The sequence below is a fragment of the Dactylosporangium salmoneum genome (assembly GCF_039532525.1).
Lineage (GTDB): Bacteria > Actinomycetota > Actinomycetes > Mycobacteriales > Micromonosporaceae > Dactylosporangium > Dactylosporangium salmoneum.
In genome coordinates this window covers 8,556-66,226 of sequence record NZ_BAAARV010000017.1, presented here as the reverse complement: position 1 = coordinate 66,226, position 57,671 = coordinate 8,556, and the positions used below count along the sequence as shown (strand labels likewise).

The following is a 57,671-nucleotide window of genomic DNA, read 5'->3' as shown; positions in this document are numbered from 1 at the left end:
GACACGCGACCGACACCGGCCCGACGAGCGCCCCGGCGGTACCGTGACGGCTCATGAACGACGACAAGGTGGGCCCGGGCCGCAAGGTGGGCCGGCTGATCGGCCGCGTGCTGCTGCGCCTGCAGCAACCCGAGCGGATGCCCAGCCTGCTGCCGCGACCGGATGACGGCTCGTCGGTGACGGACTGCGCGCTGTACGTGCGCGGCAGCCGCCAGCCGGGGCGCCCCTCGTTCGCCGACGCCTACAACGCCGCCCGCCGCCGGCGGGGCGGGTTCGTCTGGCTGGGCCTGTTCGAGCCGAGCTGGGCCGAGTTCGCCGCGGTCGCCGAGGTCGCCGGCGTGGACCCGGCGACCATGGACAAGACCCTCGAGACCGACCGGCGCCCCGCCATCGAGCGGCGCGGCGAGGTGACGGCGCTCACCGTGCGCACGGCGCGGTACGTCGAGCACGCCGAGCTCACCGCGACCTCCGAGGTCGTCGACACCGGCGCGGTGACCCTGCTCATCGGCCGGCACTTCGTCGTGTCGGTGCGCCACGGCGGGGCCGGAGCCCTCGCGGACGTGCGGGAGGGGCTGCAGCGGCGCCCGGGCCTGCTGGGACTCGGTCCGTGGTCGGTCGGCTACGCGGTGATCGAGCGGATGGTCGAGGTCTACCACGAGGTGTCCACCCGGGTCGAGCAGGACGTGGAGAAGCTCGAGGAGACCGCGTTCCTGCGCCAGGGCGGCTGCGACGTGCAGCAGATCTACCAGCTCAAGCGCGAGCTGGTCGAGTTCAAGCGGGCGGTGCTGCCGCTGCAGGCGCCGCTGCGGGCGATGCTCGACACAGGCGCCGACCTTCCGCCGGGTCTGCGACAGTACTTCCAGGACGTGCACGGCAGACTCCAGCAGGTGGTGGAGCGCGTCGCGTCGTACGACGAACTGCTGGACTCGATCCTGCAGGCCCGTCTGGCGCAGGTCGGGCTCGACCAGAACAATGACATGCGCAAGATCGCCGCATGGGCCGCCATCGCCGCCGTGCCCACCGCGATCGCCGGGATCTACGGCATGAACTTCGACCACATGCCCGAGCTGCACTGGCAGTTCGGCTACGGGCTGGTGGTCGCGGTCATGGCGAGCGCGATGGTGATCCTGCACCGCCTGTTCCGCAAGTCCGGCTGGCTGTAGGAGAAACGATGACCACCACGCCCCAGTACCTGGTGCCGGCGCGGGTCGACAGCCCGGCGCCGAAGGAGCGCCCCGGCGGGCCCCTCGGCCGCTGGCTGCTGCAGCACCGGGTCGCGCCGGTCGGCCCCGAGAGCGACGGCGCGCACGCCAAGCCGCAGGCCTGGTGGAAGGTCATGTCGCTGACCGGCGTCGACTACTTCTCCACGCTGTCCTACCTGCCGGCCATCGCCGCGCTCGCCGCCGGGGCGCTCTCCCCGCTGGCCACCCTGCTGATCGTGGCGCTCACGCTGCTGGGGATGCTGCCGATGTACCGCAGGGTGGCCAAGGAGAGCCCGCACGGCCAGGGCTCGGTGGCGATGCTGGAGCACCTCCTGCCCTTCTGGCGCGGCAAGCTCTTCGTGCTCGTCCTGCTCGGCTTCGTCGCCACCTCGTGGATCATCACCATCACGCTCTCGGCCGCCGACGCCTCCGTCCACATGGTCGAGAACCCGGTCTTCCCGCACTTCCTGCACGGCCACGAGATGCTGATCACCGTCATCCTGCTGCTCATCCTCGGCGGGGTGTTCCTGCTCGGCTTCAGCGAGGCGGTCGCCGTCGCGATCCCCCTCGTCGGCGTGTTCCTGCTGCTCAACGCCGTCATCGTGGGCGTCGGGCTGGTCGACGTGTTCACCACCGACGGGGCGCTGTCGCAGTGGCGGCACGCGCTCACCGCCGGGCACGGCGGCGGGTTCGGCCTGCTGCTGCCCGCCCTCGCCGCCTTCCCCTCGCTGGTGCTGGGCCTGTCCGGCTTCGAGACCGGGGTCAGCATGATGCCGCTGGTCGCCGCCGGCGGCAAGAGCGCACAGGAGCGCGAGGCCTCCCGGCTGCGCAACACGAAGAAGCTGCTCACCACCGCCGCGGCGATCATGTCGGTGTACCTCGTCGCCACCAGCTTCATCACCACCGTGCTCATCCCCGAGAAGGAGTTCAAGGCGGGCGGCCAGGCGGCCGGGCGGGCGCTGGCGTACCTCGCGCACGAGAAGATCGGCGGGGCCTTCGGCACCGTCTACGACATCAGCAGCGTGCTCATCCTGTGGTTCGCCGGGGCGTCGGCCATGGCCGGACTGATCAACATCATCCCGCGGTACCTCCCGTCGTACGGCATGGCGCCGGAGTGGGGCCGCGCGGTGCGCCCGATCGTGCTCGTCTACACCGCGATCAGCATCGGCATCACGATCGCCTTCGGGGCCGACGTCAACGCCCAGGCCGGCGCCTACGCCACCGGCATCCTGGCGATGATGGTCTCCGGCGCGGTCGCGGTGACGATCTCGGCCTTCCGCGCCGGCCAGCGCGTCGCCGGCGCCGCGTTCACGGTGCTCACGCTCATCCTGCTGTACGCCCTGGGCGCGAACGTCGTCGAGAAGCCCGACGGCATCATCATCTCCGCCGTCTTCATCGCCGGCATCATCGTCGTGTCGCTGATCTCCCGGGTCAGCCGGACCACGGAGCTGCGGGCCGACGCGATCGAGTTCGACGATGAGGCCCGCCGGTTCGTCACCGAGTCGATCGAGCACGACGGCGAGCTCAACATCGTGGCCAACCGGCGGCAGGCCGGGGACAGGGCGGAGTACGAGGGCAAGGAGGCCGAGCAGCGGGGCATCAACCCGGTCCCGGGCCGCGCCGACATCATCTTCCTCGAGGTCTCCGTGGTCGACCCGTCGGCGTTCAGCGGCACGCTGTGCGTGCGCGGGGTCGACGTGGACGGCTACCGGGTACTGCGCACCGAGAGCCCGGCGGCGCCGAACGCCATCGCGGCGATCCTGCTGGCGCTGCGCGACGCGACGGGGGTGCGGCCGCACGCCTACTTCGAGTGGGCCGAGGGCAACCCGCTGGGGCACCTGTTCCGGTACCTCATCCTCGGCCGCGGCGACACGGCGCCCGTGGTTCGCGAGATCATCCGGGCCAGCGAGCCGGACCCGGCACAACGCCCAGGCATCCACGTCGGTGGCTGAATGCCCCGAAAGGGGGCGCGCGAACCCGGGCCGGCGTACTACGGTGGGACCCGACTCGGGGGAGGCATCGGTATGCGGGTGTCCAGACAGGTCCGGCTGGTGCACTGGACCATCACCGCGGCGACCGCGCTGCTCGCGCTGGACGTCTCGCTGTCGGCCGCAGCGCTGATCCACCTCGGGCAGCAGCACTTCCGGCTGGTGTCCGAGGCGCAGATCGCACAGGTGCACACCGACATGGTCAACAGCCTGGTCGTGGCCGCGGCGTCCGTGCTCGCGCTCGCCGTCATCATCCTGTTCGTGCGCCGCCCGACCAACAAGGTCCGGGTCGCCGTGTGGGTCGCCGCCCCGCTCATCACGCTGGCGAACCTGTGCTTCCTGGTCGGCGGGCCGGAGTGGGCGGTGGCCCCGACCGGCGACGAGCCCGAGCTGCTGCGGGCCGAGTACACGCAGGCCGTGCCCGCCTGGTACACCGGCCCGCACGGGGTGGCCGGGCTGCTCGCGGCCGCGCTGCTGGTCCTCGCCTGGGTGTTCATGTTCCGCACCGACGTGCGCGAGTACTACATCGACGGCGGCTACGACGCCAACCGCGGCTACACGTCGTGGGTCGAGCGCACCGGCGGCCCGTGACGGCTCCTGATACCGCGTCGTAAGGTGTCGCGGTGAGCGAAGACTCGCCCCACTCCCAGGGACCGCGCCCGCCAGCCTGGAACCGCCGCCCCGCGCTCCCGCCGACCGCCGCCCCCTCGCCGCGCCCCGCTCCCCCGCCCGCCGCCACGGCCACGCGCATCCCCGGCAACGTGCCGTTCCTGGTGCGGCCCAGCGCGCTGCGGCGGGCACTCGTCTTCGTGCCGCTGGTGGTGGCCCTGCTCTTCGTGATCGGCTGCCCGGCCACGCTGTCGCTGACCGCGGACGGGCCGGACCACACCAGCGGCGACATCGTGCTGCTCGTGGCCGGCATGTCGTGCCTGGTCGTCACGTTCGGCACCGCCCTGGCGCTGCACCTGATCGCCCACACCGCGGGCGGGCCGATCCTCGGGATCGCGCCGGCCGGGGTGTGGGTCCGGCGGGTGGGACTGCGCCGAAGCGTCACCTGGCTGCCGTGGGAGCAGGTCGCCGAGATCCACCGTGGGCGCCGGCTGCTGGAGAAGGTCGTCACCGTGCGGCCGCGGACCGGCGGGGGACACACCGCGACGCTCACCTTCGCCGACCGCTCGGAGGACGAGATCCTGGCGGCGCTGCGCGAGTACAGCGGCGGACGGGTCGAGCTGCGGTTCTAGGCCGGCGGCGCCTTGTCGCCGCCGGGCACCGCGTGGCGGTCGGTCCGTCCGGGCTCGGGCGCAGTAGTATGTCATGTCGCTGTACACGTGTTCGATGCCGCAGGCGGTCGGCGTTCTGCCGCTTGATCCGCCGGCGCCGCATCGGGCGGCAGTGTGCGATCGGTCACGGCAATGCGCCTTATCCGGGCGGTTCCGGCGGACATCGGCGGCCATCGGCCCGCGGTTCGAGGTCCGCCGATTCGGAAATCGGGCGCGTCGGACACCACACGCGGCGAGGGTGCAACAAAAATGTCAGACCCTGGGGCTACGCTCGCGGGCAGCACAGGGACCAGGACCATTGGAGAGAGTCGAGTTGACCGCACAACCCGAGACCTTGTACGGGGCAGACAACCTCACGCTCCTCGAAGGGCTGGACGCCGTCCGCAAGCGCCCGGGCATGTACATCGGCTCGACCGACAGCCGGGGCGTCGCCCACCTCTTCAACGAGATCGTGGACAACTGCACCGACGAAGGCATCGCCGGGCACGCCACCCGGGTCGAGGTGACACTGCACGCCGACGGGTCGGTGCAGGTCGATGACGACGGCCGCGGCATCCCGGTCGACGTGCACGCCAAGACGGGGATGTCCGGCGTCGAGCTGGTGCTGACCCGGCTGCACGCGGGCGGGAAGTTCGGCGGGTCGGGGTACAAGACCTCCGGCGGCCTGCACGGCGTCGGTGCCTCCGCGGTCAACGCGCTGTCCACCCGCTACGAGGTGACCGTCCGCCGCGACGGCAAGGTCCACCACATGTCGTTCCAGCACGGCGTGCCGGGCGACTTCGACGGGGCGGGGGCCACGGCGAAGTTCACCCGCCGCGGCGGGCTGACCGTGCAGGGCCGTATGAAGCGCGGCTCGACGACGGGCACCTCCACCCGCTACTGGCACGACCCGCGGTATTTCGAGTCCGGCGCCGCGCTCGACCCGGAGGCGGTGCGGGCCAAGCTGCGCAACACCGCGTTCCTCGTGCCGGGCGTGACCTACGTGCTCAAGGACGCCACCCAGGGCTCGATCACCACCGAGACCTACCACTACCCCCACGGGCTGTCCGACATGGTGGAGTTCCTCGCCCCGAGCGGGGACAAGCCGGTCTGCGGGACGCTGCTCATCAACGGCGAGGGCCAGTACAAGGAGAACGCCGCCGACGAGAACGGCGTGATGAAGGCCAACGTGGAGCGGCGGGCCGAGGTCGAGATCGCGCTGCGCTGGGGCACCGGCTACGACCGCGTGGTCGAGTCCTTCACCAACACCATCCGCAACATGCACGGCGGCACCCACCGGCGCGGCTTCGAGCGGGGCGCGGTGCGGGCGCTGACCGAGGCGATCCGCAACACCCGCGGCCTGCTGCGGCCCAAGGAGGACCTGCCGACCCTCGACGACGTGCTCGAGGGCATGACCGCCGTCATCCACGTGCGCATCCCCGAGCCGCAGTTCACCTCCCAGACCAAGGACGAGCTGTCCACCGCCCCGGTGACCCGGGTCGTGCAGCAGGTCGTCGAGCAGCACATCAAGGCCTGGATCGAGGCGCGCAAGACCAAGGTCGAGGCGCGCACCGTGCTGCAGAAGATCGTCGACGCGGCCCGGGTGCGGCTCACCCAGAAGCAGCAGAAGGACGCGGCCCGGCGCAAGACGGCCCTCGAGGGCGCGTCGATGCCGGCCAAGCTCGTCGACTGCCGCTCCACCGGGGTGCGCCGCAGCGAGCTGTTCATCGTCGAGGGTGACAGCGCGCTGGGCACCGCGCGGATGGCGCGCTCGTCGGAGTACCAGGCGCTGCTGCCGATCCGCGGCAAGATCCTCAACGTGCAGAAGGCCAACATCCAGCAGGTGCTGGACAACCAGGAGTGCTCGGCGATCGTGCAGGTGCTCGGGGCCGGCTCCGGGCGCACCTTCGACCTCGAGGCCATGCGCTACGGCCGCATCCTGATCATGGCCGACGCCGACGTCGACGGCTCGCACATCCGCACGCTGCTGATCACGCTGTTCGCCAAGTACATGCGGCCCGTGATCGCCGACGGGCGGCTGTATGCGGCCGTCCCGCCGCTGCACAAGATCGTCACGAAGGGCCGCAACCCGGAGACGATCTACACGTACACGCAGCAGGAGATGACCAGCACCGTGGCCCGGCTGGAGAAGGCCGGCAAGCAGGTCGTGACGCCGATCCCCCGGTTCAAGGGTCTGGGCGAGATGGACGCCGACGAGCTGTGGGAGACCACGATGAACCCGGCGACCCGGGCGGTGCGGCGCATCACGCTGGACGACGTCGAGGCCGCCGAGGAGGTGCTCGAGCTGCTCATGGGCGAGCGGGTCGAGCCCCGCCGGAACTGGCTGATCGAATCCGCCGAGCGGGTCGACCAAGAGACCATCGACGCCTGAGACCGGAAGGCCGTTTCTTCACCATGGCACGCAGGACCACCAAGGCGGTCAAGGCCGACCTGTCCGCTTTCGATCAGGCGGGCGCGCGGGTGCTGGACAACCCGCTCACCACCGAGGTCGAGGATTCGTATCTGGAGTACGCGTACTCCGTCATCCACTCCCGCGCGCTGCCCGACGCGCGGGACGGGCTCAAGCCGGTGCACCGCCGGATCCTGTTCTCGATGAGCGAGCAGGGCCACCGGCCCGACCGCGGACACGTGAAGTCCTCCCGGGTCGTCGGTGACGTGATGGGTAAGTACCACCCGCACGGCGACGCCGCGATCTACGACGCCATGGTCCGCATGGCCCAGGACTTCTCGCTCAACGTGCCGCTCATCGACGGGCACGGCAACTTCGGCTCCCCGGACGACGGGCCGGCGGCGTCGCGGTACACCGAGGCCCGGATGTCGCGCGAGGCGATGCTGCTCGTCGGCGAGCTCGACGAGGGCACCGTCGACTTCCGGCCCAACTACGACGGCTCCCTCGAGGAGCCCTCGGTGCTGCCCGCCGCCTTCCCCAACCTGCTGGTCAACGGCTCGTCCGGGATCGCGGTCGGCATGGCGACCAACATGATCCCGCACAACCTCGGCGAGGTCGTCGCCGCGGCCCGCTGGCTGATCAACCACCCGGCGGCCACGCTGGACAAGCTCATGGAGTTCGTCCCCGGCCCCGACCTGCCCACCGGCGGGCTGCTGCTGGGCCTGGACGAGGTGCGCCGGGCCTACGAGACCGGGCGCGGCGTGGTGCGCATGCGCGGCCGGGTCGAGATCGGGCTGCTGGAGGGCAGCCGCGGGCGGCAGGCGATCACGGTGACCGAGCTGCCGTACGGCATCGGCGCCGAGAAGGTCATCGAGAAGATCACCGACGAGGTCAACAAGACCAAGCGGCTGCAGGGCATCGCCGACGTCAAGGACCTCACCGACCGGGAGAACGGCACCCGGCTGGTCATCGAGTGCAAGGTCGGCGTCAACCCGCAGGCCCTGCTGGCCGACCTCTACCGGCTCACCCCGCTCGAGCAGTCCTTCGGCGTCAACAACCTCGTGCTGGTCAACGGCCAGCCGCAGACCCTCGGGCTCAAGGCGCTGCTGGAGGTGTTCCTGGCCCACCGGTACGAGGTGGTCACCCGGCGCACCGAGTTCCGCCGCAAGAAGCGCCAGGACCGCCTGCACCTCGTCGACGGCCTGCTCATCGCCCTGCTCGACATCGACCGCGTGATCGCCCTGATCCGCGACAGCGACAACGCGGCGGCCGCCAAGGCCGGCCTGATGAGCGAGTTCGGGCTGACCGACATCCAGGCCACCTACATCCTCGACACCCCGCTGCGCCGGCTCACCCGCTACGACCGCATCGAGCTGGAGGCCGAGCAGCAGCGGCTCAACGAGGAGATCGCCGCCCTGAGCCAGATCCTCGACGACGAGAAGGTGCTCAAGAAGGTCGTCTCCGACGAGCTGGCCGCGGTGGTCAAGGAGCACGGCCAGCCCCGCCGCACCACCCTCATCGACGGCGACCTCAAGGAGGTCCTCGCCGCCTCTGTGCCGGCCGGGCCGCTCGAGGTCAGCGACGACCCGTGCCAGGTGCTGCTGTCGGCGACCGGCCTGGTCGCCCGCACCGCCGCCGAGTCTGAGGAGGCCCCGGAGGGCAGCCGCAAGGCCGGCCGGGACAAGCACGACACGGTCCGCGCCGTCGTGCACACCACCGCCCGCGGCCAGGTCCTGCTGGTCACCAGCCGCGGCCGCGCCTTCAAGGTCGACGTGCTGCCGCTGCCGGTCCTGCCCGACCAGCCCGGCACCGTCTCCCTGCGCGGCGGCATGTCCACCGCGGAGCTCGTCCCGCTGGAGTCCGGCGAGAAGGTGGTCGGCCTGGCCCCGCTCACCGACCGCGGCGCCGAGTCCGGCTCCCCGGGCCTGGCCCTGGGCACCCGCGCCGGCATGGTGAAGATCTGCGCCCCCGAGTGGCCGGTCCGCGCCGACGAGTTCGAGGTCATCGGCCTGCGCGACGGCGACGAGGTCATCGGCGCCACCTGGCTCAACGACGGCGCCGAGACCCTGGCCTTCGTCAGCTCCGACGCCTCGCTGCTGCGCTTCCCGGCCAACCTGGTCCGCCCGCAGGGCCTGAAGGGCGGCGGCATGGCCGGCATCAGCCTCGCCCCGGACACCACCGTCCTGTTCTTCGGCGCCGTCACCACGAAGGACCCGGAGCACGGCGAGCCGATGGTCGTCACCGCCACCATGGGCAACGCCAAGATGACCCCCCTGCGCCTGTACCCGGCGAAGGGCCGCGCCACGGGCGGCGTGCGCGCCCAGCGCTTCCTCAAGGGCGAGTCCCACCTGGTCCTGGCCTGGATCGGCCCCCGCCCGGTCGCCGCCTCCACCAAGGGCGAGCCGCGCGACCTCCCGGCCGCCGACCAGCGCCGCGACGGCTCGGGCGCCCAGCTGCGCGCCCCGGACCTGGTCGGCCACCTGGTCGAGCGCGGCTGACCAGCCGATCGGCGCGCGCCCGTCTTCACGGCGCGCGCCGATCCCGGCGGCCCGCATCACTGCTTCCATTGCGCGGGCACACCGCACCGCGTCAAGCCGGGCGCCGCGCGGCAGAGCGGCGCCGGCGGGCTCACGGCCGGGCGGCTCGGCGGGCGGCGAGCTTCGCCAGGAACTGGCTGCGGAAGCGGCGGGAGGCTCCGGGGAGATTGACCAGGGGGCGCAGCTCGTCGGGGTCGAGCTCGGGGCGGTCGGCCAGGGCCAGGGCGGCGGCGTAGGGCCGCTCGACCGAGCCGGCGAGCAGGGCCGCGACCCGCTCGAGGACGCGCAGCAGCACCGTGCGGTCGGCCCGCACGTGCTCGGCGGCGGTGCGCAGCATCCGGTTGGTGTCCCACGCGTCGAACTCGCTGTTCACGACCCGCAGGAGTGTCTCGGGGGCGGTCCACGGCCGGCTGAGCACCGTCAGGCGGATGAACGCGACCGGGCTCGCCGCCAGCTCGTGCAGGTCGGCCGGGTCCAGCCTCGGGTCCTCCGCCGCTTGCCGGTAGTGCAGCGGCGAGCGGTTCACCGGCGGCAGCTCGCCGCGAGCCCGGAGCCGGTCGTGGTCTGAACGTCACAGCATCGGACGGGCATCCGACACTGTGCGCATCGCAACTCGCACGGAGGGCAGTTCGCGACAGCCGTCCCGGGTTCCGGCTTCGTACTCTGCACGAACTGCGCATCCCAATGGGGCGCGTTTGATGCGGAGGACATAGATGAAACACATAAAGGTTCTGCTGGCACTCTCCCTCGCGGCGGTTGGGCTGGCCGGGTGCCAAACCGAGGTGACCACCGGCGAGCCCGCGCAGGCCAGGGCCGTCAAGCCGGCCGAGGGGTCGGCGACGGCGACGGCGAAGGCCACGGCGAAGGCGTCGGCGAAGGCGTCGGCGAACGCGCTGCCCCCGGCCGAGGCCCTCAAGGCGGCCGTGAAGGCGCTGGACACCACGGCGTACAACTTCGGCATCAAAGCGGGCCCCGTCACCGGCGGCGGCCGGATCGACCCCGCCACGAAGTCGGCCAACATGCAGCTCGCCGGCAAGGTGGAGACGCTCGACATTTCGATGGCGTACATCGTCATCGCGCCCGACCTGTGGTTCCGGGGCGACTTCGGGGACGAGCTGAACAAGCACTGGGGCCTGCAGCCCGGGGCGTGGCTGCTGATCGACAAGACCAAGCTGACGTCCACGGCCTCGCTGCCGATCGACGACGCCGGCGCGCCGGAGCTGGGCGTCACCGAGCTGTTCAAGGACGGCCTCGCCGCGGTCGAGCGGACCGACGCCACCCACTTCACCGGCACGGTCGACATGACCCTCGCCAACAGCATTCTGGCCCCGTCGGAGAGCACCCTGAAGGACGCCGGCACCAAGGCCAAGGAGGTCCCCTTCATCGCCACCACCGACTCCCAGGGCCGCCTGATCTCCTTCAAGATCGACGGCGCCGGGATCGATGCCAACCTGTCGATGGAGCTGACCTTCACCGGCTTCGGCTCGATCCAGCCGGTGACGAAGCCCTCCAACGCCACCAAGGCCCCCGACTCGGTCTACGACCTGCTCAACTGAGCGCCGCTCCCCGCGCTCGCGGTCACCGGCCGCGGGCGCGGGACAGCCGGCTACCGTGCCTACCAGTGCAGCGGCGCGTGCCCCTGCTGGAGGACGGTGGTGAAGCCGCCGGCCGCGACCAGGACCCGGATCCGGCCGGCGGTGGTCGTGTAGTGCTCGAGCTCCTCGCCGGTCGGGTCGTTGACGCTCACCGTCGCCGGGGCCTCCCCGGGCACGACGACGTCGGTGGCCCGGGTGCTGGTGGCCATGCTGCGCAGCAGCGTCAGGTGGGCGCCGGTGAGCGGGTCGGCCAGGGCCATCGAGTGCATCTCGGCGCCCTCGATGCGCACGGCCGGCTCGGCGATGCGGGCCACCCCGGCCGCCTGCGCGTCGCCGTCGAGGGCCAGCATGGCGAGCAGGCCGTGGATGGTCGACTCGGCGCCGGCGTCGCGGTGCACCACGCCCGGGCCGGCGGCGGCGCCGTCGAGGATGTCGATGCCGTCGTACGTGACGCCCGTCGCCGGGTCGTACATCGGGGCGCTCGCCGGGTTGTTGCCGAAGAACCAGGAGCCGGCCACCCCGGCCAGGGTGCGCAGCGCCGACCGGCCGGTCGCGCGGGCCGTGGCCAGCAGCGACTCGATGCGGGAGTGGGCGCCGTAGGCCAGCTGCACGCCGTCGAGGGTCATCGCCTCCCGCGCGCCGGGCATCGCCACCCGCAGGTTGTCCGGGCCGCCGCCGATGAGCAGGTGCGGCGTGAACGACGCGGCGTCGGCCAGGGCGGCGTCGCGGGCGGACAGGTCGCCGCACACCTCGTACACGCGGGCCAGCGCGCCGGGGGCGAGCCCGGCCCAGCCGTGCCACTCGGTGCGCGACAGCCCGTAGGGCAGCACCGCCCCGAAGGGCCACGTCCACGGGGTGCCGGTGCGCATCGCCGCGACCGCCTCGGCGAGCTGCTCCAGCACCTTGCGGGCGTCCTCGTCGTCGCTGATGCGGGTGTACTCGCACAGCCCGAGCAGCGCCTCACCGGTCAGATCGGCGCCGTCGGCGATCAGCCAGGCCGGCGTCGCCGTGTCGTCGACGAGGCGCCACTGGCCGTACCGGCACAGCACCTGCCGCCGCAGCGCCCCCGCGGCCAGGCGCAGCCGCACCCGCAGGAACGCCGCGAAGGCCGGGTCGTCGCCGTGGAAGGCGGCGTAGCCCTCGCCGAGCGCCCACACGGTGCGGGCCAGCCAGGCCGACTCGGCGCTGTCCGACGGGTCGGGCGCCTCGATCGGCTCGGCGCTGGGGTTGAGCCGCCCGTCGGGCTGCTGCCACAGCACCACGTTGCCGCTGCGCGGGTCGGTGTCGTCCTGCGGCGCGGTCTGCAGGTAGCACAGCCCGCGCAGCAGCTGGCGGGCGGCGGACCGGCTGGTCGCGGCGCCGGTGCTGCGCCAGTGCCGGGCGTAGACGATCGCCGCGCGGGCGATGTCGTCGGCGTTGAACGCCCCCTGGGTCCAGTCGCCGTCGGCGGTGCGCTCGCCTCCCCCGCACGGCAGGTAGCTGCCGTCGGGCAGCCGCTCGGCGTACGTCCACACCACCTCGACCTCCGGCTCCTCGGCGAGCCGGTACGTGGTGTGCCCCGCGACGGCCGGCGGGGCGATGCGGACCCGAAGCGAGTCCAGGTGGGCGAGGTTCGTCAGCACGAAATCGCCCATTCCCCGGCCGGAACAGGGCAAACGGCCACCCCAGGGCTATCTGTGATCTAGTGCGATTTGTGATCTACGACGTGCGGTCGAGCGACACCGCGGCGGCGGCCGTGTCGACCTGCAGGGCGTAGCGGTCGGCGGCCGCGGCCCAGCCGTCGCCCGCGATGGTGGTGCCGCCGGGGACGTTCTGCTTGGTCTGCGCGTCGAGGCGGACCTCGCCGATGGTGCCCTGGGCGCCGAGGGTGAGCTGGGCGGGTGGGCCGGCCGGGGCGTGCACGGTGAGCCGGCCGACGCCGCCGACGTGGATCGGCAGGGTGCCCTCCGGCTTGGGCACGGTGACCTCGAGCTCCTGCACGCCGGCGAGGACCTCGACGCCCGCGAGGCGGCCGCCGGCGAAGTCGACGACCTGGCGCAGCCCGCCGCCGGCCAGCTTCAGCTGCCAGCGGACGGTGGCGTTGAGGTAGACGTGGACGGTGGCCTGGCCGGCGACCTCGGTGCCGGTCAGCCGCAGCCGCACGGTGTCGCCCGCCTCCTCCGCGACCGGGGCGACCTTGCTGCCGGGGAGGGTGGAGGCGCGGTACAGCACCCCGTCCATCGCCTCGCTGTGGATGATGACCGACTCGACGCCGTTGACCACCTCGAGCTCGGCCGCCTGCCGGCCCCCGAGGGCGCCCTGCACGCTGTGCACCGGCTCGGCGTCGGCCGGCTTCGGCGGGTCGCCGCCGCCCTGCTGCGACACCATGACGATGCCGGCCAGCACGAGGGCGATGGCGAGCAGACCGGTGGCGAAGCGCCACAGCTTCATGACGGCCCTTTCGGGAGCGGTGGCGCCCGCAGCGATCACGGGCGCCACCGGGACGGATCAGGGACTGGTGCAGGTGAGGGTCGGCGGGGTGGCGGGGGCCGTGCCGGTGCCGTTGAAGCCGAACGAGGTGCTGGCGTTGGCGCCGAGGACCTTGTTCCAGTCGACGTTGCGGACCGTCACGTTGGGGGGCTGGGTGACGAGCGTGCCGTTCCACGGCGCGCCCTCGAAGCCCTGGCCGCCGGTGTACGACCACTTCACCGTCCACCCGTTGAGCTGCGCCGCGCCGTTGTTCTTCACGGTGACCTCCGCCTGGAAGTGACCCGCCCAGTCGATCGGGTTGGTCTTCCAGGTGGCGGTGCAGCCGCCGGGAACGGGGTTCGACGAGTTCGGCGGGGGCGGCGAGGCGGACGCGGACGGCGAGGCCGAGCGCGAGACCGACGGGGACGCGGACGGGGAGCGCGACGGCGAGGCGGACGTGGACGGGCTGGGCTGGTTGCCGCCCACCCCGGTCACCTCGCCGTGGCCGCCGTCGAAGACGACGTCGGAGCAGCTGAAGAAGTTCTCCTGGCTGTCCGAGCGCACCCACTGGATGAAGAGGATGTGCCGGCCGGTCTTGCCCGCCGGCAGCGTGGTGTCCCAGTAGTAGTAGTTGAACGCCCCGGGGCCGCCGGACTGCGGCGGGTCGGTGACGCTCCAGAACGACACCAGGTCGGACCAGGCCAGGGGCTTGGTCGGGTCAAAGCCGTCCTTGGTGATGTACATGTGGAAGGTGCCGGGGTGGGCGGCCCAGTTGCTGTAGTGCAGCTGGATCGTCGAGCCGGCGGTGAGGTGGGTGGTCGGCCAGTCGGTGCGGGCGGCGTTGTACGCGGCGTACTTCGTGGTGCCGGCGCCGCAGATCTGCCCGTCCGGGATGTAGCCGGTGGTGCGCCCGCCGGCGTCGGAGCGCAGCACGCCGAACCAGTCGTAGAGCGGCTGGGTGCCACCCTGGGCGACGGCGTCGGCGCAGGCCGGGTTGGTCGGGCTGATCGTGCCGTTGGCCTGCAGGCCGTCGACGTAGCACAGGTAGGTGCGGCTGCCGGGCACGAGCGCGACGCCGTGGGCCGCGGCGGGCGCGGGCGCCACGAGCGCGGCGGCGGCGAACGCGGCCGCGGCTATCACGGCCGGCGCGATCGCCCGTCTGAGTCTTGCCACTTCGGTTCCTCCTCGGGTTCGGGGCACGGCTGAGTCGCTCGGGCTCCCACGAGGTAGGCGCATCTTCGGCGCGCGCGGCGCCGCTTGGCAAGGATGACCATGAATGCCTGCGGTAAAGGCATGAAACTTACCCGGAGGGGACGCGGCAGGCGCCCGGCCCGGCGCCCGGCGCGAGGACGAAGCGGCCGGGGAAGTCGCCCGGGTCGAGATTCCTGGCGGAGGCGCGCTCGAGGGTCCCGCCCGGCTCGAAGGCAGGCTCACGCAGTGGCTCGGCCGACAGAGGGCGGGCACGCGGCGGGGAAGGCGGACCGCTCCGCGTCAGGAGGGCGCGGCGGGCGAGGTGCAGCGCCCGCCGCTCCGAATCGAACTCCTGTCCCTGTGGCCGGGCCGGCGCGGCCCGGCCACGGGACGTCTTCTCAGTCGACCTCGACCGCGGCCGCGGCGAACTGGGCCGAGTACAGGCGGGCGTAGGCGCCGTCGGCCGCCAGCAGGGAGTCGTGGGTGCCCTGCTCGACGATGCTGCCGTGCTCCATGACGAGGATCAGGTCCGCGTCGCGGATGGTCGACAGGCGGTGGGCGATGACGAAGCTCGTCCGGCCCGCGCGCAGCGTGCTCATCGCGCGCTGGATGAGCACCTCGGTCCGGGTGTCGACGGAGCTGGTGGCCTCGTCGAGGATGAGGATCGTCGGCTCGGCCAGGAACGCCCGGGCGATCGTGATGAGCTGCTTCTCGCCCGCGCTGACGCCGGCGCCCTCCTCGTCGAGGACCGTGTCGTAGCCCTCCGGCAGGGTGCGCACGAACCGGTCGGCGTGGGCCGCCTCGGCCGCCGCGGTGATCTTCTCCGGGGTGGGGTGGTCGGCGCCGTAGGCGAGGTTCTCCGCGATGCTGCCCTGGAACAGCCAGGTGTCCTGCAGCACCATGCCGATCTGCTCGCGCAGGTCGTCGCGGGACATCGTGGCGATGTCCACGTCGTCGAGCAGAATCCGCCCGCCGGTCAGGTCGTAGAACCGCATGATGAGGTTGACCAGCGTGGTCTTGCCTGCGCCGGTCGGGCCGACGATGGCGACCGTCTGGCCCGGCTCCACGCTCAGCGAGAGGTCCTCGATGAGCGGCTCGTCGGGCTTGTACTGGAACGAGACGTGCTCGAACGTCACCTTGCCGCGGACCTGCTCGGGGCGGGCCGGGACGGCCGGCTCCGGGCTCTGCTCGGCCGCGTCGAGCAGCTGGAACACCCGCTCGGCGGAGGCGACGCCGGACTGGACCAGGTTGGCCATGCTGGCGACCTGGGTCAGCGGCTGGGAGAACTGGCGGCTGTACTGCACGAATGCCTGCACGTCACCCAGCGTCATCGTCCCCGAGGCCACCCGCAGGCCGCCGACGACGGCGACGAGCACGTAGTTGATGTTGCCGATGAACATCATCGCCGGCTGGATGAGGCCGGAGATGAACTGGGCCCGGAACGCGGAGGTGTACAGCGCCTCGTTGTGCTCCTCGAAGGTCTTGGCCGCCTCCTGCTGCCGGCCGAAGATCTTCACCACCGAGTGGCCGGTGAACATCTCCTCGATGTGGCCGTTGAGCCGGCCGGTGGTGGCCCACTGCTTGACGAACTGCGGCTGGGCGCGCTTGCCGATGCGGGCCGTGATGAAGACCGACAGCGGCACGGTGACCAGCGCGATGACGGCCAGCAGCGGCGAGATCCAGAACATCATGCCGAGCACCGCGATGATCGTCAGCAGCGACGTGAGCAGCATGCTCAGCGACTGCTGCAGGGTCATCGCGATGTTGTCGGTGTCGTTGGTGGCGCGGCTGAGCACCTCGCCGCGGGGCTGCTGGTCGAAGTAGCTCAGCGGCAGCCGGGCCAGCTTGAGCTGGACCTGCTCGCGCAGCCGGTAGACGGTGCGCTGCACGACGATGGTGGTCAGCCGGGCCTGCAGGAGGCCGAAGATCCAGGCGAAGATGTACACCACCGCGACCATCAGCAGGACCTGCTCGAGCCGGCCGAAGTCGATGCCCTTGCCGGGGACGAGGTGGTCCATGCCGCCGAGCAGGTCGGCGAAGCGGTCCTGGCCCTGCGCGCGCAGGCCCGCGATGGCCTGCTCCTTGGACAGGCCGGGCGGGATCTTCTTGCTGACGATGCCCTCGAAGATGACGTCGGTGGCGTGGCCGAGCAGGCGCGGGCCGAGCACGGACAGCACGACGCTGGCGATGCCGAAGACGAGCACCGCGCCGACGATGAGCCGGTCGGGGGCGAGCATCTTGAGCAGGCGCTTGGCCGAGCCCTTGAAGTCCTCGATCTTGGCCGGCGGTCCCCCGGCCATCATCATCCGGCCGGGCCCGAACCCGGGACCCCCCGGGCGACCGCCGCCGCCGGGCCGGTTGGGAGCGGTCACGCTGTCCTACCTTGAGTAGTAAGAACACGGACAAAATGGCTGCCGGCGGTCACGCTGCGGCCTCCTGCTCTGTCAGCTGGGAAAGGACGATCTCGCGGTACGTCTCGTTGTCGTCCATGAGTTGCTGGTGGGTGCCGGTGCCGACCACGCGCCCCTCGTCGAGCACGACGATGCGGTCGGCGTCGCGGATGGTGCTGACCCGCTGGGCCACGATCACGACCGTCGCGCCGGCGGTCTCGGCCCGCAGCGCCTCGCGCAGGGCCGCGTCGGTGGCGTAGTCCAGCGCCGAGAACGAGTCGTCGAAGAGGAAGACCTCGGGCCGGGCGACCAGCGTGCGGGCGATGGCCAGGCGCTGGCGCTGCCCGCCGGAGACGTTGGTGCCGCCCTGGGCGATCGACGCCTCGAGCCCCTCGGGCATGGCCCGCACGAAGTCCGCCGCCTGGGCCACCTCCAGGGCCTGCCACAGCTCCTCGTCGGTGGCTTCGGGCCGGCCGTAGCGCAGGTTGCTGGCCACGGTGCCGGAGAACAGGTACGGCTTCTGCGGCACCATGCTCACCGTCCGCGACAGCAGCGCCGGGTCGATCCGGCGCACGTCCACGCCGTCGACGAGCACCGCGCCGCCGGTCGCGTCGAACAGCCTCGGCACGAGGTTGAGCAGCGTGGTCTTGCCGGCCCCGGTGCTGCCGATGATGGCCGTCGTCTGGCCCGGATGGGCGATCAGGTCGACATCCTCCAGTACCGCGGCCTCCGCACCCGGATAGTGGAAGGACACGCCGCGCAGCTCGAGCTCGCCGTGCACGTCGAGGCTGGTCACCGGCTCCGCCGGCGGCTTCACGCTGGACTTGGTGCCCAGCACCTCCTGGATGCGCTCGGCGCACACCTCGGCCCGCGGGATCATGACGAACATGAAGGTCGCCATGAGCACCGACATGAGGATCTGCATGAGGTAGCTCAGGAACGCCGTCAGCGCCCCGACCTGCATGTCGCCGGCGTCGATGCGCTTGGCGCCGAACCACAGCACCGCGATGCTGGAGACGTTCACCAGCAGCATGACGGTCGGGAACATCAGGGACATGAGCCGGCCGACGGCGAGGGAGACCTCGCGCAGGTCGGCGTTGGTGCTGGCGAACCGGGCCCGCTCGTGCTCGTCGCGCACGAACGCGCGGATGACCCGGATGCCGGTGATCTGCTCGCGGATGACCCGGTTGACCAGGTCGATGCGCACCTGCATGAGCCGGAACAGCGGCCGCATGCGGACCACGATGAGCGAGATGAGCCCGATGAGCAGGGGCGTGACGACGAGCAGCAGCCCGGAGAGCGGCACGTCCTGCTTCAGGGCCAGGATGATGCCGCCGACGCACATGATCGGCGCCGAGACCATGAGCGTGAAGGTCATCAGCACCAGCATCTGGACCTGCTGGATGTCGTTGGTGGTGCGGGTGATCAGCGACGGGGCGCCGAACTCGCCGACCTCGCGGGCGCTGAGCCGCTGCACCTGGTCGAAGATGCCGGCCCGCACGTCGCGGCCGAGCGCCATCGCGGTGCGGGCGCCGAAGTAGACGGCGGCCGCCGAGCAGACGATCTGGACGAGCGTCACGCCGAGCATGAAGCCGCCGACGCGCAGGATGTAGTTCGTGTCGCCGGCGATGACACCGCTGTCGATGATGTCGGCGTTGAGCGTGGGCAGGTACAGGGTGGCGAGCGTCTGCACCAGCTGCAGCACCACCACCAGGGTGATCGGCCCGCGATAGGGCCGCAGGTACGTTCGCAGCAGACGGATCAGCATCGGTCAGGCTTCTCCAGGTTGGGATTGTCCGGCGGAGTGGTGCAGCAGGCCGTCGAGGAGCACGGCGACGATCTCGTCGGGCGTGAACGGCTCCTCGGTCAGCAGGTCGCCGCGCACGGCGCTGACGACCAGGGCGAACAGCAGCCGGGCAGTGGTGTCCGGGCTGCGGCGCAGCAGCGCACGATCGGGCTCGATGAGCTCGGCGACGGCCTGGGTGAGCCGGCGCCGCCCCCCGATGAGCGCGGCCATCGGTGATTCGTCATTCGCGCACGGCATGGTGCGGGCTAGCATCATCAGCGGTACCGAACCCTCGACCCGGCGCACGACGATGGCCGCGGCGTCGCGCAGCCGCTCCCGCAGCGGCGCCTGCGGGTCGATCGCCGACAGCGCCCGCAGCACCGGCCCGGGCTCGAAGGCGCTGTTCAACGCGGCGGCCAGCAGCGAGGCCTTGTCGGGGAAGACGCCGAAGATGGTGCCCTCGGCGACGCCCGCGGCCTCGGCGATCTGCCGGGTCGTCACCGCCGCGCCGTGCGTGCGCAGCAGCGGCAGCGTGGCGGCGATGAGCGCCGCGCGCCGGTCGTCGGGGGCCAGCGCAGGCACGCGCCGCCGCCGGGTCTGCTGATTGGCGTTCACGGCGACACTCTAATGAGCGAGCACTCACTCGGACAACCGGATTTCGCCGTCGGCGCACAACGCGAGGCGGTTGAACGCTCCGCAACCGCAACGCAACACCGGGTGATGCCACCCGGCACCAGGGTATGCCGAGGATGGACTCACCGAACGAAGGGACGGCCACCATGAGCGGCGTCGACGAGGAAGCCCGGCTGGCGGCCCTGCACAGCTACGGGGTACTCGACGGGCCGCGGCCGCCCGAGCTCGACGACCTGACCCGGCTCGCCGCCTCGATCTTCGACACGCCGATGTCGGCGGTCTCCCTGGTCGACCGGGAGCGGCAGTGGTTCGCCGGCAAGACCGGGCTGGCCGACGACGAGTCGCCCCGCGACCTGTCCTTCTGCGCCGAGACCATCCCGACCCGCGCGCAGCTGGTGGTGCCCGACGCCCGCGCCGACGCGCACTTCAGCTCCTACGCCAACGTGACCGGCGAGCCGCACATCCGCTTCTACGCCGGCTCCCCGCTCATCGACGGCGACGGCCACGTGCTGGGCGCGATGTGCGTCATCGACGACCGCCCCGGCGACCTCGGCGACCGCCAGCGCGAGGCGTTGCAGACCCTGTCCCGGCAGGCCACCGGGCACCTGTCGCTGGTGCGCAGCCGGCTGCAGATGGCCGAGCTGGGCCAGGAGCTGGCCCGGGCCACCCAGCGGGAGGAGGACCTCATCGCGACCATCTCCCACGAGCTGCGCACGCCGGTGACGGCGATCCAGGGGTACCTCGAGCTGCTCGCCGACGACGAGCGCCTGGCCGAGCACAGCCGCCTGGTCGAGCCGATCTACCGCAACGGCCAGCGCCTGGTCGGCATGGTCGAGCACCTGCTCAGCGGCACCCGCCCGGCCGGCGCCCCGCTGCTGCTGCACCGCAGCGCGGTCGAGCTGCACCTGGTGCTCACCGCCGCGGTGCAGGGGTGCCGGGCGGTGGCCGAGCCGCGGGGCGTGGAGGTCGTGGTGGAGCCGCCGACCCAGGCCTCGGTGGTCTCGGTCGACGCGGCCCGGCTGACCCAGGCGGTGCAGCAGCTGGTGCGCAATGCGGTGCTGTTCACCCCGCCCGGCGGCACGGTGACCGTCCGGGTCCTCTACGCGCCGGTGCCGACGATCGAGGTGGCCGACACCGGGGTGGGCATCGCGGCGGACGAGCTGCCGTACGTCTTCCAGCGCTTCTTCCGCGGCCGCCACGCCCGCCGGGAGGCGGTCCCCGGCGTCGGGCTGGGGCTGCACATCGCCCAGGAGGCGGTGGCGGCGCACGGCGGGCGGGTCACCCTGAGCTCGACCGGTGCCGGTACGACGGCCAGGATCACGCTGCCCTAGACCGCCGCGACCGGCGTGGCGGCACGCCCAGCAGCGGCATCCGCCACAGCGAGACGTCCGGGGACTGCCCGGCGAGGATCAGCAGCCGGCGCATGCTCAGCCGCACGATGTGGTGCGAGACGAAGAACAGCCACACCGCGAGGGGCAGCTCGATCAGGGCGGCGGTGGCCAGGCTGACCCAGCGGTCGTCGCCGGCCGCGGTGAGCATGTCGAACCAGGCGTCGCAGGCCAGCAGGGTGCCGCTCACCTGCGCGGCCAGGATCATGATCTGCCGCCGCCGCAGTGCCGCCCACGCGGTCAGCGCCAGGGCCGTGCCGAGCACGACGTCGAAGCCGACCCAGGTGGCCCGCCAGTGCCCGGCGAGGTACTTCGGCGGCAGCGTCACGGTCAGCGCGATCACCCACGGGATCATGAGCACGCTGACCACGCCGATGACGATGACGAACCGGCGGCGGGCCCCCTCCGCGAGGTCCCGGGAACGCCGGGTGACCGGAGGCGCGAGCGCAGCCAGACGCCGGGCCAGCTCGGCCCGCTCCTCGGTCGTCATGGAGCGCAGCTCGGCGTCCCCGATCACCGTTCGACCATACGTCGCCGCGGGCCCGCCCGGCCCGCGGCGACGGAGGTTGCCTCAGCGGCCGCGCAGCGCCCGGTAGCGCTCGACCAGCGACACGGTCGACGAGTCCAGCGCCGAGAGGTCGGGGCTGTCCGAGGTGAGCGCCGGCTCGATCCGCTTGGCCAGCACCTTGCCCAGCTCCACGCCCCACTGGTCGAACGAGTCGATGTCCCAGATGGCGCCCTGGACGAAGACCTTGTGCTCGTACAGCGCGATGAGCTGGCCGAGCACCGACGGGGTCAGCTCATCGGCGAGGATCGTCGTGGTGGGCCGGTTGCCGTGGAAGGTGCGGTGCGGCACCTCGGCCTCGGCCACCCCCTCGGCGGCGACCTGCTCCGCCGGCTTGCCGAACGCGAGTGCCTGGCCCTGGGCGAACAGGTTGGCCATGAGCAGGTCGTGCTGGTCGCCGAGGGCGCCGAGCTCGGCCACGGGCTTGCAGAAGCCCAGCAGGTCGGCCGGGATGAGCGCGGTGCCCTGGTGGATGAGCTGGTAGTAGGCGTGCTGGCCGTTGGTGCCGGGGGTGCCCCACACGATCGGGCCGGTGGCCCACTCGACCGGCCTGCCCTCGCGGTCGACGGACTTGCCGTTGGACTCCATGTCCAGCTGCTGCAGGTACGCGGTGAACCGGGACAGGTAGTGGCTGTACGGCAGCACCGCGTGGGTCTGGGCGTCGTGGAAGTCGCGGTACCAGATCCCGAGCAGGCCCAGGATCAGCGGCGCGTTGACCTCCGGCGGGGCGGTGCGGAAGTGCTCGTCCATCCGGTGGAACCCGTCGAGCATGGACCGGAAGCCGTCCGGGCCGAGCGCGATCATGAGCGACAGGCCGATCGCCGAGTCGTAGGAGTAGCGCCCGCCGACCCAGTCCCAGAACTCGAACATGTTGGTCGTGTCGATGCCGAACTTGGCGACCTCGCCGGCGTTGGTCGACACGGCCACGAAGTGCTTGGCGACGGCCTCCTCGGCGCCGAGCGCCTCGATCAGCCAGGTGCGGGCGGCGGTGGCATTGGTGATCGTCTCGATCGTGGTGAACGTCTTGGACGAGACGATGAACAGCGTGCTCTCCGGGTCGGCGTCGCGGACGGCCTCGTGCAGGTCGGCCCCGTCGACGTTGGAGACGAACTTGAAGGACAGGGACCGGTCGGTGAACGCCCGCAGCGCCTCGTAGGCCATCGCGGGGCCGAGGTCCGACCCGCCGATGCCGATGTTGACCACGGTGGTGATGCGCTTGCCGGTGTACCCGGTCCACTCCCCCGACCGGATCCGGTCGGCGAACGCGGCCATCCGGTCGAGCACGGCGTGCACCTTCGGCACCACGTTCTCGCCGTCGACGAAGATCTCGGCGTCGCGCGGCGCCCGCAGCGCGGTGTGCAGCACGGCCCGGTGCTCGGTAAAGTTGATCTTGTCGCCGCGGAACATGGCGTCCCGCAGCTCGAACACCCCGCGCGCCGCCGCGAGCTCCTGCAGCAGCCGCAGCGTCTCGTCGGTGACCAGGTGCTTGCCGTAGTCGAGGTAGACGTCGCCGGTGGCCACCGAGTAGCGGCTGCCCCGCTCGGGGTCTTCGGCGAACAGGTCGCGCAGGTGCACCTCTCCGAGCTCCGAGCGGTGCTTGGCGAGCGCCGCCCACTCGGGCAGATGGTTGAGCCGAGGCATCAGGAAACTCCTAGCGAGTCAGCGAGAGACCACTCCACTCGCTGATTCTGCCCCTTTCACGCCCGGCTCGTCGTCGGTGTCCCGATCACGTCCGCGCCGCCACGCCCATTGCCCCAGGAACAGCAGCGTGATGGCGGTGGCGACGGCCAGCACGAGGGTGGTCGGGACGTCGAACAGCTTCAGCGCGCTGGCCACCAGCACCACGACGAGGGCCGCCCGGACCAGCCCGGCCGGCGCCCGCGAGGACAGCCGAGCGCCGATGAGCACGCCGGGCACCGACCCGATGAGGACCGCGGCGGCCAGGTCGAGCTTCAGGTCCCCGAAGAGCGCGTGCCCGAGCGCCGCGGAGAACACCAGCGGGATCGCCTGCACGAGGTCGGTCCCCACCAGGTCGCTCGGGCGCAGCGCGGGGTACAGCGCCAGGAGGATGACGATGATCAGCGACCCGGACCCGACCGAGGTCATCCCGACCACGAGCCCGCCGAGCGCCCCGAGCAGCAGGGTCGGCACCGGCCGGACCTTGATCGGCTTCGGCTCACCCGACCGCTCGCCGCCCTTGCGGTACGCCTTGATCAGCAGTCCGGCGACGGCCATCAGCAGCGCCACCCCGAGGGCGTTGCGCACCACGTCCTGGACCCGGTCGCCGCCCCCGATGGCCCGCATGAGCAGCACGCCGAGGAACGCGCTGGGCACGCTGCCCAGGCACAGCCAGCGCACCAGCGCCCAGTTCACGGTCCCGCGCCGGGCGTGCACGAACCCGCCGAACGGCTTCATCACCGCGCTGGCGGCCAGGTCGCTGGAGACCGCGGCCAGCGGCGGCACGCCGAAGAACAACACGAGGATGGGCGTCATCAGCGCCCCGCCCCCCATGCCGGTCAGCCCGACGATGATACCGACGCCGAGCCCGGCGAACGCCAGTTTGGGATCCACGTGCAGAAGTCTGCCGCCCGAATCCTGTTTTGTCCACTGATTAAGTCGACAATCCATGATTTAGCCACGGACGGTCACCGCTTCGGTACCACCACCAGGCGCGCGGACTGAGGGTCGCTCTTCACACCGCCCAGGGCGACGTCCGCGCCGGTGGCGACGGCGTCCAGCGAGGCGGCCTTGCCGGCGGCGACGACCTTCGTGCCGGCGTCGGTGGCCCAGGTCTGCGTGAAGCCGTCGGTCGACCTGACGGTCAGCGTGGTGCCGTTCTTGGCGGTCACGATGCCGCGCTGCACGACGACGGTCTGCGGGCCGGACCTGGTCTGGACGGTGGCCTCGCCGTGCAGCATGTGCTTGCGCAGGCGGACACGGATGCGGTGGCGCAGGCCGTCCTTGCCGGCCTTGTCCGCCTTGCCGGGAGCGGGGGACGCGCTGGCGTCGCCGAGGCCGAGGGCGGCCAGGGCGGCCGGGACCGCGCCGTCGTCGGCCGTGTCCACGCTCACGGTCTGCAGGTCATCGGCCGGGCCGGCGGCGCAGCCGGCCACGCCCAGGCAGAGGGCGCCGGCGGCCAGGGCGGCCAGGAGGCGGTGCTTCGTCATGGTGCCAACTGTGGGACGGGCGCGGCAGGGCGCGGTCAGCGCGATGTTCGGGTCCGGTAAGCGCCGGCAACCGGGCCGCAACCCGGTTGGCAGCTGGGGCACAGGTTCTCCCCGCCGGCGTCACAAGATCCGGGCCGACCGTCGAGGGCATGCAGATCACCGCGAACGCCCCAGTCCTCGACGTCGTCGTCCCCGTCTACAACGAGCAGCACACCCTGGAGCGCTGCGTGCGCACGCTGCGGCGGTTCCTGAGCGGGCACGTGCCGTACACCTTCCGGATCACCGTCGCCGACAACGCCTCCACCGACGCGACCCTCGACGTCGCGCACGGCCTGGCCCGCCGCTTCGACCGGGTGGCCGTGCACCACCTGGACCAGAAGGGGCGGGGGCGGGCGCTGTCGGCCGTCTGGCAGAGCTCCGACGCCGACGTCGTGGCCTACCTGGACGTGGACCTGTCCACCGACCTCGGCGCGCTGCTGCCGCTGGTCGCGCCGCTGATCTCCAACCACTCCGACGTGGCCGTCGGCAGCCGGCTCATGCGCGGGTCGCGGGTGGTGCGCGGGCCGAAGCGGGAGTTCATCTCGCGCTCGTACAACCGCATCCTGCGTACCGCCCTGGGCGTGCGCTTCTCCGACGCGCAGTGCGGCTTCAAGGCGGTCCGCCGGGACGTGGCCCAGCAGCTGGTGCCGCTGGTGCGCGACACCGGCTGGTTCTTCGACACCGAGCTGCTGGTCATCGCCGAGCGGGCCGGCATGCGCATCCACGAGGTGCCGGTGGACTGGGTCGACGACCCCGACAGCCGGGTCGACATCGTCGCCACGGCCATGGCGGACCTGCGCGGGGTGGCCCGCATGCGCCGGACGCTGCGCGACGGCACGGTCCCGGTCGCCGAGCTGCGTTCCCGGCTCGGCCGCGGCGCCCTCACTCCCGCCCCGGTGCTGGCGGCGGTCGCATGATCACCGGCGGGCGAACTCGAGGAGGCGGAAGAGCGTCAGCCACTGCTCCGGCCACACGAGCCCGACGGGGGTCGCCGCGTCCAGCCGCAGCGCCCGGAACGCGCCCGCGACCCGGGCCGGCGGATATCGGCGGGAGAGCGAGGCCAGCAGCGACCCGCCGACGCCGCCGAAACCCAGCGAGACCATGCTGCGGTACCGCCCGAGCCTCCCCGCCGGCACCAGCCCCTCGGCCCGGCGGGTGAGCCGCAGAATGCCCCCGTCGACGCCGGGCACCGGCCGGAAGGCGCCCCGCGGCACCCGCCCGGCCAGGCGCCACTCGAACTCCGGCCACGTCTCGACGGTGAGGCGGGACCAGCGGCCGTAGTCGCCGGTGCGCTTGCGGGCGTACTCCAGCTGGGTCAGCAGCGTCGCCGAGCGCAGCGTGGCCGCGTCCAGGCACCAGGCCACGACGGCGGACGTGAGCGCGTACGGGATGTTGCCCACGACGTCGAAGGGGCCGCCGGGCACGGGCGCGGCCAGGAAGTCGCCGGTGCACACGGTGAGCCCGGCCCGGCGCGGCAGCGCGGCGGCCAGGCCCGGGTCGACCTCGTAGGCGACCACCTGCCCGGCCCGGCGCAACAGCTCGGCGGTGAGGGCGCCCCGCCCGGCCCCGACCTCGACGACGAGATCGGCCCGGTGCAGCGCGGCGGCGTCGGCGACCCGCCGGATCGCCGAGGGATCGACAAGAAGATTCTGCCCGTAGACGCGACGGGCACGCGGATAGCGAGACATGACCAGGTTCCCTGAGGCGCGAGACGCGGATGCGGACGCGGAAGGGCCCTGGTTGCCCTTTGTTGGTGCAGGCGTCAGGCCTGGGCGACCAGGGCTCGACGCCGGATGCGCAGCCGCGCGGCCGGCGTCATCGCCGACCTGGTCAGGGCATGCGTCATGGTCATGGGGCAGACAGTAGCGCGGGCGGACGGACGCGGCGAGCGGATTAGCACCCAGCGAGGCCGCGGCGGGCGCGGGACGCGCAGCCCGGCCGCCGCGGCCAGCCCGGCCAGCACCGGATCGCCCAGTCCGTCCGCGATCGCCTCCGCGGACCGGGCGAGGGCCAGCCGCCGCGGGGTGTCCGCCGGGCCGGCGCTCTCGGTCTCGCTGATCAGCGCGCACATCAGCCGGCAGCGCAGGTCGTCGGGGACACCGCCGGCCAGCAGCACCCCGATCTCGCCGGCCAGGGCGGGGTCGTGCTCGAGGTACCGCCGGTGCATCCACAGCGTAGGGACGGCCCACGCCGTGATCGCGTCCGCCGGCAGGCGCTCGTCGCCGGTCGTCCGGGCCAGGGCGATGGCCTCGGCGCGGACCCGCTGGGCCTCGGCGTGCCCGCCCTGCCGGGTCAGCGAGCCGCACCACGCCAGCAGCAGCCCGGCCCGCTCGGCGGCGGGGCGGCCGGCGCGCGCCGCGGACCGGGCGGCCTGCCCCCACAGCCGGGCCGCGTCGACGAACGCACCACGGCGCTCCGCGAGGCGCGCCGCATCCGCCGCCGCATCCGCCGCCGCATCCGCCGCCGCATCCGCCGCCGCATCCGCCGCCGCATCCGCCGCCGCATCCGCCGCCGCATCCGCCGCCGCATCCGCCGCCGCATCCGCCGCCGCATCCGCCGCCGGGCCCGCGTGGGCGTCCCCGGCGTTGCCGCGGTGCCAGGCGAGGGAGGCCGGGTGGGCCACGCCGCGGCGGGCCAGGGCCGCGGCGGGTGTGCGTTGGGGCCGGGTCGGTGCCCTGCATCGCGGCGCGTCTTGCATCCTAGGAAACTAGGATCAGTCCACGAGGCACCTCGGCGCCGGCCGGCGCGTAAGGTGTTCGCGTGTAGGAGGCCACTTTCACGAAGCGCCCGGCGGGCGGCGTCGGGCTGCGGTCCGAGCGCGGTCCCGTCCTCGGTTCCGTCATGCTCACCACCGGCCTGGTGGCGCTGGACAGCACGATCATCGCCACCGCGGTCCCGTCGGTGGTGCGCGACCTCGGCGGCTTCGCACACTTCCCCTGGCTGTTCTCGATCTACCTGCTGACCGCGGCGGTGACCACGCCGCTGTACGGCAAGCTGGCCGACGTCCTCGGGCGCAAGCCGGTCATGTTCTTCGGCATCGCCGTGTTCCTCGTCGGCTCCGTGCTGTGCGGGGCGGCGTGGAGCATGCTCACGCTCATCGTGTTCCGGGCGGTGCAGGGTATCGGCGCGGGGGCGATCCAGCCGATGAGCATGACGATCATCGGGGACCTGTACACCGTGCCGGAACGGGCCAAGGTCCAGGGCTACCTCGCGGGCGTGTGGGGCGTGTCCTCCGTCGTCGGGCCGACGCTGGGCGGGGTCTTCTCGGAGTACATCTCCTGGCGCTGGATCTTCTTCATCAACCTGCCGCTGGGCCTCATCGCGACGTGGATGCTGGCCCGGCACCTGAAGGAGAAGATCGAACGGCGGCAGCACCGCGTCGACTACCTCGGTGCGGTCCTGCTCATCGCCGGCTGCACGCTGCTCATCCTGGGCACCCTCGAGGGCGGCATCAGCTGGGCGTGGGACAGCGCGCCGAGCATCGCCATCTTCGCCCTGGGCGCGATCCTGATCACGGCGTTCGTGTTCGTGGAACGGCGGGCCGCGGAGCCCGTGCTGCCGCTGTGGGTGTTCCGGCACCGCACGCTCGTCGGCGGCAACCTGACGTCGGTCACGATCGGCGCGGCGGTCATCGGGCTGAGCTCCTACGTGCCAAACTTCTCCCAGGGCGTGCTCGGCACCGGCGCGCTCGTGGCCGGGTTCGTGGTCGCGGCCATGACGCTGGGGTGGCCGATCGCCGCCGCGTTCTCCGGCAAGCTGTACCTCAGGATCGGCTTCCGCGACACCGCGCTGATCGGCAGCGTCATCATCATCGCCGGCACCGCGATGTGCGCCCTGCTGTCCGAGCAGACCACGGTCTTCATGGTCGCGACGGCGTGCTTCGTCATCGGCGCGGGGCTGGGCCTCGCCTCGGCCCCGACGCTGGTGGCCGTGCAGTCGGTGGTCGGCTGGGACCGTCGCGGCGTGGTCACCGGCACCAACATGTTCTGCCGCTCGATCGGCAGCGCGGTCGGCGCGGCGGTCTTCGGCGCCATCGCGAACACGACCCTGGACCGCCGCTTCGCCGCCGCCCCGCCGGACGTGCGCCCGGCGCTGGGCTCGGGTGCGGACGCGACCAGCATCGTGCTGCAGGGCCGGCACGCGTCCTCGGCGGTGGCCGACTACGTGCGGGCGGCGCTGTACACGGCCACGCACAACGTCTTCATCGCCCTCGCCGTGGTCGGCGTGTGCAGCCTCCTGGTGCTGCTGCTCATCCCCCGCAAGATCGAACAAGTGCCGTAAAAAATGTCGTAGGTGCTCGCTAACCTGTCGCCGTGAACCTGGACCTCCCGGCGTCGTGGCGACGCAGCATCCATCCGCGGCGCGGTGGCGCGGCGGTGCCGTACGAGCCGGCCACCAGCCCACGGCCGGTCGTAAGCCCGGCGGACGCGTCGGCGCTCGACGTCGCCACCGCGGTGGCGGCACGGCTGGGCGACCCGACGGCTCGCCATGCGCTGCCGGCCGACGTGCGGGTCCTGGCCGACGACTGGATCGACCAGCGCGGGCTGGGCTTCGCGGCGCGGACCTGCGTGCAGTATGCCGACTTGTGCGGGGATGAGCGCGGCGGCCCCGGCCGCTACGCCGAGCTGCTACTCGGGCAGGTCCGCCGGGCCCTCGCCGCGGCGCCGGAGGAGCAGTTCACCGCCGCGGTGGCCGCTCTGGAGGCCGAGCGCCCGTCGTCCTCGCCGGCCGCCCGGGTGGCGGCGACGTTCCTCGTCCCGACCCGCGCCGACTGGCTGGACGCCGACCTGGACCTGCTGCCGCCGCAGCACCCGCGCTGGCCGCTGCTGCTGGCCTGTGTCACCACCCCGGCGCAGGCCGCACACGTCGTGTCGCGACTGGACAGCATCGACTGGTTCGGCGTGCACGACCCCACGGTGCTGCACACGCTGACCGAGGCCCTCGGCGATGGCATCCTCGACGTCTACGGCGACGACTGGGCCGGCGCGACGTGGATCGGCGGCTACGGCGTGACCGACTTCCTGCGGGAGATGGCCGGCGCACTCGCCGTCCTCCCGACCGAGCGGGCGTTCCAGGCGCTGGTCGACGCGGCCGACCGCAAGGGCGTGCCCGCCGCCCTGGCCGAGGCCGCCGAGCGCTTCCCGGAGCGGGCGATGCGGCTGCTGGAGGCCTCGGCCGCCCGGCCCCGGATCGGCGACCTCCTGCGCCTGCACGCGGCCCGCCACCCCGAACTGGCCCCGGAGCACCTGCGCCCGGCCGCGGCGGACGGCGACGGCGGCTCGGTGCCGGTGCTGGCCGCCCCGCCGTGGACGACCCGCGGCAAGCCGGCCAAGCCCGTCGTGCTCACCGGCCTGACCTGCACCGACGAGCCGGAGGTGGCCTGGCGGCCGGGCGAGCGGGAGCGGCTGATCGCCGGGCTGAGCCAGCCGTACTCGCAACACGACTATCCGGCGCTCGCCGAAGGGGTCCGCGCCGGCACCGCTCGGGACTGGGAGGCGGAGAGCCTGTTCCTCCACGGGCCGGACGAGATCGCCCGTCCGATGCTCACCGAGTATCGGCCGAGCGGCCGCCGCTACGGCGGGACCTACTGGCCGCACAGGGCCGCCGCGCGGTTCGGGGTCGACGCGCTGCCGCTGCTGGTCAATGTCCTGCGGGTGCACCCGGCCGACGGGGAGCTGCTGATGCCGTATGCCAGCCCCGAGATCGCGCTGCTCATGGCCGACTGGCACGCCCGGCTCAAGGAGGCCCGCAAGATTGCCCTGGCCTGGCTGAAGGCTCACCCGGCCCAGGCGGCGCGCGCGCTCGTCCCGGCGGCGCTGGGCAAGGCCGGCCCCGCGCGGCGCCAGGCCGGGCTGGCGCTGCTCGCCCTGGACGCGGCCGGGCAGCGGGAGACGGTGCTGGAGGCGGCGTCCGGGTATGGGGCGGTGGCGGAGAAGGCTATCGCCGGGCTGCTCGACGAGGACCCGCTGGTGCGCCAGCTGCCGGTCCGGATCCCCGAGCCGCCGGGCTGGGCCGACCCGATCGTGCTGCCGCCGGTCCGCGTGCGCGGTGGGGGCGGCGCCCTGCCGGCGGCGCAGATCCGCGCCCTGCTGACGATGCTCATGCTGTCCAAGCCCGGTGAGCCGTATGCGGGGCTGGCCCTCGTGCGCGAGGCGTGCGAGCCGGGGGACCTCGCCCACTTCGGGCTGCACCTGCTGCGCCGCTGGGAGGCGGCCGACGCCCCGCCCGCCGGTGGCTGGGCCCTCGACGCGCAGGCGGCCATCGGCGACGACGAGTCCGTCGAGAGGCTGGCGGAGCGGGTGCAGCGGTGGCCGTACGAGGGGGCGCACAAGCGGGCCGCGGCAGGCCTCGACGTGCTCGCCGCATTCGGCACGGAGGCGGCGCTGCGCAAGCTGCACGAGCTGTCCGGCAAGGCGAAGGCCCCGGCGGTGCGCGCCCGCGCCGGGCAGAACCTGACCGCCGCCGCCGAGGCCGCCGGCCTCACCTCCGAGCAGCTCACCGACCGCCTGGTGCCGTCGTTCGACCTGGCCCCGGACGCGACCATGCGGCTGGACTACGGCCCGCGCCGGTTCGTGGCCGGCTTCGACGAGCAGCTGCGGCCCTGGGTCGCCGAGGAGGACGGCGCCAGCCGCAAGGACCTCCCGGCGCCGGCCGCCCGCGACGACGAGGCCCTGGCCGCGGAGGCCAAGCGCCGCTTCACGGCGGCCAAGAAGGGCGTCCGCAAGGTCGCCACCGAGCAGGCCCAGCGCCTGGAGCGGGCCATGGGCGACGGCCGCCGCTGGACGGCCGATGAGTTCCGCACGGTGTTCCTCGAGCACCCGCTGCTGTGGCTGCTGGCCCGCCGCCTGGTCTGGCGCGCCGACGACGGCCCGGCGCTGCGGGTGGCCGAGGACCGCACGCTGGCCGACGTGGCCGACGACGAGGTGACGCTGCCCGGCGGCGCCCTGCTGGGCGTGGCCCACCCCGTCGACCTGGACGTCCCCGCCTGGTCGGCCGTGTTCGCCGACTACGGCATCCTGCAGCCCTTCGACCAGCTCTCCCGCGACGTGTACCGCCTCAGCCCCGACGAGGCCGCCTCGCCCCGTCTGACCCGCTACGACGACCGCCGCGCGCTGAGCGTCGCGCTGATCGGCCTGGAGCGGCGGGGCTGGCGGCGCGAGGGCCGCGACGGCGCCCACCAGTCCCGGATGGAGCGCGACCTGCCCGGCGGCGCCGTCCTCATCGCCCACCTCGACCCGGGCATCATCCTCGGCGTGCCGGAAGAGCATCCGCAGCAGCACCTCGCGGACGTCTGGATCTGCCCGCCGGGCGCCGATCCGTGGGGCCGGGACCGCCCTGTGCCCTTCTCGGCCCTGCCCGCCGCGACCGCCTCGGAGGTGCTCCGCGACCTGTCCTCGACCTTGGCGTAGCACGCGGCCGCGCGGGGCCCGGGCGCTGACACGGGCCGGGCGCTGGCACGGGTCGTCCCGACGCCGCCTCGGAGGTGCTCCGCGACCTGGCCTCGACCTTGGCGTAGCACGCGGCCGCGCGGGGCCCGGGCGCTGACACGGGTCGTCCCGACGCCGCCTCGGAGGTGCTCCGCGACCTGGCCTGGCCGCTGGAGGCGGGGTCCGGAGCCGGAGGCGGGGTCCGGAGCCCGACGCGCGTCCGGAGTCCGGCTGGCCCAGCCCGCCGGACCGCAGGCCGCGCCCCCTGACGTGCTCCGCGGCCCGGCCTCGACCCCTGGCCGCGCGGCCCCGGGTCCGACGCTGGCCCGGACCGCCGGACCGCCCGCCGTCAGCGCTGGTGGCCGTCCAGGGCGCGGGTAAACAGGCCCAGGACGGCGGCGGCGGTCAGCGGGCGCCAGTCGGTGTCCATGATGTCGCGGGCGTACCGCCAGCGCAGCCGGCCGTCGTCGCCGGCCTCGCACTGCAGCACCGCGTGGGAGACCCGGCCCGACTGCGCGTTGCCGACCCGGACGGTCTGCGGCTGGCCGGGGTCGGTGTTGCAGGACAGGCTGAACGCCTCCTGGGTGGCGAAGGTGAGCCGGGCCGGGCCGAGGCTGAGGGTCTTGGCCTGCAGGTCGAGGCGGGCGTCGGGCAGCGTCCGGCGGATCCGCTCGTGCGCGTCCTCCAGCAGCGCGCGCAGGTCGCCCTCGGCCTGCTCGGCTCGACGCGCGGCCGCCCGGGTGGCCTCCGCGGCGGCCGCCTCGCGCGCGTCGTCGCGCGTGACCCGGTCCTCGAGCCCGGTGGCCGCCGCGATCATCGCCGTCGGCCCCACGGGCAGCCGCTCGTGCTCGGCGATGCCGTCGAGGGTCTCGAGGACGTCCGCCGCGTCCTGGGGCCGCCCCGAGGGCGGCTTGCGCAGCAGCCGGAGCATCAGCCGGGCCAGCGCGTCCGGCACCCCGGCGGGCCGTGGCGCGGGGTCCTCGCGGTGCTGCCGGCGGTACTCCGGCTCGCGCGGCCCGGCGAACGGCCGCGCTCCGGCGAACACCTCGTAGGCCAGGACGCCGAGCGCGTAGAGGTCGGTCTGGTTGGTCGCTTCCTGGCCGTCCCAGATCTCGGGGGCCATGTACGGGGCGGTGCCGGGCAGTGTGAACGTGAAGGTCCCGGCGGACTCGTCCATGTTCCGGGCGATCCCGAAGTCCGCGAGCCGCCACTGCTCGCCGTAGCGCAGCACGTTCGGCGTCTTCAGGTCCCGGTGCAGCACGGGCAGCGCGTGCAGCTGGCCGAGCCCCACGACCACCTCGCGCACGACCCGAAGCCCGGCGGCGAGGTCCATGGCCCGCCCCCGCAGCGCCGCGTGCAGCGACTCGTCGGCCAGCGGCATCACGATCATCAGGTCGTCGCCGGCCAGGACGTGGGTGATCGGCACCACGAGGCGGTCCGTGGGCCGCCCGTCCCGGGCCGCGCGCATCAGCAGGTGACCGATCTCGACCTCGCGCATGCGGCGGCGTTCGGGCCCCTCCCCGTAACCGCCGGGGCGGATCCGCTTGATCGCCACCGGCTGCCCGCCGGGGCCGCTGCCGCGGAAGACCTCCCCCATGCCACTGCGCTCGCCGATGCGATCCGCCGCGTCGAAACTCCACTGTCGGCCATCGGTGTCCACGAAGATCACCACATTGGCGATCGTAATAGGTCGTGGAGCCACTCGGAACCGACGGCGGCGCGCTCCCGGCGCAACGTGCGGGAACTCGATTTCTGGGAACAGGCGAGCCCGGGTGTGCAGAGCAAACTCCCCGAACGGGCAACCGAAATCTTCGCCACCAAATATCAGGAATTGCGCCGGATAGCCCCCGAATACCTGCTGCGCATGCTGGGCCGTGCAGAGCCCGAACCAGGCCGACGAGGTCAACTGGCCCCCGGCGTTGCGCGCCGGTCCAGCTGCCGCCCGATGACGGCTCCGTGAACTTGTGGCGGGGCTGGTCAGCTGGAGCCGCGCAGGGTCAGAGTGGGTCGGCAGGCGGCGCGGGGTGGGCAGGGCCGGGTCGATGAGGTGGCGGATCGCGGAGGCGGCCTCCTCGTCGACGGGCATGTACACCGACGACAGGTCGGCCGCCTCGGCCAGGGCGCTGCCGTCGAAGCTCACCACGGCCACGTCGCCGGGGACGCGGCGGCCGGTTTCGCGGAGGGCCTGCAGTGTCCGGAACGCGGGCGACCGAGCCGGCCGGGACGTCGCGCTACTTCGTGAGCTTGTAGACGGTCGTGTTGCCGGCCGTCTCCGCCGTGAAGTTGGCGGCGACCCAGGTGGCGATCTCGCTGTTGCCGCCGCCCATGCCGCCGCCGCGGCCGCCGGAGACGTAGTAGGCGATCTCGCCGCGGGCCACCGCGGCCTTGAACCAGGACAGGGTGGGTGCCGGGTCGGAGCCGTCCCAGCCGCCGATGGCGATCACCGACTTGCCGGTGGAGAGTTCCAGCTCGGCGGCGGTCTGGTCGCCGGTGGTGGCGGCGGCCCACTTCGTGGTCGTGGACTTGAGCAGCGTGGTCAGCTCCGTCGAGCCGCCGCCCATGCCGCCCATCCCGCCGAAACCGCCGCCGCCGAAGCCGAAGCCGCCGGTCGTGGCCGGGCCCGAGCTCGGGATGGAGCCGGCGTGGGGCTGGGCGGCGGTGGCCAGGGCCCAGGCGGAGGTGGCCGAGAAGGAGGCCAGCAGGGCGGTCAGGGCGACGACCACGGCCAGGCGGCGGGTGAACGCGGCGCCCGCGGCGAACGCCACGGCGGCGGCGCCGCCGACGACCAGCACCGTCCAGCGCAGCCACGGGTGCCAGGAGGCGTCGCGGGCCAGGAGGGTGAAGTCCCAGGCGGCGGTCGCGAAGACCATCGCGGCGAGGACCAGGCGGGCGGAGGTGGCGGCGCGGGCCCGCCACAGCTCGCGGCCGCCGATGGCGACCAGGGCGCCGATCGCGGGGGCGAGGGCGACCGTGTAGTACGGGTGGATCGTCCCCGACATGTAGCTGAAGACGACGCCGGAGACGAGCAGCCAGCCGCCCCACACGATCAGGGCCGCCCGGGTGACGTCGGTGCGCGGGGCCCGGCGGGTGAACCACAGGCCGGCGACGAGGGCGATCAGGGCGGCGGGGAGCAGCCAGGAGATCTCGGTGCCCATGCTGTCGCCGAAGAGGCGGGTGATGCCGGTGGCGCCGCCGAAGCCGGTGTTCTGCATGCCGCCGCCCCCGCCCCCGCCGCCGCGGTTGCCTGCGCCGCCGAGGATGCGGCCGAGTCCGTTGTAGCCCAGGGCGAGCTCCAGCAGGCTGTTGTCGGAGGAGCCGCCGATGTACGGGCGGGAGCCGGCCGGCCACAACGCCACCAGGGCCACGAACCAGCCGGCCGACACGACGAGGGTGGCGCCCGCGGTCAGCAGGTGCACGAACCGGCGGCCGATGGTGGTGGGCGCGGCGACCAGGTAGGCCAGCGCGAAGCCCGGCAGGACGAGCAGGCCCTGCAGCATCTTCGTCAGGAACGCGAAGCCGAGCGCGGCGGCGGCCAGTGCCAGCCAGCGGGCGGAGGCCTTCTCCACGGCGCGGGTGGTGCAGTACGCCCCGGCCACCAGCAGCAGCACGAGCAGCGCGTCGGGGTTGTCGAAGCGGAACATGAGCACGGCCACCGGGGTCAGGGCCAGGGCGGCCCCGGCGAGCAGGCCGGCGACCGCGCCGAAGTGCCGCTTCACCGTGGCGTAGAGCAGGGCCACGGCGGCCACGCCCTCGAGCGCCTGTGGGACCAGCAGGCTCCAGCTGTTGAAGCCGAAGACGCGGCCCGACAGGGCCATCACCCACAGCGAGGCCGGCGGCTTGTCGACCGTGATGACGTTGCCGGCGTCCAGCGAGCCGAACAGCAGCGCCTTCCAGCTCTGGGTGCCGGCCTGCACCGCGGCGGCGTAGAAGCCGTTGGCGGTGCCCGAGTCGCCGAGGCGCCAGAGGTACAGCACCGCCGTGAGCAGCAGCAGGGCGGCGAGCGCGGGGCGCTGCCACACCGGGCGGGTCGGGCCGGGCGCCCGCTGGGCGTCCGGGGCAACGGCCGTCCGGGGCAGCGTCGTAGTGGTCATGGGTACCGACGATCCGGGCCGTGGCTGTCCCGCGGTTGTGGGCAACCTGGGCGCAGCCTGTGAACCGACGAGCCGCTCTTGCCATTCCAGCAAGATGCCTTGCCGCTGACGCCAGGCCGCAAAACAATGGTGGCATGAGTTTGCAGTACGACGTCATCGTCATCGGCGGTGGAGCAGCCGGGCTGAGCGGGGCATTGGTCCTGGCCCGGGCCCGCCGCCGGGTCCTGGTCATCGACGGCGGGCGGCCCCGCAACGCCCCCGCCGACGGCGTGCACAACTACCTGGGGCGCGAGGGGACCCCACCCGGCGAGCTGGTGTCGATCGGGCGGCAGGAGATCCAGCGGTACGGCGCGGAAATCCTCGAGGCGACGGTCGACTCCGTGCGCCGGGAGGGCGAGCTGTTCCGCGTCAACGGCGAGCACCTCGCGCGGCGGCTGCTCGTCACGACCGGCGTGGTCGACGAGCTGCCCGACATCCCGGGCGTGGCCGAGGGCTTCGGGCGGCACGTGCTGCACTGCCCGTACTGCCACGGCTGGGAGGTCCGCGACCGCCCCATCGGCATCATCGCCACCAGCGCCCTCGCCGGCCACGCGGCGCAGCTGTGGCCGCAGTGGAGCGACGACGTCGTGCTCTTCACCAACGGGCTCGAGGTCGCCGGGGTACCGGAGAAGGTCCGCGTCGTCGAGGGGCTCGTGGCGGGCGTCGACGAGTCCGGCGTACACCTGCGGGATGGAACCATCGTCCCGCGGGAGGCCGTCGTGGTGCAGACCAGGCCCACCGTGCGGGCCGCGTTCCTGGCCGAGCTCGGGCTGGAGGTCGCGGACCTGGAGATGCAGGGCGAGGCGGTGGCCACGTACGTGCCGGCCGACCCGACCGGGAAGACCTCCGTGCCCGGCGTGTGGGTGGCCGGCAACGTGTCCGACCCGATGGCGCAGGTCATCCAGGCCGCGGCGGCCGGCGGGAAGGCCGGCGCGATGATCAACATGGATCTCATCGTCCAGCCCTGACCGGTACGGTGAGACGGTGAGCAGCGGCGAGGAACGCGACGGGGTCGCGCTGACCAACCTGGACCAGCCCATCTTCGAGGGGGCCGGCGCCACCAAGCGCGACCTCGTCGACTACCTCGACGCCGTGCGCGACCGGATCATCCAGGCGCTGCGCGACCGCCCGCTCTCCGTGGTGCGCATCATGCGCGGCCAGGACGCGTTCATGCAGAAGAACGTCCCGAAGTACACCCCGGAATGGGTCCGGACGGTCCACATGTGGGCCGAGACGTCGAAGCGGGACGTCGCCTACGCCCTGTGCAACGACCGGCGGACGCTGCTGTGGTTCGCCAACCAGCGCGCCGTGGAGTACCACCCGACGCTGGTCCGCGCCGACGACTGGGCGCACACCACGCACCTGGTCCTCGACCTCGACCCGCCGGAAGGCGACGGCTTCGGGCTGGTGGTGCGGGCCGCCGGCCTGGTCCGCGAGACCCTGTCGGCGGCCGGCCTCACCGGCGCGGTGAAGACCAGCGGCGCCAAGGGCCTGCACATCTTCGTGCCGATCGCGCCCACCCCGATGGAGGACGTGGCCGCGGCCACCCGGGCGATCGCGGCCCGCGCGGAGCGGCTCGACCCGCAGCTGGCCACCACCGCGTTCATCCGCGAGGACCGGCACGGCAAGGTGTTCCTGGACCCGACCCGGGTCGGCGGGGCCACGGTGGTGTCCGCCTACAGCCCGCGGCTGCGGCCCGGCTGCCCGGTGTCGTTCCCGCTCGACTGGGCCGACCTGGACCGGGTCGCCCCGCGCGACTTCACCGTCCACACCGCGCCCGGCCTGCTCGGCGCGGACGACCCGTGGGAGGCGCGGATGCCGGCGCCGCAGGAGATCCCGGCGGACCTGATCGCCGAGGGCCACACCATCCCGGTCCCGCGCGTGCAGGCCATGCACGAGGGCAAGCGCCGGGCCCGGGCCAAGCGGGCCGAGCAGTGATCCGCATCGACCCCGCCGACCCGGACTGGGCGCGGCGCGGCCTGGAGCTGGCCGCGGAGGTCGGCGCCGCCGCCGGGCCGCTGGCGCTTCGGGTCGAGCACATCGGCAGCACCTCGATCCCCGGCATGGCCGCCAAGCCCCTCTTCGACCTGCAGCTCAGCGTCGCCGCCCTCGACCCGGCCGCGCTGGACGGCCCCCTCGAAGCGGCCGGGTCCGCCCGCGGCCCGTACGGGCAGGACCACGTCCCGGCCGGCCTCGACGACCCGCCGGAGGCCTGGCGCAAGCTGTTCTACGTGCGCACCGCCCCCGAGCCGGTGAACCTGCACGTCCGCCTGGCCGGCTCGCCCAACGAGCGCTTCGCGCTGCTCTTCCGCGACTGGCTGCGGGCCAACCCGGCGGCGGTGGCGGCCTACGGGCGGTTCAAGGAGGTCCTCGCCCGGCACGTGCCCGACGTCGGCACCTACTCGGACATCAAGGACCCCGTGGTCGACCTGGTGGTGGCCGCGGCCCTGACAGGGGAGCGCTCTCGCGACGTCCTGTAAGGTGCGGACGTGGTTTCGGGGATTAGCGTCGAGGCGCCCGGCAAGATCGCGACGCGGGCCCTGGTGCCGCTCGGCGTCATGTTCTTCTTCGTCGGCCTGTCGACCGCGGTCGTCGGCCCGTTCGTCTCGCTGTTCCTCAGCAGCGAGGTGCACGCCGGCCCGGCCCAGGTCGCCGCGTTCCTGGTCGCCGGCCCGGTGGCCGGCATGGTGTCCAACACCATGCTGGGCAAGCTGTCCGACCGCCGCCCGATCCGCCGCCGCCTGCTGCTGACCGCCGCCCTCGCCGGCTGCACGGGCTCGCTCGTCATCGCGTTCGTGCGCGACTACTGGGTGCTGCTCGCCCTGACCATCACCGTGACCGCGATCAGCGGCGCGCTGTTCCCGCAGTCCTTCGCCTACGCCCGCGAGGTGCTGGAGCAACGCGGCTCCGCCCGCGCCGCGATGGCGATCAGCACCCTGCGGATGCTGTTCTCGATCGCCTGGGTGGCCGGCCCGCCCGTCGCCGCGCTGCTGGTCCAGGCCGGTGGCTTCCGGGTGCTGTACCTCACCGCCGCCACCATGTACGCGGTGGCCGCCGTCGTCGTGCTGCTGCGCCTCGAGGAGGTCCCGCGCCCGGCGCACCACGAGCGGCCCCCGGCCGGCCGCGTGCGCGTGCCGGTGCTGCTGACCGTGGCCGCGTTCGCCCTCATGCAGGGCGCGGGGGTGCTCGGAGTGCAGGCGATGTCGCTGTACCTCAGCCACGTGCTCCATGCCCAGGTCCGCGACGCCGGCCTCGTCCTGGGCCTGTGCGCCGCCCTGGAGATCCCGCTGATGCTGGGCTTCGGCGCGCTGTCCACCCGCTACCCCCTCGGCCGCCTGATCATCCTCGGCAGCGCGATCGGCGCCCTGTACTACGCCCTGGTCAGCCTGGCCGTGCACAGCTGGCAGGTGGCGGTACTGCAGCTGCTCAACGCCTGCTTCATCGCCGCCGTCCAGGGCCTGGGCATCTCCTACGTGCAGGAGCTCCTCCCGGGCGAGCCGGGCCGCGCCGCCACCCTGGCCGGCAACGCGTTCCCGATCGCGGGCATGATGGCCGGCCCCCTGCTGGGCCTGTCGGCGCACCTCGGCTACCGGTACGCGTACGTCGCCGGCGCCGTCCTGTGCGCCCTGGGCCTGCTCCTGCTCGTCACGATGGCCCGCCGTCACCAGCACCCGGCACCCGCCTGACCGGCGCCTCCACCTTGCTCTCGGCCCCCCAGAGGTAATAGGCGGGCCGCCCGCGGCGCAGCCCGGACCGATAGATCCCGGCTCCCGCCCCGACCGGGTAGTAGGCGACGCTCCCCCGCCCGGCCGCCGCGAGGTCGGCCAGGCCCCAGGCCTTCAGGTGCGGCCACCAGGCGTCGTACATGACGATGGCGCCGTCGCGCACCAGCACCCGGAGCGGCTCCCCGCCCGGGAACCGGAAGACGCTCCCCGCCCGAATCCCCGCGTCCTCCACGGGCACAGCGTAGGGCGCGGCCGGCTCGGGGTGCTCAGAACCGGAAGCGGCTGACCAGGGTGCGCAGGTCGCCGGAGACGGCGGCCAGGTCCGCGGCGGCGTCGCGGACCGCCGTGACGCCGGTCGTGGTGGTCCGGGCGGCGTCGGCGACCGCGGTGGCGTCGGTGCTGATGCCGGTGGCGGCGGTGGCGACGCCGCCGATGCCGCGGCTCATGTCGCCGGTGGTTGCGGTCTGCTGCTCGATGGCCGAGGCGATCGTCGCCTGCAGGGCGTTGATCTGGTCGATGACCTCGGTGATGCGGGCGATGGCCCGGACCGCCTCGCCGGTGTCGGCCTGGATGGCGCGGATGCGCTCGTCGATGTCGGCGGTGGCGCGGGCGGTCTCGGAGGCGAGCTCCTTGACCTCGCCGGCGACGACGGCGAAGCCCTTGCCGTGCTCGCCGGCCCGGGCGGCCTCGATGGTGGCGTTGAGCGCGAGCAGATTGGTCTGCTCGGCGATCGCGCTGATCACCTTGGCGATCTCGCCGATCTGCCGGCTCGAATCGCTGAGCTTGCCGACGATGCCGGTCACCTGGCCGGAGACCTCGGCGGCGTCCGCGGTGACGCGGGCGGCCTCGCCGGCGCTGCGGGCGATCTCGCCGATCGAGGCGCCCATCTGCTCGGCGCCGGCCGCGACCGCCTGGACGTTGCCGGAGATCGCGCCGGCGGACGTGCTCGTGGCGGCGGCGCGGCGGCTCGTCTGCTCGGCCGAGTCGGCCAGGCCGCCGGAGACGGCGGTCAGGTCCTGGGAGCGGCCGGCGAGCCGGTGGGACTGCTGGTCGACCGCCTGCATCGCCCCGGCGATGCCGCCCACGAACCGGTTGAACACGGTGGCCACGGCGGTCAGCTCGTCGCGCCCGTCCTCGGCGAGCCGGACGCGCAGGTCGCCGTCGCCGTCGGCGATCTCGGTCAGGCGCTGGCGCAGGGCCCGCAGCGGCACCCGGATGCTGCGCACGATGACGACCGCGACCAGCAGGAACGCGAGCAGGCCGAGGAGCCCGGTGACCACCATGATGGTGCGGCCCCGCCGGGCCGCCGCCGCCGAGTCCCGGGCCGCCGCGACGCCGTCGGCGGTGACCTTGTCGGCGAGCTTGCTGGTCGCGTCCGACGCCGCGTAGAAGGCGTCGATCGACTCGCCCGAGGTGAGGGCGTCGGACGCGGCCATCGCCGCCGGGGTGCCGGTGCGGTAGCCCGTCACGATCCGGTTGTCGATCTCCATGAACCACTCGAACCCCTGCCGCGCCTTGTCGAGCAGCGTCTCCTCGTCCGAGCTCAGCCGGGCCTGCGCGAGGGTCTCGTAGTTGGTGCGCAGCACGGCGGCCGAGTCGAGGAACTCCTTGCGCTGCCCCTCGGAGTCCGACAGCGCGTTCGGCACGCCGCGCACGAAGTCGAACGCGTACCCCGTCTGCCAGCCGGAGATGTCCGCCACGCGGAACTTGGCCTCCATCGCCGTGTGCCCGAGCCGCATGGCGTCCTGCACCCGTTCGCCGGCGCGCAGCTGCGTCTGGAAGCCGTCGATCGCGGTGCCCATCAGCAACGCGGAGAACAACAGCCCGACCCCGGCGAACAACACCACCCGGGTCCCGATCCGCCAACGACGCAGCGCCATGACCATAAACGTCTGATCGGCGCACGAACGCCCATCTCAAGCCCAGAGCCGATGAAAGTCAGCGTGGGCCGGATTCCTGGCGCGCGGAAGGGACGCCGCTGAGACGTCCAGCGGCGCGATCAGGGCGGCCAGTGCGGCCGCCGCCGGGCCGGTGAGCGTGTCCAGGGCTCGATGGGCCGGCGACGGTCCGGTCAGTGCACGCGGCGGCGTTGTTTCTTGGCGCGGTTGCCGCAGCTGTCCATCGAGCACCAGCGGCGGCTGCCCGGGCGGGAGGCGTCCAGGAACACCGCGTGGCAGGAGGGGTCGGCACACTCCCGCAGCCGATCCACCGCCGGCGACGTGACGAGGTCCAGGGTGTCGCGGGCGATGAGGGCCAGGGTGGCGGTGACGGGGTCGTTGGCGTACCACCGCAGCTCCCCGGTCCCGATCAGCGCCGGGATCGGCACCGAGCGCGTCGCCGCCTGGTTCACCCGCTCGCGCTGCTCCTCCGGCACGGCGGACAGGCCCTCGCCGCGGCGGGCGGCGCCGACCAGTGCGTGCACCGCCTCGCGCAGCTGCTGGGCGTCGCGCACGATCGCGGCCGGCACCACGCTGCCCGGCACCGGGGCGACGGGGCCGCACTGGGCGACCCACGCGGACAGCGCCGGGCCGTCGGGCAGGTCCTCCTCGGCCTGCCCGGTGCCGCGGTGGCGCAGCGTGCGGATGAAGTCGAGGCACAGCCGTCCGGCCCCCTGGCGGAAGAGCATGTGGCTACCCTAGTGCTAACACCGGTTTAACCGGTACCCCGGGCCCGCGCGAGAAGGTCCCGCAACGCGTCCAGGACCGGGCCGGGCCGCTGCGCGTGCAGGTACTGGTGCGAGGCCCCCTCGACGAAGCGCTGCTCGCCGCCGGGCGCGGACGCGGCGATCGAGGCGTGCAGGGCGCGGATGCCGTCGTGGGCCCGTTCGAGCAGGTCCGGCGGCATGTGCTGGGCCCACAGCGGGTTCCGGTCGGCCGCGGTGAGCACGATGAGCGGCACGCCGGGGATCGAGCCGCCGGCGGCCAGCTCGGCGTACACCTCGCTCTCCAGGTTGCGGCCCTCGGCGATGCCGGTGCGCCACGTCGCCAGGCGGTGCTCGACGAGCGCCTCGCGCAGGTCGGCGGGCCACTCGCGGTACACCTGCGAAAGCGCGGCGGCGGAGGCCGAACGCTGCTCGGGGGTCAGGTCCGGCAGCTCGTCCCAGGTGGGCTTCATCGCCTCGTTCATGGCCACCACCTCGGGCGGCATGAACCGCAGCAGGTCCTCGTGCCCCGGGTCGATGAGCAGCAGGCCGGCCACGTCGGCCGGGAACAGCTGGGCGAAGCGGCGGGCGTAGACGGCGCCCATCGAGTGCCCGGCGAGCACGTAGGGACCGGGGACGCCGGCCGCACCGAGGGCGGCGCGCAGCTCGGCGGCGACGTCGGCGGCGGGGCGGGGCAGCGGGACCGGGTCGCTCCAGCCGGTGCCGCCGCGGTCGTACGTCACGGCGGTGGTCAGCTCCGCGGCGCCGCGCAGGAGGTTGTCGTACTCCAGGCCGATCAGCCCGGCACCGGGCAGGAATACGACCGGCGGCCCGCCCTCGCCGGCCCGGTAGAGCGCGATGCGGCGCCCGTCGACCTCGACGGCGGCACCCCTCGGCATTGTTCTCATGTCTGCGAACATTAGCAGTCATGCGAACATTAGCCAATGGACCCCGTCGAACTGCTGCTGCACCCGGTCCGGCTGCGCATCGTGCACTCGCTGGCCGGCGGCCGCTCCCTGACCACGCAACAGCTGTGCGACCGGATCCCGGACGCGTCCAAGGCCACGGTGTACCGCCACGTCGCCCTCCTCGCCGAGGCCGGCATCCTGGAGGAGGCGGGCCAGCAGCGGGTGCGCGGCTTCGTGGAGCGCCACTACCGCCTGCAGCCGGCCCGCGCGACGGTCTCCGCCGAGCGCGCGGCCGCGGCCACCGTCGAGGAGCACCGGCGGGCGTTCGCCGCGGCCATGGCGGCGCTGCTGGCCGAGTACTCCGCCTACCTCGACGACCCCGCCGCCGACCCTGCCCGCGACCAGGTCGGCTACCGCCAGCACGCGCTGTGGCTGACCGCGGCGGAGCGCGAGGAGCTCATCGCCGGCATGCGCGCCGCGATCGTGCCGCACCTGGCCCACGAACCGGGCGATGGCCGGGAGCAGCACCTGCTGAGCCCGGTGCTGTTTCCCATGCACGATGTCGCCCGGCACGATCACGACTCCTGATCGCTGCGCGAGGTTCCTGCGTCTTGGTCGCCGCCGCCCGAGCCGGTGTGACGAGGGCATGCCAATCTTCCTGCCGGCGGCCCGCGAGGTCCTCGCCGCCGCCGACCGGGCCCTCGCCCTCGCCCACCCGGACCGGCGCACCGTCCGCCTGGGCACGAGCACGGGCCTGGGCGGCCACCTGGACCAGGTCCTCGAGCGCCTGTCGCAGGCGAGCCGCGGCCGGGGGCGCCGGCCGGGACGCTGCAGGACACCCTGGCCGCCATCGGCGCGGACGAGAGCCTGTGGACGGTGGCCTATGCGGCCCACGCCCGCATGCTGCGCGCCGACCGGGTGGCCTTCGTGCCGTTCCGCGACCCCAGCCTGGCCCTGGTCACCTCCCTGGCCGTCCGCGACGGCGACCCGGACCCCGTGGTCCGCGTCCTCATCGGCGGTTAGCCGCCGCGGCGAAGCACAGGATCGCCAGCAGCACCGCGAACGGCCCCCAGAGGTAACGCTCCCAGCCGCTCGGCGACGCGAAGTTCGGCAGCGCGCCGAGCAGGACCAGCCCGCCCAGCACCCACGTGGCGACCCGGGCGAACCCGGCCGGCGGCACGCTGGTCAGCCCCGCCCGCCGCGCGAGCACGAGCGCGGCGACGGCCCAGACGACGACCGCGAACGCGCTGGACACGCGCAGGTCGGCGGGCAGCCGGCCCGGATGCGCGCCGCCCCACGCCGCGCGGCCGAACGGCGCGCCCGCCGCCAGCGACAGCTGGAAGGCGATCATCACCAGGCAACCGGCGGTCGCGGCGAGCGCGGCCGGGCGGGAAGCAGACGTCGTCAACGGGAGCTCCTGTCCATGTCGTCCAGGGCGGCGAGGCTCTCGTCCGCCCACGCGATCGCGGCCTCGGCGGTGTGCCGGCCCGCGGAGATGGTGAGGCGCCAGAACGGCGCATCGTCCGAGTACTGCGGCTCGCCGGCAACCTCGGCGGCGAGCCGGTCCATCTCCCGCAGCCGCCGCTCGGCGTCGGCGCGGGTGGCGGCGATCAGCTCGCGGCAGGCGTCGACGCCGAGCATCCGCCCGAAGAACAGCCGCAGCATCAGCCCGTTGCGCGGCGGCACCGCCTGGATCGGCTCGCTGAGCAGCTCCCGCAGCCGCCGCGCCCCGTCCGGCGTGACCGCGAACGTCGAGGACCGGGCCCGCGCGCCGCCCGTGCGGACCACGAGCCCGCGCGCCTCCAGGTCGTTGAGGGTCGGGTAGATCTGCCCGAAGCTCTCGCTCCAGAAGTGGCCGAGCACGTCGCGGATGGCCTCGCGCAGCGCGTACCCGGTCATCGGCTCGACGCTGAGCGCGCCGAGCACCGCCATCTCGGTCTGACTCGACCGCGCCATCCCCGCACCCCCAATATATCTGCCAGATATATTGGCCCTCCGGGAAGCCAAGGTCAAGCTCGCGCCCGGTCAGGTCGCGCTCTTGGCCTTCTGGATGCTGGCGTACAGGTGGGTGCGCATCTCCACGAACCGGGAGTCGGAGCGGGTGGTGAGCTGGTCGCGCTCGCCGGGCAGCGGGACCGGCAGGTCCTCCAGGACACGCGTCGGCGAGGACGACAGGACGACCACGCGCTGGCCGAGGTACACCGCCTCGTCGATGTCGTGCGTGACGAACAGCAGGGTCACCCCGGTCGCCTGCCAGAGCGACCGCACCAGGTCCTCCAGGTCGGCCCGGGTCTGGGCGTCCACCGCGGCGAAGGGCTCGTCCATGAGCAGCACCCGCGGCTGGAAGGCGATGGCCCGGGCGATCGCCACGCGCTGCTGCATGCCGCCGGACAGCTGCCACGGATAGGCCCGCCCGGCGTCGGCGAGGCCGACGGAGGCGAGGGCCGAGGCGACGAGCCCGCGCCGCTCGGCCCGCGGCAGGCCCTTGGCCTTCAGCGGCAGCTCGACGTTCTCGGCCACCCGCAGCCAGGGCATGAGGCTGCGGCCGTACTCCTGGAAGACGATCGCCAGGCCGTCGGGCGGGCCGGCGACCGTCGCGCCGGCCACCCGGACCTCGCCCGAGGTCGGCCGCAGCAGGCCGCCCAGGCAGCGCAGCAGCGTGGTCTTGCCGCAGCCGGACGGGCCGACGACGCAGACGAACTCGCCGGCGCCGACGGCCAGGGTGATGCCGGCGAGGGCCTCGACGCGGCGGCCGTGCCCGTCGTAGGTCTTGCGCAGCGACTCGATCTCCAGCATCGGCGGCACTCCTAACGGCCGGCGCGCTCGGCGGCGCGCGCTGCGTGGTACCAGCTCAGGACGCGCCGCTCGGCGAGGCCGAAGAGCGCCGACAGCGCCACGCCGAGCAGGCCGAGGACGAAGACGCCGCTCCACATCTGCGGGATCTGGAAGCCGCGCTGGAACTCGATGACGGTGTACCCGAGGCCGTTGGTCGTGCCGAGCAGCTCGCCGATGACCATCATGATGATGCTGATCGACAGCGCCTGGCGGGCGCCGACCACGATCTGCGGGCTCGCCGAGGGCAGCACGAAGGCGCGCAGGCGCAGCCATCCGCGGACCCGGTAGGTGCGGCAGGTGTCGGCGAGGACCTCGTCGGCGGCGCGGACGCCCTCGACGGTGTTGAGCAGCACGGGCCAGACGGCGCCGAGCACGATGACGAGAATCTTGGTGCGGTCGCTGAAGCCGGACACCAGGATGAGCACGGGCACGAGCACCGGCGGCGGGATGGCCCGCAGGAACTCCAGCGGCGGCTCGGCGAGCCGGCGCAGGGTGCGGCCGGCGCCGACGGCCACGCCCAGGGCGATGCCGAGGCCGACCGCGAGGAAGTAGCCGGCGAAGAGGCGGATCAGGCTGGGCAGGACGTCGCCGCGCAGCCGGGCCGGGGTCCACGTGTCCGGGAAGACGCGGAGGATGGTCTCGAGCGGCGGCTGGTAGAAGTCCTGGCTGCCGGCGCTGGCGAACCACCACGTCACCAGCAGGACCGCGGGCAGGGCGACGGCGGCGAGGACGCGCTTCACAGGGGAAGCTCCCGCCGTACCGATGGATGCCACGACAGCACCAGGCGCTCGGCCCGGCGGGTGACGAGGTTGGCCGCCAGCCCCAGCAGGCCGGCCACGACGACGAGGGCGTACATCACGGGCACGCCGTCGTCGCCGCTGTTGCGGGCGATGGACAGCTGCTCGCCGATGCCCTCGGTACCGCCGATGAACAGCTCGCCGGTGACGGTGAGCACGAGCGCGACCGAGGTGGCCAGCCGCAGCCCGGTCATGGCGTACGGCAGCGTGGTCGGCCACACCAGGTGCCGCGCCCGGTCCCAGCGGCCCAGCCGGTAGGAGGCGGCGGTCTCCCGGGCCACCGGGTCGACGTCGGCCACGCCGTGCAGCACCTGGATGAGCACCTGCCAGAAGGAGGCGTAGACGACCAGGAGCAGGATCGAGCGCACCGGGGCGCTGAACAGCACCACGGCCAGGGGCAGCAGCGCCACCGACGGGATCGGGCGCAGGAACTCGATCGTCGAGGCGGTCGCGGCGCGCAGCAGCGGCACCGCGCCGATGACGAGGCCGGCGGCGATCCCGGCGGCGACGGCGATGGCCAGGCCGAGCAGCCAGGTGGTCACGGTGCCGAGCAGGGCGGAGCGGAACTCGGCCCGGCCGGCCTGCTCGCCCAGGGCCCGCAGGACGACGCTGAGCGGCGGAAAGTGCTCGCGGGGCAGCACCCCGAGCCGCGGCAGCGCCTCCAGCAGGGCCGCGAACGCGGCCAGGCCGGCCGCGCCGAATCCGAACGAGCCGAGCCGGGCCGGCCTCACGGCAGCAGCTTGGACGTGTCGACCGGGGCGCTCAGCACGCCGCCGGAGGCGAGCAGCTGGTTCATCCGGTCCACGGAGGCCTTGTCGATGTCGGACGACCACTTCGGCAGCGTCATGGCGCTCGCCGAGTCGGCCTTGATGGTGGTGTACGTCGTGACGACCTGTCGCACCGCGTCGGCGTGGCTGTCGGCGTAGGCGAGGGACTCCCGCATCGCCTCGGTGAACCGCTTGACGAGGTCCGGGTTCTGGGCGATGAGCTGGGTGGAGGTGAAGTACGCGGCCACGCACAGCTTCGGGTCGACGTCGGCGAAGGCGCCGAGCGAGCGCCAGCCCTTGGCCAGGGCCGGGGCCACGAACGGCTCGACGACGAAGATGCCCTGCACCCGGCCGGCGTCCAGGGCGGCCGCCATGTCGGGGAACGCGAGCTCGACGAAGTTCACCTTCGAGCCGTCGCCGCCGGCCTTGCGCACGATCTCCTTCACCGACGTGTCGACGATGTTCTTGACGGTGTTGGTGGCGACCGTCTTGCCCTCCAGGTCCTTGGCGGTCCTGATGGCCGGGTCCTTGACGATGAGCTGGCCGAAGTCCTTGGCCGGGTCGCCGGTGGAGTTGACGCCGTTGGCGACGGCCTTGATCGGCACCTTCTGCTGGGTGGCGACGAGCAGGGACACGACGTTGCTGAAGCCGAACTGGTACTGGCCGCTGACCACGCCGGGGACGATGGCGGCGCCGCCCTGGGCCTGCTCCATGGTGAGGTCGATGTTGCGCTTGGCGAAGAAGCCCTGGGCCTTGCCGACGTAGATGGGGGCGACGTCGACGATCGGGATGACCCCGACCTTGACCTTGTCGACCCCGGCGGCCTGGTTGGCGGCCGGCTGGTCCGAGCCGCAGGCGGCGAGCGTGAGGACGGTGGAGAGGGCGAGGAATGCAGACAGGCGGTTTCTGATCATGGGGAACCTCAGCAAACCTAGCGGGGGGTGCATTCTGCGACGAACCTAGGACCGACGTTCGTCGATTGTCAACGATGTTGTGAACGTCTTCCGCCTGGCGGTATATGTTGGCAGAGTCGATTGTTCACAATCCTGCCGACGATCTCGTCAGGCGGTCGAGAGGTCCTCGAGCCAGTCCCTGCTGGCCTGCGCGACCCGGGCCGGGACGCCCAGGCCGGCCAGCAGCGCGGCGGCCGCCTCCATCTCGTGGGTCCGGCGCACGGCGTGCGTGACCGAGCCGGTGACGAGGCGGTCCAGCGTCGCCGCGTCGGCCCTGACGAGCTCCTCGGCGATGTTGCCGGCCAGCCAGTCCTCCAGGCCGGCCGCCCGCGCCGCCGCGAGGGCCTCGACCGCCGCGGCCGCCATGCCCTTGTAGAAGACGCTGCGCAGCAGCTTGCGGGTGGCGGCGAGGCCGACCGGGCCGTCGAGCACCTCGATCGGCGTGCCGAGGGGCCCCAGGACGGCGGCGAACGGGGCCGCGCCCGGTCCGCTCGCGGCCATTGGGGTGCGCAGGCCCCGGGGCGGTACCGGCGCCATGATGGCCACGTCGGCGACCACCGCGCGCTCGCCCGCGGCGCGCAGCACGGCCTCCTTCACCGCGGGCGCGGCGGTGTTGAGCTCGGCCCAGACGGTGCCGGGCGCGCAGCCGGGCAGCCCCTGCGCGAGGGCGTCGAGGGCGTCCGCGGCGCTGTTGACGCTGAGCACGACCCCGGCGCCGTGACAGGCCTCGGCCGCGTCCCGCGCCGGGTGTACGCCCCGTGGCGCGGCAACTCGCGGGTCGTATCCGCGCACCTGAGCCCCGGCGGCCACCAGATCGGCGGCGAACCGCCCGCCGGCCTCGCCGAGGCCGAGCACCGCGATCACCGGCCCCCCTCCAAAGCGTTCCGGACCGCTCACGGCAAGCCGCGCAGGTGCTCGATGACGCTCGCAATGTGCTCGCGCATCGCCGCCTCGGCCGCCTTGGGGTCGCGCTGGCGGATCGCCTCGATGATCCGCTCGTGCTGCGGCAGGGAGACGGCGGGCCGGCCCGGGTGCAGCGACAGCATGAACTGATGGCGCACCAGCTGCCCGCGCAGCGTCTCGATGATGCCGTCGGCGGTGCGGTGGGCGGCGATGGCCCGGATCAGCGCGTGCAGCCGCTGGTTGAGGTCGCTGTAGCGGTGGAACTCCCCCGCCGCGACGGCCCGGCGCATGAGCAGCGCCACCTCGTCGAGCTCGCTGGCCTGCTCGTCGGTGACCCGGGTGGCGGCGCGGGCGGCGACGAGCCCCTCGAGGACCATCCGGACCTCGCTGATCTCGATCGCCTCCTCGATGGAGACCTTGCGCACGTGCGCGCCGCGGTTGCGCCGCACCTCGACCAGCCCGTCGGCGGCCAGCTCCTGCAGGGCGGACCGCACGTTGAACCGGCTCACCCCCAGCCGCTGGCACAGCTGGGCCTCGACGAGGCGCTCGCCCGGCAGGTACTCCCCGCGCAGGATCGCCGCGCGCAGCGCCTCCCGGGCCTGCGCGGACGGCGAGGCGTGCTGCTCGGCGGCCACATTCGCGAGTGTCGCAACCCCTTCACAAGATTGTCAACAATCCGGCGAGCATCCCGTACGGCGGTTTTGCCGGCCGGGCCGTTGATCGTCGACAATCGGATAGATTGGTCGGCGTGACTGAGAAGATCCGGCTGACCGGCTACGCCCACGGCGGCGGCTGCGCCTGCAAGATCCCGCCCGGCGAGCTCGAGGCGGTGGTCGCCGGCCTGGTCGGCGGCAAGGCCCCGGACGGCCCCGGCGAGCTGCTCATCGGGCTGGACGACGGCGACGACGCCGCGGTCGTCTCGATCTCCAACGGCACCGCGGTGGTCGCGACCGCCGACTTCTTCACGCCGGTCGTCGACGACCCCTACGACTGGGGGCGCATCGCCGCGGCCAACGCCCTGTCCGACGTCTACGCGATGGGCGGCCGGCCGGTGGTGGCCGTGAACCTGCTCGCCTGGCCGCGCGAGGTCCTGCCGCTGACCCTGGCCGCGGAGGTACTGCGCGGAGGCCTCGACGTCGCCCGCGAGGCCGGCTGCCACGTGGCCGGCGGGCACTCCGTCGACGATCCGGAGCCGAAGTACGGCATGGCGGTCACCGGCCTGGCCGACCCGGACCGCCTGCTGCGCAACGACCGCGGCCGCCCCGGCCTGCCGCTCACGCTGACCAAGCCGCTCGGCATCGGCGTACTCAACAGCCGGCACAAGGCCACCGGCGAGCCCTTCCCGCACGCGGTGGCCGCCATGACCACGCTGAACCGCGACGCCTCCGAGGCCGCCCTGGCCGCCGGCGCCGAGTGCGCCACCGACGTGACCGGCTTCGGCCTTCTCGGCCACCTGCACAAGCTCGCCCGGGCCAGCGGCGTCACCGCCGTCGTCGACGCTGCCGCGGTCCCCTACCTGGACGGCGCGCGGCAGGCCCTCGCGGACGGCTTCGTGAGCGGCGGCACGCGGCGCAACCTGGACTGGGTCCGCCCCCACCTCGACCCGGGCCGCACCAGCGAGGACGAGCTGCTGCTGCTCGCCGACGCCCAGACCTCGGGCGGCCTCCTCGTCGCCGGCGAGCTGCCCGGCCACCCCGTGATCGGCCACCTCGTCCCCGGCGCCGGGGTGACCCTGCAGATCCGCTGACCAGCCCGTCCCCCGCTCCGGATCATCCGTTCGACCGATCCTGAGTGACGTGGATCACGCCCTAAGATCATCACTTCACGGCGAGCAGCGGGGTCTCAGGGTGCGCAGACAGTACTCGGTACCGGAGCGCCTCGGCGGCCTCGGCGTCGCGGTCGCGGCAGCGGCGACGGTCTGGCCGGCGGTCACCGCCGGCGCCGGCCTCGGCGTGCCGTGCCCGCTGCGCTGGGCCACCGGTATCCCCTGCCCGTTCTGCGGGCTGACCACCGCCGCGGTGGAGCTGACGCACGGGCGGCCGCTGGCCTCGCTCGGCGCCAACCCCGCGGTCCTGGGTCTCGCGATCCTCACCGCCGTGACGGTCCCGCTCGTCCTGCTGCGGTGGCTCGGCCTGGTCTCCCCGCCGGTGCCGTGGTCCGCCTCCACCCGCCGCCGGATCGAGCTGGCCGCGCTCGCCGCCGCGGCAGCGAGCTGGGCGTTGCAGCTCCACCGGTTCGGACTCGTCTGAACCGCCCGTTCCCCACACCCCCCAGAGGAGCAATATCCCCATGAACTACGCATCCTGGCCCCAGCGCGTCGGCGCCAGCCTCATCGACGCCATCCCGATCTGGATTCTCATCGGCATCGGCATGGCCGTGGACGGTCCCGGCAGCGACGGCGGCCCGGGCCTCATCTACTTCCTCTTCACGCTGCTCGCCCTCGCGTTCGCCCTCTACAACCGCTCGTACCTCGGCGGCCAGGGCGCCAGCATCGGCAAGAAGGCCCTCGGCCTGAAGCTCGTCGACGAGCAGACCGGCCAGCCGCTCGGCTTCGGCAAGGCGTTCGTGCGCGACATCTGCCACTTCGTGGACGCCATCATCTGCTACATCGGCTTCCTGTTCCCGCTCTGGGACGCCAAGCGTCAGACCATCGCCGACAAGATCATCAAGACCCTCGTCGTCAAGGGCTGACCGACCGCGGCGGCCGGCCGCTCAGGCCACTGGGCGGCCGGCCAGCACGAAGCCGGGCAGCGCGAACCCGGCGGCGAGCCCGGAGAGCAGGAACGTCCCGCCCCGCAGCTCCGGCCGCCAGCCGCCGGCCAGGGCGTGGTCGACGAGCGCGCGCACGTCGGCGGGGGTCGGGTACGCCGTGTCCGTCACGCCCGCGCCCCACGGGCCGGGCGGGGCCGCCGGGATCAGGTCGGCCTGCAGCACCCGGCCGGTCTTGCCGCCGCCCCAGACCCGGACGCGCACGGCGCGCTGCCAGTCGAGGCCGGCCCGCGTCCAGCGGATGTCCGCGCGCCACACGAACTCGCGGGGGCCGATGCGCAGGCGGCGCAAGCGCGGGCGCGGCATGTCAGGCGGTGCCGCGCTGGGGGTCCACGACGTACTTCGGGTCCTTGGCCGAGGCGACGCCGGCCTCGAAGATGCCGAAGCGGGTGGCCAGGGACCCGGCCAGCAGGGCGGCGCCCGACAGGGCGGACACGACGCGGCTGCGGCGGCCCAGCAGAGCGCCCGCGGCGCCGGCCAGGTTCAGGGCGCGGGCGGCGCGCAGGAGGCGGGCCGCCTTGCCCGTCCGGTACGGCTCGCTCAGCAGGCCCAGGCCGGTCTCGATGCGGTGGGTGGCGGCCAGCTCCAGGGCCACGCCGGTGACGGCCAGGGCGCGGGCCGGGCCGCCCTCCTGCACCGGGGCGCCGATCAGGCCGACGGCGGCGCCGCTGGCCAGCGCGCTGCCGGCGAAGGCGAAGGGCAGGTCGGCGCGGGCCTCGTGCCACGACGGGACGGCGGTGTCGGCGACCAGGACCGCCGTGTACGTGGCCAGGCCCGGCGCCAGCACCGCGGCACCCACCCCGGCGGCGCGACCGGCGGCATCCGTGAGGCGGGCCGCCGGGCCGCTCCAGCGGCGGGGGCGGGCCTCGGCCGTGGCCGCGAGCCCGGCGGCGCCGCCGAATGCGGTGAGGATCCAGGTGCCGACGGACATCGGCGAGGTCGGCTTGGCCACCCGCAGCATGTGGTGGAAGCGCTCGGGCCGGCCGAGGTCGTTGATCAGGAAGTAGGTGCTCGCCCCCAGGGCCCCGAGCGCGGCCAGGCGGGCGGCCCGCCGGGTGCGCGCACGGCCCGTCAGGTCGGCGCCGGCCGCGAGCAGGGCACTGCCCGCCGCCAGCCCGCCGGTGAAGAGGTACGCGGGGATGTCGTGCCGCCACACCGGCGCCTTGAGGATCGGGCGTCCGTAGTACGAGTCGCTCACTTGCGCCTTCCCATGAAGGAGACGGCCACCGCCGCGGCCATGGTCAGGGCGGCCAGGCCGGCGCGCTTCCACATCTGCGGCAGGTCGCGGGTGGTGGCGACCGGGGCCGGGGGCAGGCCGTAGACCTCCGGCTCGTCGAGCAGCAGGAAGAAGGCGCCCTGGCCGCCGACGCCGTCGGCGGGGTCGTGGCCGTACAGCCGCGCCTGGGGCTCGTCGAGGGCCTCCAGGCGGGCCTGGGCGCGCTCGCGCAGCTCGTCCAGCGGCCCGTACTGGATGGACTCGGTCGGGCAGGCGGTCGCGCAGGCCGGCATCAGGCCGTCGCCGATGCGGTCGTAGCACAGGGTGCACTTCCAGGCGCGGCCGTCGCCCTCGCGGCGGTCGATGACGCCGTAGGGGCAGGCGGAGACGCAGTACCCGCAGCCGTTGCAGATGTCGGCCTGCACGATCACGGTGTCGAACTCGGTGCGCATCAGCGAGCCGGTCGGGCACACGTCGAGGCAGGCGGCGTCGGTGCAGTGCTTGCACACGTCGGAGGCCATCAGCCAGCGCATGTCGCCGTCGGGCTTCGCCTGCTCGATGAAGGCGACGTGCCGCCACGAGTTCGCGTCCAGCTGGCCGGTGTTGTCGAAGGACAGGCCGAGCAGGTCGAGGCCGTCGGCCGGCACGCCGTTCCACTCCTTGCAGGCGACCTCGCAGGCCTTGCAGCCGATGCACACGCTGGTGTCGGTGAAGAAGCCCATCCGCTGCGGTGCGCTCACACGCCGGCCCTCCGGTTGTAGTCCTCCACGAGGGCGCGCAGCGCGGTGCCGCGGGGGCGGCGGCCGGGGCGCACGTCGCAGGTGCCCACCTTGCTCTCCTGGATCAGCACGTTGGGGTCGAGCACGATGCCGACGAGGTCGTTGGCGGAGTCGCCGGTGGTGAGGCCGGCGCTGCCCCAGTGGTACGGCAGCCACACCTGGTGCACCGGCCGCCCCTCGATGCGCAGCGGCCGCAGCCGCTTGGTCACCAGGACCCGCGCCTCGATGGCGGAGCGGCTCGTGATGACGTGCGCCCAGCCGAGGTGCTCCAGGCCGCGCTCCTGCGCCAGGGCCGGGGACACCTCGACGAACATCGCCGGCTGCAGCTCCGACAGGTAGTCGAGGGTACGGCTCATGCCGCCCGCGGTGTGGTGCTCGGTGAGCCGGCTGATGGTGAACACGAACGGGAACACGTCGCTGCGGGACGGGTTGGACGGGTTCTCCGAGCGCTGGTAACGCTTGCGGGTCGGGTTGGCCTGCTGCGGGTACAGCGGGTTCGCCACCGGCGACTCGGCCGGCTCGTAGTGCGTCGGCATCGGCCCGTCGACCAGCCCGGACGGCACGAACAGCCAGCCCTTGCCGTCGCCCTGCATCACGAACGGATCGTCCCCGGCGATGCCCGCCGATCCGGACGTGCCCGGCGCCGGGCGGTACGACGGCGGCTTCGTCTTCTCGAAGTCGGGCACGTCCGGCCCGGTCCACTCGCCCTTCTCGGCGTCCCACCAGATGTAGCGCTTGCGCTCGCTCCACGGGCGGCCGTCGAGGTCGGCCGAGGCGCGGTTGTACATGATCCGGCGGTTCATCGGCCACGCCCAGCCCCACTCCAGCCCGATCGGGTCGGATTCCGAGGCGGGGGTACGGCGGGCCGCTTGGTTGACGCCGTCGGCGTACACCCCGGAGTAGATCCAGCAGCCGCACGCCGTGGAACCGTCGTCCTTGAGGTGCATGAAGCCGGACAGCGGCTCCCCGGTGGCGACGTCGAAGCCGTTGATCTCGCGCAGTACGGCCTCCGCGGAAGGCTCCTCGTGGGGCCCGTGCGTGGGGTAGTCCCAGGCCAGGTCGCGCACGGCCCGGTCGCGGGGCAGCGGCGAGCCCGCCAGCCGGGACTTGAGCAGCCGGCCGAGGTGGTAGAAGAACCACAGCTCGGAGCGGCAGTCGCCCGGCGGATCGACCGCCTTCTGCCGCCACTGCAGCAGCCGCTGGGTCTGGGTGAACGTGCCCTCCTTCTCCACGTGGGAGGCGGCGGGGAGCAGGAACACCTCGGTCTTGCAGGTCTCGGGCGAGATCTCGCCGGTCTCGATCTCGGGCCCGTTGCGCCAGAAGCTGGCGCTCTCGATCTCGTACAGGTCGCGCACCACGAGCCAGTCCAGCTGGGCCATGCCGAGCCGCTGCGCCCGGCCGTGCGCGGAGCCGACGGCCGGGTTCTGCCCCAGCAGGAAGTAGCCCTTCACCTTGCCGTCGAGCATGTTCAGGACGGTCTGGTAGGTGCCGTGGTCGCCGGTCATCCGGGGCAGGTACCCGTAGCCGAAGTCGTTCCCGGCGGTGGCGGCGTCGCCGAAGTACGCCTTGAGGAGGCTGACGGCGAAGGCGCGCGCGTTGCCCCAGAAGCCCTTCTGCCCGGGGTTGCGGATCGAGTCGACCCAGTCCGAGAAGGTGTCGTGCTTGCCGGCCGAGGGCATCGGCAGGTACCCCGGCAGCAGGTTGAACAGCGTCGGGATGTCGGTCGAGCCCTGGATGCTGGCGTGCCCGCGCAGCGCCATGACCCCGCCGCCGGGCCGCCCCATGTTGCCCAGCAGCAGCTGGATGATGGCGCCGGTGCGGATGTACTGCACCCCGACCGAGTGCTGCGTCCAGCCGACCGAGTACACCAGCGCGGTCGTGCGCTCCCGCCCGGAGTTGCGGGTCCAGGCCTCGCACACCCGCGCGAACTGCTCCGGCGGCACGCCGCACACTTCGTGGACCATTTCCGGGGTGTACCGCGCGAAGTGCCGCTTCAGGATCTGGTACACGCAGCGCGGGTGCTGCAGCGTCGGGTCCCGGTCGACGGCGGCCGGCACGCAGGGCCCGTGCGACTCGTGCTGCATCGCCGCCGCGGTCTCCCGCGTCGCGGCGCCGTGCTCCGGCTGGTGATCCTGCCCCTGGTAGCGCCACGACGACGGGTCGTAGGCGGCCTTGTCCGGGTCGAAGCCGGAGAAGAGCCCCTCGAGGTCCTCGGTGTCGCGGAACTCCTCGCCGATGATCGTGGCCGCGTTGGTGTACGCGACGACGTACTCGCGGAAGTCCAGCTCGTTGCTCAGGATGTGGTTGACCACACCCCCGAGGAACGCGATGTCCGACCCGGCGCGGATCGGCACGAACATGTCGGCGAGCGCGCTGGTGCGCGTGAACCGGGGGTCGATGTGGATGACCGTCGCCCCGCGGGCCTTGGCCTCCATCACCCACTGGAAGCCGACCGGGTGGGCCTCGGCCATGTTCGAGCCCTGGATCACGATGCAGTCAGCGTTGGCCAGGTCCTGCTGGAATCCCGTGGCCCCGCCGCGACCGAAGCTGGTCCCCAGACCGGGGACGGTGGCGGAGTGTCAAATACGCGCCTGGTTCTCGATCTGCAGCGCCCCGATCGCCGTGAACAGCTTCTTGATCAGGTAGTTCTCTTCGTTGTCCAGCGTCGCCCCGCCAAGACTGGCGATGCCGAGCGTCCGGTTGAGCGGCGCGCCGTCCTCGTCGGCGTCCTGCCAGGTCTCCTCCCTGGCCTGGACCACCCGATCGGCGATCATCTCCATCGCCGTGCCGAGGTCGAGCTCCTCCCAATCGGTGGCGTACGGCCGCCGGTACTTCACCTTCGTCGCCCGCAGCGGACTGGTCACGAGGCTCTTGCTGGCCGAGCCCTTCGGGCACAGCCGCCCGCGCGAGATCGGGCTGTCGGGGTCGCCCTCGATCTGGATGACCTTGCCGTCCTTGACGAACACCTGCTGAGCGCACCCGACGGCGCAGTAGGGGCACACGGACTTGGCCACCGAGTCGGCCTGCGTCGTGCGCGCCCGCAGCGCATCGGTGCGCGGTGAGCGCACGGCGTCGCCCCGGCCGGTCGGATCCGACCCGGTCAGCTGCCGATAGACGGGCCACCGCCGCAGCCACTCCATGGTCAAGACTCTAGCGCCTGCCTACCCTGGACGCGTGGCGAGCATGGACGAACCGGCGCGGGTGATGCTCCTGTCCGACACCC

General features: G+C 73.2%; 49 protein-coding genes and 3 pseudogenes. 20 read left to right on the top strand and 32 right to left on the bottom strand.

Annotated elements, in window-relative coordinates:
• The first annotated feature begins 53 nt into the window (after positions 1–53).
• From ABD352_RS09815 to ABD352_RS09790, 6 genes are all read left to right on the top strand, one after another.
• Positions 54–1,163, top strand: coding sequence for a magnesium and cobalt transport protein CorA (locus ABD352_RS09815; RefSeq protein WP_344611943.1), 1,110 nt, complete (start codon positions 54–56; stop codon positions 1,161–1,163).
• Between the two features lie 8 nt (positions 1,164–1,171).
• Positions 1,172–3,154 carry an APC family permease gene (locus ABD352_RS09810; protein ID WP_344611942.1) on the top strand — a complete coding sequence of 661 codons (1,983 nt, stop codon included), beginning with the start codon at positions 1,172–1,174 and terminating at the stop codon, positions 3,152–3,154.
• 72 nt (positions 3,155–3,226) lie between these two features.
• Positions 3,227–3,781, top strand: a complete 555-nt coding sequence (locus ABD352_RS09805) for a hypothetical protein (RefSeq protein ID WP_344611941.1) — start codon at positions 3,227–3,229, stop codon at positions 3,779–3,781.
• 32 nt (positions 3,782–3,813) lie between these two features.
• Complete coding sequence (locus tag ABD352_RS09800; RefSeq protein WP_344611940.1) at positions 3,814–4,431, top strand: hypothetical protein; 618 nt, start codon at positions 3,814–3,816, stop codon at positions 4,429–4,431.
• 352 nt (positions 4,432–4,783) lie between these two features.
• Positions 4,784–6,841, top strand: coding sequence for a DNA gyrase/topoisomerase IV subunit B (locus tag ABD352_RS09795; protein WP_344611939.1), 2,058 nt, complete (start codon positions 4,784–4,786; stop codon positions 6,839–6,841).
• 23 nt (positions 6,842–6,864) lie between these two features.
• Positions 6,865–9,357 carry a DNA gyrase/topoisomerase IV subunit A gene (locus ABD352_RS09790; RefSeq protein WP_344611938.1) on the top strand — a complete coding sequence of 831 codons (2,493 nt, stop codon included), beginning with the start codon at positions 6,865–6,867 and terminating at the stop codon, positions 9,355–9,357.
• Positions 9,358–9,487: 130 nt separating this feature from the next.
• Here the strand turns inward: ABD352_RS09790 and ABD352_RS09785 are convergent, their stop codons facing one another.
• Positions 9,488–9,922 (bottom strand): hypothetical protein, encoded by a 435-nt coding sequence (locus ABD352_RS09785; protein WP_344611937.1) that lies wholly within the window; start codon positions 9,920–9,922, stop codon positions 9,488–9,490.
• A gap of 187 nt (positions 9,923–10,109) precedes the next feature.
• Between ABD352_RS09785 and ABD352_RS09780 the strand changes: the two genes are divergently transcribed.
• Complete coding sequence (locus tag ABD352_RS09780; RefSeq protein ID WP_344611936.1) at positions 10,110–10,952, top strand: hypothetical protein; 843 nt, start codon at positions 10,110–10,112, stop codon at positions 10,950–10,952.
• Positions 10,953–11,011: 59 nt separating this feature from the next.
• Here the strand turns inward: ABD352_RS09780 and ABD352_RS09775 are convergent, their stop codons facing one another.
• From ABD352_RS09775 to ABD352_RS09750, 6 genes are all read right to left on the bottom strand, one after another.
• The gene (locus ABD352_RS09775) at positions 11,012–12,613 is read right to left on the bottom strand and encodes a hypothetical protein (RefSeq protein ID WP_344611935.1); all 1,602 of its coding nucleotides are present in this window, start codon (positions 12,611–12,613) and stop codon (positions 11,012–11,014) included.
• A gap of 76 nt (positions 12,614–12,689) precedes the next feature.
• Positions 12,690–13,421: a hypothetical protein gene (locus ABD352_RS09770; protein ID WP_344611934.1), complete on the bottom strand. Its 732-nt coding sequence runs from the start codon at positions 13,419–13,421 to the stop codon at positions 12,690–12,692.
• A gap of 57 nt (positions 13,422–13,478) precedes the next feature.
• On the bottom strand, positions 13,479–14,612 hold the full coding sequence (locus tag ABD352_RS09765; protein ID WP_344611933.1) for a lytic polysaccharide monooxygenase: 1,134 nt from the start codon (positions 14,610–14,612) through the stop codon (positions 13,479–13,481).
• 416 nt (positions 14,613–15,028) lie between these two features.
• Positions 15,029–17,002, bottom strand: coding sequence for an ABC transporter ATP-binding protein (locus ABD352_RS09760; RefSeq protein ID WP_425553510.1), 1,974 nt, complete (start codon positions 17,000–17,002; stop codon positions 15,029–15,031).
• A gap of 49 nt (positions 17,003–17,051) precedes the next feature.
• Complete coding sequence (locus ABD352_RS09755; protein ID WP_344611932.1) at positions 17,052–18,788, bottom strand: ABC transporter ATP-binding protein; 1,737 nt, start codon at positions 18,786–18,788, stop codon at positions 17,052–17,054.
• A 3-nt stretch (positions 18,789–18,791) separates the two neighbouring features.
• Positions 18,792–19,421: a TetR/AcrR family transcriptional regulator gene (locus ABD352_RS09750; protein ID WP_344611931.1), complete on the bottom strand. Its 630-nt coding sequence runs from the start codon at positions 19,419–19,421 to the stop codon at positions 18,792–18,794.
• Between the two features lie 164 nt (positions 19,422–19,585).
• Between ABD352_RS09750 and ABD352_RS09745 the strand changes: the two genes are divergently transcribed.
• Positions 19,586–20,770 carry a GAF domain-containing sensor histidine kinase gene (locus ABD352_RS09745; protein WP_344611930.1) on the top strand — a complete coding sequence of 395 codons (1,185 nt, stop codon included), beginning with the start codon at positions 19,586–19,588 and terminating at the stop codon, positions 20,768–20,770.
• On the opposite strand, the gene ABD352_RS09740 is transcribed toward ABD352_RS09745, so the two are convergent.
• The 4 genes from ABD352_RS09740 to ABD352_RS09725 form a co-directional block, all read right to left on the bottom strand.
• Positions 20,757–21,344 (bottom strand): hypothetical protein, encoded by a 588-nt coding sequence (locus ABD352_RS09740; RefSeq protein WP_344611929.1) that lies wholly within the window; start codon positions 21,342–21,344, stop codon positions 20,757–20,759. The genes ABD352_RS09745 and ABD352_RS09740 overlap by 14 nt on opposite strands.
• A 54-nt stretch (positions 21,345–21,398) precedes the next feature.
• Complete coding sequence (gene pgi, locus ABD352_RS09735; RefSeq protein ID WP_344611928.1) at positions 21,399–23,033, bottom strand: glucose-6-phosphate isomerase; 1,635 nt, start codon at positions 23,031–23,033, stop codon at positions 21,399–21,401.
• An 18-nt stretch (positions 23,034–23,051) separates the two neighbouring features.
• Positions 23,052–23,963 carry a sulfite exporter TauE/SafE family protein gene (locus ABD352_RS09730; protein WP_344611927.1) on the bottom strand — a complete coding sequence of 304 codons (912 nt, stop codon included), beginning with the start codon at positions 23,961–23,963 and terminating at the stop codon, positions 23,052–23,054.
• 74 nt (positions 23,964–24,037) lie between these two features.
• On the bottom strand, positions 24,038–24,559 hold the full coding sequence (locus ABD352_RS09725) for a hypothetical protein (RefSeq protein ID WP_344611926.1): 522 nt from the start codon (positions 24,557–24,559) through the stop codon (positions 24,038–24,040).
• A 149-nt stretch (positions 24,560–24,708) separates the two neighbouring features.
• On the opposite strand from ABD352_RS09725, the pseudogene ABD352_RS09720 reads away from it, so the two are divergent.
• A pseudogene (locus ABD352_RS09720) lies at positions 24,709–25,509 on the top strand (dolichyl-phosphate beta-glucosyltransferase); the annotation flags it as partial.
• 6 nt (positions 25,510–25,515) lie between these two features.
• Here ABD352_RS09720 and erm read toward each other — a convergent pair.
• Together erm and ABD352_RS09710 are read right to left on the bottom strand one after the other, a co-directional pair.
• On the bottom strand, positions 25,516–26,286 hold the full coding sequence (gene erm, locus ABD352_RS09715; RefSeq protein WP_344611925.1) for an ErmE/ErmH/ErmO/ErmR family 23S rRNA (adenine(2058)-N(6))-methyltransferase: 771 nt from the start codon (positions 26,284–26,286) through the stop codon (positions 25,516–25,518).
• 74 nt (positions 26,287–26,360) lie between these two features.
• Entirely contained in the window at positions 26,361–27,296 is a 936-nt protein-coding gene (locus ABD352_RS09710; RefSeq protein ID WP_344611924.1) for a hypothetical protein, read from the bottom strand.
• A 143-nt stretch (positions 27,297–27,439) separates the two neighbouring features.
• Between ABD352_RS09710 and ABD352_RS09705 the strand changes: the two genes are divergently transcribed.
• Complete coding sequence (locus ABD352_RS09705; RefSeq protein ID WP_344611923.1) at positions 27,440–28,879, top strand: MDR family MFS transporter; 1,440 nt, start codon at positions 27,440–27,442, stop codon at positions 28,877–28,879.
• 32 nt (positions 28,880–28,911) lie between these two features.
• On the top strand, positions 28,912–32,007 hold the full coding sequence (locus tag ABD352_RS09700) for a DUF4132 domain-containing protein (RefSeq protein WP_344611922.1): 3,096 nt from the start codon (positions 28,912–28,914) through the stop codon (positions 32,005–32,007).
• A gap of 367 nt (positions 32,008–32,374) precedes the next feature.
• On the opposite strand, the gene ABD352_RS09695 is transcribed toward ABD352_RS09700, so the two are convergent.
• The 3 genes and pseudogenes from ABD352_RS09695 to ABD352_RS09685 form a co-directional block, all read right to left on the bottom strand.
• Positions 32,375–33,931 (bottom strand): serine/threonine-protein kinase, encoded by a 1,557-nt coding sequence (locus tag ABD352_RS09695; protein ID WP_425553512.1) that lies wholly within the window; start codon positions 33,929–33,931, stop codon positions 32,375–32,377.
• 141 nt (positions 33,932–34,072) lie between these two features.
• Positions 34,073–34,219: pseudogene (locus ABD352_RS57550) on the bottom strand (substrate-binding domain-containing protein); the annotation flags it as partial.
• A 37-nt stretch (positions 34,220–34,256) separates the two neighbouring features.
• Complete coding sequence (locus ABD352_RS09685; protein ID WP_344611921.1) at positions 34,257–36,116, bottom strand: glycosyltransferase family 39 protein; 1,860 nt, start codon at positions 36,114–36,116, stop codon at positions 34,257–34,259.
• Positions 36,117–36,250: 134 nt separating this feature from the next.
• Between ABD352_RS09685 and ABD352_RS09680 the strand changes: the two genes are divergently transcribed.
• Genes ABD352_RS09680 through ABD352_RS09665 form a run of 4 tightly spaced genes read left to right on the top strand, consistent with a single transcriptional unit; the run spans position 36,251 to position 39,841 of the window.
• A complete protein-coding gene (locus ABD352_RS09680) occupies positions 36,251–37,123 on the top strand; it encodes an NAD(P)/FAD-dependent oxidoreductase (RefSeq protein WP_344611920.1) in 873 nt (290 codons plus the stop codon).
• Between the two features lie 16 nt (positions 37,124–37,139).
• Positions 37,140–38,093, top strand: coding sequence for a DNA polymerase domain-containing protein (locus tag ABD352_RS09675; RefSeq protein ID WP_344611919.1), 954 nt, complete (start codon positions 37,140–37,142; stop codon positions 38,091–38,093).
• Positions 38,090–38,635 carry a GrpB family protein gene (locus tag ABD352_RS09670; RefSeq protein ID WP_344611918.1) on the top strand — a complete coding sequence of 182 codons (546 nt, stop codon included), beginning with the start codon at positions 38,090–38,092 and terminating at the stop codon, positions 38,633–38,635. The genes ABD352_RS09675 and ABD352_RS09670 overlap by 4 nt, the downstream gene beginning before the upstream one ends.
• 9 nt (positions 38,636–38,644) lie before the next feature.
• The gene (locus ABD352_RS09665) at positions 38,645–39,841 is read left to right on the top strand and encodes a sugar efflux transporter (protein WP_344611917.1); all 1,197 of its coding nucleotides are present in this window, start codon (positions 38,645–38,647) and stop codon (positions 39,839–39,841) included.
• Here the strand turns inward: ABD352_RS09665 and ABD352_RS09660 are convergent.
• The 4 genes from ABD352_RS09660 to ABD352_RS09645 form a co-directional block, all read right to left on the bottom strand.
• Positions 39,801–40,112: a hypothetical protein gene (locus ABD352_RS09660; RefSeq protein WP_344611916.1), complete on the bottom strand. Its 312-nt coding sequence runs from the start codon at positions 40,110–40,112 to the stop codon at positions 39,801–39,803. The two genes, ABD352_RS09665 and ABD352_RS09660, sit on opposite strands and share 41 nt — an antisense overlap.
• Positions 40,113–40,146: 34 nt before the next feature.
• Complete coding sequence (locus ABD352_RS09655) at positions 40,147–41,760, bottom strand: methyl-accepting chemotaxis protein (RefSeq protein WP_344611915.1); 1,614 nt, start codon at positions 41,758–41,760, stop codon at positions 40,147–40,149.
• A gap of 191 nt (positions 41,761–41,951) precedes the next feature.
• Entirely contained in the window at positions 41,952–42,506 is a 555-nt protein-coding gene (locus tag ABD352_RS09650) for a CGNR zinc finger domain-containing protein (RefSeq protein WP_344611914.1), read from the bottom strand.
• 26 nt (positions 42,507–42,532) lie between these two features.
• On the bottom strand, positions 42,533–43,429 hold the full coding sequence (locus ABD352_RS09645) for an alpha/beta fold hydrolase (protein ID WP_344611913.1): 897 nt from the start codon (positions 43,427–43,429) through the stop codon (positions 42,533–42,535).
• Between the two features lie 36 nt (positions 43,430–43,465).
• Between ABD352_RS09645 and ABD352_RS09640 the strand changes: the two genes are divergently transcribed.
• Together ABD352_RS09640 and ABD352_RS09635 are read left to right on the top strand one after the other, a co-directional pair.
• Positions 43,466–44,017 (top strand): helix-turn-helix domain-containing protein, encoded by a 552-nt coding sequence (locus ABD352_RS09640; protein WP_344611912.1) that lies wholly within the window; start codon positions 43,466–43,468, stop codon positions 44,015–44,017.
• 288 nt (positions 44,018–44,305) lie between these two features.
• Positions 44,306–44,452: a hypothetical protein gene (locus tag ABD352_RS09635; RefSeq protein WP_344611911.1), complete on the top strand. Its 147-nt coding sequence runs from the start codon at positions 44,306–44,308 to the stop codon at positions 44,450–44,452.
• On the opposite strand, the gene ABD352_RS09630 is transcribed toward ABD352_RS09635, so the two are convergent.
• From ABD352_RS09630 to ABD352_RS09595, 8 genes are all read right to left on the bottom strand, one after another.
• Positions 44,439–44,837 (bottom strand): hypothetical protein, encoded by a 399-nt coding sequence (locus ABD352_RS09630; protein WP_344611910.1) that lies wholly within the window; start codon positions 44,835–44,837, stop codon positions 44,439–44,441. The genes ABD352_RS09635 and ABD352_RS09630 overlap by 14 nt on opposite strands.
• Positions 44,834–45,385 carry a PadR family transcriptional regulator gene (locus tag ABD352_RS09625; protein WP_344611909.1) on the bottom strand — a complete coding sequence of 184 codons (552 nt, stop codon included), beginning with the start codon at positions 45,383–45,385 and terminating at the stop codon, positions 44,834–44,836. The genes ABD352_RS09630 and ABD352_RS09625 overlap by 4 nt, the downstream gene beginning before the upstream one ends.
• Before the next feature lie 69 nt (positions 45,386–45,454).
• Positions 45,455–46,225 carry an ABC transporter ATP-binding protein gene (locus ABD352_RS09620; RefSeq protein WP_344611908.1) on the bottom strand — a complete coding sequence of 257 codons (771 nt, stop codon included), beginning with the start codon at positions 46,223–46,225 and terminating at the stop codon, positions 45,455–45,457.
• Between the two features lie 11 nt (positions 46,226–46,236).
• A complete protein-coding gene (locus ABD352_RS09615) occupies positions 46,237–47,004 on the bottom strand; it encodes an ABC transporter permease (RefSeq protein WP_344611907.1) in 768 nt (255 codons plus the stop codon).
• On the bottom strand, positions 47,001–47,792 hold the full coding sequence (locus ABD352_RS09610) for an ABC transporter permease (protein WP_344611906.1): 792 nt from the start codon (positions 47,790–47,792) through the stop codon (positions 47,001–47,003). The genes ABD352_RS09615 and ABD352_RS09610 overlap by 4 nt, the downstream gene beginning before the upstream one ends.
• Positions 47,789–48,742, bottom strand: a complete 954-nt coding sequence (locus tag ABD352_RS09605) for an ABC transporter substrate-binding protein (RefSeq protein WP_344611905.1) — start codon at positions 48,740–48,742, stop codon at positions 47,789–47,791. Before ABD352_RS09605 ends, ABD352_RS09610 begins: the two co-directional genes overlap by 4 nt.
• Positions 48,743–48,889: 147 nt before the next feature.
• Positions 48,890–49,645 (bottom strand): DUF1932 domain-containing protein, encoded by a 756-nt coding sequence (locus tag ABD352_RS09600; RefSeq protein WP_344611904.1) that lies wholly within the window; start codon positions 49,643–49,645, stop codon positions 48,890–48,892.
• A 29-nt stretch (positions 49,646–49,674) separates the two neighbouring features.
• Positions 49,675–50,319 carry a GntR family transcriptional regulator gene (locus ABD352_RS09595; protein WP_344611903.1) on the bottom strand — a complete coding sequence of 215 codons (645 nt, stop codon included), beginning with the start codon at positions 50,317–50,319 and terminating at the stop codon, positions 49,675–49,677.
• A 104-nt stretch (positions 50,320–50,423) separates the two neighbouring features.
• Here ABD352_RS09595 and selD point away from each other — a divergent pair, with 104 nt between their 5' ends.
• From selD to ABD352_RS09580, 3 genes are all read left to right on the top strand, one after another.
• Positions 50,424–51,431: a selenide, water dikinase SelD gene (gene selD, locus ABD352_RS09590; RefSeq protein WP_425553509.1), complete on the top strand. Its 1,008-nt coding sequence runs from the start codon at positions 50,424–50,426 to the stop codon at positions 51,429–51,431.
• Between the two features lie 100 nt (positions 51,432–51,531).
• Positions 51,532–51,933, top strand: coding sequence for a DUF2752 domain-containing protein (locus ABD352_RS09585; protein WP_344611901.1), 402 nt, complete (start codon positions 51,532–51,534; stop codon positions 51,931–51,933).
• A 40-nt stretch (positions 51,934–51,973) separates the two neighbouring features.
• The gene (locus ABD352_RS09580; protein WP_344611900.1) at positions 51,974–52,375 is read left to right on the top strand and encodes an RDD family protein; all 402 of its coding nucleotides are present in this window, start codon (positions 51,974–51,976) and stop codon (positions 52,373–52,375) included.
• A gap of 21 nt (positions 52,376–52,396) precedes the next feature.
• On the opposite strand, the gene ABD352_RS09575 is transcribed toward ABD352_RS09580, so the two are convergent.
• From ABD352_RS09575 to fdh, 4 genes and pseudogenes are all read right to left on the bottom strand, one after another.
• Entirely contained in the window at positions 52,397–52,759 is a 363-nt protein-coding gene (locus tag ABD352_RS09575; RefSeq protein ID WP_344611899.1) for an integrase, read from the bottom strand.
• 1 nt (position 52,760) lies between these two features.
• Complete coding sequence (nrfD, locus tag ABD352_RS09570) at positions 52,761–53,651, bottom strand: NrfD/PsrC family molybdoenzyme membrane anchor subunit (RefSeq protein ID WP_344611898.1); 891 nt, start codon at positions 53,649–53,651, stop codon at positions 52,761–52,763.
• Positions 53,648–54,391: a 4Fe-4S dicluster domain-containing protein gene (locus ABD352_RS09565; RefSeq protein ID WP_344611948.1), complete on the bottom strand. Its 744-nt coding sequence runs from the start codon at positions 54,389–54,391 to the stop codon at positions 53,648–53,650. Before ABD352_RS09565 ends, nrfD begins: the two co-directional genes overlap by 4 nt.
• Positions 54,392–54,408: 17 nt before the next feature.
• Positions 54,409–57,588, bottom strand: a pseudogene (gene fdh / locus ABD352_RS09560) (formate dehydrogenase); the annotation flags it as partial.
• Between the last annotated feature and the right edge of the window lie 83 nt (positions 57,589–57,671).

Excerpts from the sequence above, each read along its gene's own strand:
- ABD352_RS09565 (WP_344611948.1), bottom strand. The coding sequence starts at position 54,391 with ATGGGCTTCTTCACCGACACCAGCGTGTGCATCGGCTGCAAGGCCTGC.
- ABD352_RS09745 (WP_344611930.1), top strand. The coding sequence starts at position 19,586 with ATGAGCGGCGTCGACGAGGAAGCCCGGCTGGCGGCCCTGCACAGCTAC.
- ABD352_RS09620 (WP_344611908.1), bottom strand. The coding sequence starts at position 46,225 with ATGCTGGAGATCGAGTCGCTGCGCAAGACCTACGACGGGCACGGCCGC.
- ABD352_RS09680 (WP_344611920.1), top strand. The coding sequence starts at position 36,251 with ATGAGTTTGCAGTACGACGTCATCGTCATCGGCGGTGGAGCAGCCGGG.
- ABD352_RS09625 (WP_344611909.1), bottom strand. The coding sequence starts at position 45,385 with ATGGCGCGGTCGAGTCAGACCGAGATGGCGGTGCTCGGCGCGCTCAGC.
- erm (WP_344611925.1), bottom strand. The coding sequence starts at position 26,286 with ATGTCTCGCTATCCGCGTGCCCGTCGCGTCTACGGGCAGAATCTTCTT.
- ABD352_RS09780 (WP_344611936.1), top strand. The coding sequence starts at position 10,110 with ATGAAACACATAAAGGTTCTGCTGGCACTCTCCCTCGCGGCGGTTGGG.
- ABD352_RS09810 (WP_344611942.1), top strand. The coding sequence starts at position 1,172 with ATGACCACCACGCCCCAGTACCTGGTGCCGGCGCGGGTCGACAGCCCG.
- ABD352_RS09705 (WP_344611923.1), top strand. The coding sequence starts at position 27,440 with ATGCTCACCACCGGCCTGGTGGCGCTGGACAGCACGATCATCGCCACC.
- ABD352_RS09790 (WP_344611938.1), top strand. The coding sequence starts at position 6,865 with ATGGCACGCAGGACCACCAAGGCGGTCAAGGCCGACCTGTCCGCTTTC.
- ABD352_RS09815 (WP_344611943.1), top strand. The coding sequence starts at position 54 with ATGAACGACGACAAGGTGGGCCCGGGCCGCAAGGTGGGCCGGCTGATC.
- ABD352_RS09645 (WP_344611913.1), bottom strand. The coding sequence starts at position 43,429 with ATGAGAACAATGCCGAGGGGTGCCGCCGTCGAGGTCGACGGGCGCCGC.
- ABD352_RS09710 (WP_344611924.1), bottom strand. The coding sequence starts at position 27,296 with ATGCAAGACGCGCCGCGATGCAGGGCACCGACCCGGCCCCAACGCACA.
- ABD352_RS09605 (WP_344611905.1), bottom strand. The coding sequence starts at position 48,742 with ATGATCAGAAACCGCCTGTCTGCATTCCTCGCCCTCTCCACCGTCCTC.
- ABD352_RS09575 (WP_344611899.1), bottom strand. The coding sequence starts at position 52,759 with ATGCCGCGCCCGCGCTTGCGCCGCCTGCGCATCGGCCCCCGCGAGTTC.
- ABD352_RS09640 (WP_344611912.1), top strand. The coding sequence starts at position 43,466 with ATGGACCCCGTCGAACTGCTGCTGCACCCGGTCCGGCTGCGCATCGTG.
- ABD352_RS09755 (WP_344611932.1), bottom strand. The coding sequence starts at position 18,788 with ATGCTGATCCGTCTGCTGCGAACGTACCTGCGGCCCTATCGCGGGCCG.
- ABD352_RS09650 (WP_344611914.1), bottom strand. The coding sequence starts at position 42,506 with ATGCTCTTCCGCCAGGGGGCCGGACGGCTGTGCCTCGACTTCATCCGC.
- ABD352_RS09685 (WP_344611921.1), bottom strand. The coding sequence starts at position 36,116 with ATGACCACTACGACGCTGCCCCGGACGGCCGTTGCCCCGGACGCCCAG.
- ABD352_RS09580 (WP_344611900.1), top strand. The coding sequence starts at position 51,974 with ATGAACTACGCATCCTGGCCCCAGCGCGTCGGCGCCAGCCTCATCGAC.
- ABD352_RS09655 (WP_344611915.1), bottom strand. The coding sequence starts at position 41,760 with ATGGCGCTGCGTCGTTGGCGGATCGGGACCCGGGTGGTGTTGTTCGCC.
- ABD352_RS09805 (WP_344611941.1), top strand. The coding sequence starts at position 3,227 with ATGCGGGTGTCCAGACAGGTCCGGCTGGTGCACTGGACCATCACCGCG.
- ABD352_RS09725 (WP_344611926.1), bottom strand. The coding sequence starts at position 24,559 with ATGACGAAGCACCGCCTCCTGGCCGCCCTGGCCGCCGGCGCCCTCTGC.
- pgi (WP_344611928.1), bottom strand. The coding sequence starts at position 23,033 with ATGCCTCGGCTCAACCATCTGCCCGAGTGGGCGGCGCTCGCCAAGCAC.
- ABD352_RS09770 (WP_344611934.1), bottom strand. The coding sequence starts at position 13,421 with ATGAAGCTGTGGCGCTTCGCCACCGGTCTGCTCGCCATCGCCCTCGTG.